At 30.5% G+C, this 57671-nt stretch carries 50 protein-coding genes, 2 rRNA genes, 1 pseudogene and 1 other annotated feature (2 of these 54 running past the window's edge); of the genes and pseudogenes, 46 read left to right on the forward strand and 7 right to left on the reverse strand.

Translation table 11 applies throughout. The features are described from left to right. Positions 1-121: ribosomal RNA gene (locus tag D2A34_RS20270) — 16S ribosomal RNA — on the forward strand (it extends 1426 nt beyond the left edge of the window). 263 nt (positions 122-384) lie between these two features. Further along, positions 385-501 (forward strand): 5S ribosomal RNA (rrf, locus tag D2A34_RS20275). A gap of 59 nt (positions 502-560) precedes the next feature. On the opposite strand, the gene D2A34_RS27340 is transcribed toward rrf, so the two are convergent. Further along, positions 561-1073, reverse strand: a complete 513-nt coding sequence (locus D2A34_RS27340; protein WP_243128379.1) for a helix-turn-helix transcriptional regulator — start codon at positions 1071-1073, stop codon at positions 561-563. Positions 1074-1148: 75 nt separating this feature from the next. Further along, positions 1149-1361, reverse strand: a pseudogene (locus D2A34_RS27345) (cupin domain-containing protein); the annotation flags it as partial. Between the two features lie 250 nt (positions 1362-1611). Between D2A34_RS27345 and D2A34_RS20285 the strand changes: the two are divergent. The 5 genes from D2A34_RS20285 (at position 1612) to helD (ending at position 9545) form a co-directional block, all read left to right on the forward strand. Continuing rightward, positions 1612-3006 (forward strand): MATE family efflux transporter, encoded by a 1395-nt coding sequence (locus tag D2A34_RS20285; RefSeq protein ID WP_119367809.1) that lies wholly within the window; start codon positions 1612-1614, stop codon positions 3004-3006. Positions 3007-3184: 178 nt separating this feature from the next. Beyond that, entirely contained in the window at positions 3185-4819 is a 1635-nt protein-coding gene (locus tag D2A34_RS20290) for a tetratricopeptide repeat protein (RefSeq protein WP_079442410.1), read from the forward strand. 299 nt (positions 4820-5118) lie between these two features. Beyond that, positions 5119-5889, forward strand: coding sequence for a J domain-containing protein (locus tag D2A34_RS20295; RefSeq protein ID WP_079440396.1), 771 nt, complete (start codon positions 5119-5121; stop codon positions 5887-5889). A gap of 24 nt (positions 5890-5913) precedes the next feature. Beyond that, a complete protein-coding gene (locus D2A34_RS20300) occupies positions 5914-6876 on the forward strand; it encodes a tRNA dihydrouridine synthase (RefSeq protein ID WP_119367810.1) in 963 nt (320 codons plus the stop codon). A gap of 431 nt (positions 6877-7307) precedes the next feature. Beyond that, positions 7308-9545, forward strand: a complete 2238-nt coding sequence (helD, locus tag D2A34_RS20305) for an RNA polymerase recycling motor HelD (RefSeq protein ID WP_119367811.1) — start codon at positions 7308-7310, stop codon at positions 9543-9545. Between the two features lie 97 nt (positions 9546-9642). Here helD and D2A34_RS26880 read toward each other — a convergent pair whose 3' ends face one another. Next, positions 9643-9807, reverse strand: a complete 165-nt coding sequence (locus D2A34_RS26880) for a hypothetical protein (protein ID WP_169896796.1) — start codon at positions 9805-9807, stop codon at positions 9643-9645. Positions 9808-10257: 450 nt separating this feature from the next. Here D2A34_RS26880 and D2A34_RS20310 point away from each other — a divergent pair, with 450 nt between their 5' ends. The 5 genes from D2A34_RS20310 (at position 10258) to D2A34_RS20325 (ending at position 15987) form a co-directional block, all read left to right on the forward strand. Beyond that, positions 10258-11502 carry an ammonium transporter gene (locus D2A34_RS20310; protein WP_079440399.1) on the forward strand — a complete coding sequence of 415 codons (1245 nt, stop codon included), beginning with the start codon at positions 10258-10260 and terminating at the stop codon, positions 11500-11502. Positions 11503-11820: 318 nt separating this feature from the next. Further along, positions 11821-12450, forward strand: coding sequence for an ankyrin repeat domain-containing protein (locus D2A34_RS20315; RefSeq protein ID WP_079440400.1), 630 nt, complete (start codon positions 11821-11823; stop codon positions 12448-12450). 160 nt (positions 12451-12610) lie between these two features. Next, a complete protein-coding gene (locus tag D2A34_RS26885) occupies positions 12611-12766 on the forward strand; it encodes a hypothetical protein (RefSeq protein WP_169896797.1) in 156 nt (51 codons plus the stop codon). 377 nt (positions 12767-13143) lie between these two features. After that, on the forward strand, positions 13144-13617 hold the full coding sequence (locus D2A34_RS20320) for a low molecular weight protein-tyrosine-phosphatase (RefSeq protein WP_119367812.1): 474 nt from the start codon (positions 13144-13146) through the stop codon (positions 13615-13617). Positions 13618-13920: 303 nt separating this feature from the next. Beyond that, entirely contained in the window at positions 13921-15987 is a 2067-nt protein-coding gene (locus tag D2A34_RS20325) for a beta-glucosidase (protein WP_079440402.1), read from the forward strand. A 161-nt stretch (positions 15988-16148) separates the two neighbouring features. Here the strand turns inward: D2A34_RS20325 and D2A34_RS20330 are convergent, their stop codons facing one another. After that, positions 16149-17150 carry a helix-turn-helix domain-containing protein gene (locus tag D2A34_RS20330; RefSeq protein WP_079440403.1) on the reverse strand — a complete coding sequence of 334 codons (1002 nt, stop codon included), beginning with the start codon at positions 17148-17150 and terminating at the stop codon, positions 16149-16151. Between the two features lie 393 nt (positions 17151-17543). On the opposite strand from D2A34_RS20330, the gene D2A34_RS20335 reads away from it, so the two are divergent. The 14 genes from D2A34_RS20335 (at position 17544) to D2A34_RS20400 (ending at position 32338) form a co-directional block, all read left to right on the forward strand. Then, positions 17544-19292 (forward strand): methyl-accepting chemotaxis protein, encoded by a 1749-nt coding sequence (locus D2A34_RS20335; RefSeq protein WP_079440404.1) that lies wholly within the window; start codon positions 17544-17546, stop codon positions 19290-19292. Positions 19293-19595: 303 nt separating this feature from the next. Beyond that, positions 19596-20546: an ABC transporter substrate-binding protein gene (locus tag D2A34_RS20340; RefSeq protein WP_119367813.1), complete on the forward strand. Its 951-nt coding sequence runs from the start codon at positions 19596-19598 to the stop codon at positions 20544-20546. Continuing rightward, positions 20533-21525, forward strand: a complete 993-nt coding sequence (locus D2A34_RS20345) for a FecCD family ABC transporter permease (RefSeq protein WP_079440406.1) — start codon at positions 20533-20535, stop codon at positions 21523-21525. The genes D2A34_RS20340 and D2A34_RS20345 overlap by 14 nt, the downstream gene beginning before the upstream one ends. Position 21526: 1 nt before the next feature. After that, positions 21527-22534, forward strand: coding sequence for a FecCD family ABC transporter permease (locus tag D2A34_RS20350; RefSeq protein ID WP_079440407.1), 1008 nt, complete (start codon positions 21527-21529; stop codon positions 22532-22534). Next, on the forward strand, positions 22535-23323 hold the full coding sequence (locus tag D2A34_RS20355; protein ID WP_079440408.1) for an ABC transporter ATP-binding protein: 789 nt from the start codon (positions 22535-22537) through the stop codon (positions 23321-23323). A gap of 1 nt (position 23324) precedes the next feature. Then, on the forward strand, positions 23325-24545 hold the full coding sequence (locus tag D2A34_RS20360; RefSeq protein WP_079440409.1) for an MFS transporter: 1221 nt from the start codon (positions 23325-23327) through the stop codon (positions 24543-24545). A 253-nt stretch (positions 24546-24798) separates the two neighbouring features. Continuing rightward, a complete protein-coding gene (locus D2A34_RS20365; protein WP_079440410.1) occupies positions 24799-25515 on the forward strand; it encodes a transaldolase in 717 nt (238 codons plus the stop codon). A 22-nt stretch (positions 25516-25537) separates the two neighbouring features. Further along, the gene (locus tag D2A34_RS20370) at positions 25538-25990 is read left to right on the forward strand and encodes a PTS sugar transporter subunit IIA (protein WP_079440411.1); all 453 of its coding nucleotides are present in this window, start codon (positions 25538-25540) and stop codon (positions 25988-25990) included. A gap of 46 nt (positions 25991-26036) precedes the next feature. Beyond that, positions 26037-26321, forward strand: a complete 285-nt coding sequence (locus D2A34_RS20375; protein WP_079440412.1) for a PTS sugar transporter subunit IIB — start codon at positions 26037-26039, stop codon at positions 26319-26321. 12 nt (positions 26322-26333) lie between these two features. Further along, a complete protein-coding gene (locus tag D2A34_RS20380) occupies positions 26334-27692 on the forward strand; it encodes a PTS ascorbate transporter subunit IIC (RefSeq protein ID WP_079440413.1) in 1359 nt (452 codons plus the stop codon). Positions 27693-27872: 180 nt separating this feature from the next. Next, on the forward strand, positions 27873-29999 hold the full coding sequence (locus D2A34_RS20385; protein ID WP_079440414.1) for a BglG family transcription antiterminator: 2127 nt from the start codon (positions 27873-27875) through the stop codon (positions 29997-29999). A 233-nt stretch (positions 30000-30232) separates the two neighbouring features. Continuing rightward, positions 30233-30859, forward strand: a complete 627-nt coding sequence (locus D2A34_RS20390; RefSeq protein WP_079440415.1) for a DUF1062 domain-containing protein — start codon at positions 30233-30235, stop codon at positions 30857-30859. 118 nt (positions 30860-30977) lie between these two features. Beyond that, positions 30978-31739, forward strand: coding sequence for a GNAT family N-acetyltransferase (locus D2A34_RS20395; protein WP_079440416.1), 762 nt, complete (start codon positions 30978-30980; stop codon positions 31737-31739). Positions 31740-32065: 326 nt separating this feature from the next. Next, positions 32066-32338 (forward strand): CD3324 family protein, encoded by a 273-nt coding sequence (locus tag D2A34_RS20400; RefSeq protein WP_079440417.1) that lies wholly within the window; start codon positions 32066-32068, stop codon positions 32336-32338. 76 nt (positions 32339-32414) lie between these two features. Here the strand turns inward: D2A34_RS20400 and D2A34_RS20405 are convergent, their stop codons facing one another. Continuing rightward, positions 32415-33038 carry a class I SAM-dependent methyltransferase gene (locus D2A34_RS20405; RefSeq protein ID WP_079440418.1) on the reverse strand — a complete coding sequence of 208 codons (624 nt, stop codon included), beginning with the start codon at positions 33036-33038 and terminating at the stop codon, positions 32415-32417. Positions 33039-33592: 554 nt separating this feature from the next. Between D2A34_RS20405 and D2A34_RS20410 the strand changes: the two genes are divergently transcribed. The 6 genes from D2A34_RS20410 to trxB all read left to right on the forward strand — a co-directional run bounded on the left by D2A34_RS20410 (position 33593) and on the right by trxB (position 40221). Continuing rightward, entirely contained in the window at positions 33593-34402 is an 810-nt protein-coding gene (locus tag D2A34_RS20410; RefSeq protein WP_079440419.1) for an ABC transporter permease, read from the forward strand. An 84-nt stretch (positions 34403-34486) separates the two neighbouring features. Next, positions 34487-35530, forward strand: coding sequence for a taurine ABC transporter substrate-binding protein (locus D2A34_RS20415; RefSeq protein ID WP_079440420.1), 1044 nt, complete (start codon positions 34487-34489; stop codon positions 35528-35530). 15 nt (positions 35531-35545) lie between these two features. Then, positions 35546-36364: an ABC transporter ATP-binding protein gene (locus tag D2A34_RS20420; protein WP_079440421.1), complete on the forward strand. Its 819-nt coding sequence runs from the start codon at positions 35546-35548 to the stop codon at positions 36362-36364. Between the two features lie 15 nt (positions 36365-36379). Then, complete coding sequence (locus tag D2A34_RS20425; RefSeq protein WP_079440422.1) at positions 36380-38428, forward strand: alkaline phosphatase family protein; 2049 nt, start codon at positions 36380-36382, stop codon at positions 38426-38428. Positions 38429-38648: 220 nt separating this feature from the next. Next, positions 38649-38975 carry a thioredoxin family protein gene (locus tag D2A34_RS20430; RefSeq protein WP_079440423.1) on the forward strand — a complete coding sequence of 109 codons (327 nt, stop codon included), beginning with the start codon at positions 38649-38651 and terminating at the stop codon, positions 38973-38975. Between the two features lie 22 nt (positions 38976-38997). Next, a complete protein-coding gene (gene trxB / locus D2A34_RS20435; RefSeq protein WP_119367814.1) occupies positions 38998-40221 on the forward strand; it encodes a thioredoxin-disulfide reductase in 1224 nt (407 codons plus the stop codon). Positions 40222-40407: 186 nt separating this feature from the next. On the opposite strand, the gene D2A34_RS20440 is transcribed toward trxB, so the two are convergent. Next, positions 40408-41787, reverse strand: coding sequence for a TrpB-like pyridoxal phosphate-dependent enzyme (locus D2A34_RS20440; protein ID WP_079440425.1), 1380 nt, complete (start codon positions 41785-41787; stop codon positions 40408-40410). A 445-nt stretch (positions 41788-42232) separates the two neighbouring features. Continuing rightward, positions 42233-42491 (reverse strand) — a binding site (T-box leader). Positions 42492-42818: 327 nt separating this feature from the next. On the opposite strand from D2A34_RS20440, the gene D2A34_RS20445 reads away from it, so the two are divergent. The 5 genes from D2A34_RS20445 to D2A34_RS20465 all read left to right on the forward strand — a co-directional run bounded on the left by D2A34_RS20445 (position 42819) and on the right by D2A34_RS20465 (position 46334). Next, the gene (locus D2A34_RS20445; RefSeq protein ID WP_079440426.1) at positions 42819-43268 is read left to right on the forward strand and encodes a gamma-glutamylcyclotransferase family protein; all 450 of its coding nucleotides are present in this window, start codon (positions 42819-42821) and stop codon (positions 43266-43268) included. 118 nt (positions 43269-43386) lie between these two features. Then, positions 43387-43836, forward strand: coding sequence for a PIN domain-containing protein (locus D2A34_RS20450; RefSeq protein ID WP_079440427.1), 450 nt, complete (start codon positions 43387-43389; stop codon positions 43834-43836). A 48-nt stretch (positions 43837-43884) separates the two neighbouring features. After that, positions 43885-44166: a GNAT family N-acetyltransferase gene (locus D2A34_RS20455; protein ID WP_079440428.1), complete on the forward strand. Its 282-nt coding sequence runs from the start codon at positions 43885-43887 to the stop codon at positions 44164-44166. Between the two features lie 224 nt (positions 44167-44390). Continuing rightward, positions 44391-44831: a MarR family winged helix-turn-helix transcriptional regulator gene (locus tag D2A34_RS20460; RefSeq protein ID WP_079440429.1), complete on the forward strand. Its 441-nt coding sequence runs from the start codon at positions 44391-44393 to the stop codon at positions 44829-44831. Positions 44832-44888: 57 nt separating this feature from the next. Beyond that, entirely contained in the window at positions 44889-46334 is a 1446-nt protein-coding gene (locus D2A34_RS20465) for an MFS transporter (protein ID WP_079440430.1), read from the forward strand. 94 nt (positions 46335-46428) lie between these two features. Here the strand turns inward: D2A34_RS20465 and D2A34_RS26890 are convergent, their stop codons facing one another. Next, complete coding sequence (locus D2A34_RS26890; protein WP_169896798.1) at positions 46429-46578, reverse strand: hypothetical protein; 150 nt, start codon at positions 46576-46578, stop codon at positions 46429-46431. Between the two features lie 343 nt (positions 46579-46921). Here D2A34_RS26890 and D2A34_RS20470 point away from each other — a divergent pair, with 343 nt between their 5' ends. From D2A34_RS20470 to D2A34_RS20510, 9 genes are all read left to right on the forward strand, one after another. Then, positions 46922-48322 (forward strand): GH25 family lysozyme, encoded by a 1401-nt coding sequence (locus D2A34_RS20470; protein WP_079440431.1) that lies wholly within the window; start codon positions 46922-46924, stop codon positions 48320-48322. A 366-nt stretch (positions 48323-48688) separates the two neighbouring features. After that, positions 48689-49678 carry a polysaccharide deacetylase family protein gene (locus D2A34_RS20475; protein WP_079440432.1) on the forward strand — a complete coding sequence of 330 codons (990 nt, stop codon included), beginning with the start codon at positions 48689-48691 and terminating at the stop codon, positions 49676-49678. 183 nt (positions 49679-49861) lie between these two features. Continuing rightward, complete coding sequence (locus D2A34_RS20480; protein WP_079440433.1) at positions 49862-50542, forward strand: hypothetical protein; 681 nt, start codon at positions 49862-49864, stop codon at positions 50540-50542. Positions 50543-50642: 100 nt separating this feature from the next. After that, positions 50643-51896 carry a hypothetical protein gene (locus D2A34_RS20485; protein WP_079440434.1) on the forward strand — a complete coding sequence of 418 codons (1254 nt, stop codon included), beginning with the start codon at positions 50643-50645 and terminating at the stop codon, positions 51894-51896. 11 nt (positions 51897-51907) lie between these two features. Then, positions 51908-52594 carry a response regulator transcription factor gene (locus D2A34_RS20490; protein ID WP_079440435.1) on the forward strand — a complete coding sequence of 229 codons (687 nt, stop codon included), beginning with the start codon at positions 51908-51910 and terminating at the stop codon, positions 52592-52594. A 4-nt stretch (positions 52595-52598) separates the two neighbouring features. Then, entirely contained in the window at positions 52599-53972 is a 1374-nt protein-coding gene (locus D2A34_RS20495) for a sensor histidine kinase (RefSeq protein WP_079440436.1), read from the forward strand. Between the two features lie 245 nt (positions 53973-54217). Then, entirely contained in the window at positions 54218-55015 is a 798-nt protein-coding gene (locus D2A34_RS20500) for a ribonuclease H family protein (protein ID WP_079440437.1), read from the forward strand. Between the two features lie 148 nt (positions 55016-55163). Next, positions 55164-56369 carry an aldo/keto reductase gene (locus D2A34_RS20505; protein WP_079440438.1) on the forward strand — a complete coding sequence of 402 codons (1206 nt, stop codon included), beginning with the start codon at positions 55164-55166 and terminating at the stop codon, positions 56367-56369. A gap of 415 nt (positions 56370-56784) precedes the next feature. Beyond that, positions 56785-57671: the 5' portion of an EAL domain-containing protein gene (locus tag D2A34_RS20510; protein ID WP_278337005.1), read on the forward strand. The gene runs 1528 nt beyond the window's last position; the window shows 887 of its 2415 coding nt (coding positions 1-887); it begins with the start codon at positions 56785-56787; its stop codon lies off the right edge, out of view.

The following is a 57671-nucleotide window of genomic DNA, read 5'->3' on the forward strand; positions in this document are numbered from 1 at the left end:
CAATACCCAAAGTTCGTGAGCTAACGCGAAAGCGAGGCAGCGACCTAAGGTAGGGTCAGCGATTGGGGTGAAGTCGTAACAAGGTAGCCGTAGGAGAACCTGCGGCTGGATCACCTCCTTTCTATGGAGAAATCTAGTTAACATTATGATTAACTAGTACAAATACATCATTGTATGTATTAAAATATAAAATACTTACTCAAAGGTTACTTAAGTATTTATTCTGTTTAATTTTGAAAGAACAATTTTCTTTCAAGTATGTGAATACTGAAAACCAAATTAATAGTTCGAATTAAAGTTTCTTTTTAAAGGAAACACTAACTCACATTCGTTCGTTGGTGTACAGTTCATTAGACAAAATCAGAGATTTGGAATGAACTAGCATCTCGTGATGATGGCATAGAGGTAACACTCCTTCCCATTCCGAACAGGAAAGTTAAGGTCTATAGCGCCGATGGTACTGCATGGGAGACTGTGTGGCAGAGTAGGACGTTGCGAGGTAATTAGGAAAGATAGTCGTAGGACTATCTTTTTTTGTTTGTTATAAATTATAAATAGAATTAAGGATTGGATAATGTGATTCTAAACTTAGTTGGAGTAAGGGACGTGAGCTCTTTAAAAATCCTATTAAAATTTCTCTGACTTTCAAATCCACACTCCAAAGCTATTACTGTGATTGGAAGATCTGTTTCACTAAGCAGCTTTTGAGCTTTATTTATTCGTAGTCTGTTTACATAATCATTAAACTGGAAGCCGATTTTGTTGGAAAAGATTCTTGAGAGATAGAATTTACTGAAGCCTAAATCTTTAGCTATACTTTCTAATGAAATTTTTTCTTGGTAATGAACCTCGATGTATTTAAGCAGGTTTTGAATTGTAATGTTATAAAAATGACTGCTATTCTTTAGGGTAAAATGAGGCTCAAGTTTTCCGAGTATTGTATACAAAAGGCCTTTAACAACATATTTGTTATTATATTTTATGAATTCATCATGTAGCATATATAAAAGGGAGCTTACTCCCTCATCAATGGTAGCCTTGTACATAAAGGGATTTTCCAATGTCTTATCCATTCGTGTACCAAAAAAACTGCCAGTAAGGTCAGGGGAGAAAATAAATAGCAAGATTTTTGAGAATTCTTCATTATTAAAACTATGTATATCATTAGGAAAGCACACGGAAGCCTCGCCTACGCTAAGGGAGCGTGAAAAATCGTTTATTGTGACTTCTATGGAGCCTTCAATAACATATACTATCTCTACATATGGATGTAGATGGGGTGGAAAAGTGAAATTGTCCAAAATTTTCGAACTAAAAAAATTTTGGTCTCCAGATTTATTTGCTTCGAAAAAAGGGTACATAAAGACCTCCGATTATTTTATATATCTATTAATACATGGAAAGCAATAAAATATTACATAGAGTCAAAGAAAATATTAGCCTTAAAAGTTTTGGTGGAAGACAGAATGTAATATGCTTTTTGAATTCAATAGAATATAAAAAATATAACATGTACTGCAATATATGTCCATATTGTGTTAATATTTTACTAGCCTAATTTGCTAAATACATGTAGTATTGAAGAAAACAAAAGAGGGAGAGTTTTTAATTATGTCAATAAAATACATACATGATATGACAAAAGGGAATGAAGTTTCCCATATTATAAAGTTTACTTGGCCGATGCTTATCGGTAATGTATTTCAACAATTTTATAACTTAATTGATTCTATTGTAGTAGGAAAGTATGTTGGTGCTAATGCTTTAGCAGCAGTAGGTGCTTGTGGTTCGTTAAGCTTTCTTTTTTTCTCAGTATGCCTTGGATTATCAGTTGGAATAGGTATTATTATCTCACAATATTTTGGTGCTAAGAAAGAAGAACAAGTAAAAAGAGCTATAGCTAATTCAGCTTATGTAATTGGAGCATCAGGGATAATTATGAGTATAATAGGAGTTGTTTTTGCACGTCAGGTTTTGCAGCTTTTAAATACGCCGCCTGAAATTTTAAATGATTCCGTAGCATTTTTAAGAATAGCATCAGGAGGAATGATAGCAGTAGGGTCTTATAATGCTATAGCCGCTATACTTAGAGCTTTAGGAGATTCAACAACACCTCTTATTTTTTTAATTGTTTCTTGTGCAGTTAATGTTGTTTTGGATTTGATTTTAGTTTTAAAATTTGGATTTGGTGTATCAGGTACGGCTTTTGCTACAGTCATTTCTCAGGCATGTGCTGCTTTGGGGTGCTTAACCTTTGCATTGCTTAAGAACCCATACTTCAAATTAAAAAAAGAACACTGGATAATAGACAAGTCAATTATTACTAAATGCATAAAGATAGGTGTTCCTGTAGCAGCGCAGAATTCATTGATTGCAGTGTCTCTAGTGGCATTGCAGAGCGTTGTAAATGGTTTTGGGGAGACAGCCATTGCGGCATTTACTGCCACCAGCAGGGTTGAGCAGCTAATACAACAGCCTTTCAATTCTTTAGGTGCTGCTATGTCCACATTTGCAGGTCAGAATATGGGGGCTAATAAACTTGATAGAGTTAAAAAGGGATACCATAAAAGCATTTTAATAGTAGCTGGGTTTAGTATGCTAGCACTTTTGGCAGCACAATTTGGTGGACATGCTATTATGGAAGTATTTGTTACAGATGAAGCTGTAATAAATCTTGGTGAAAAGGCAATAAAGATTACTAGCTGTGCGTATTTCTCTCTTGGAATGATTTATGTTACTAGAGGAGTTTTAAATGGTACAGGAGATGCATTTTATGCTATGATTAATGGTTTTGTGGAAGTAATCGGAAGAGTCGGATTTTCAAGTAGCCTTGCTATGATTCCTTTTTTAGGCGTTTGGAGCCTATGGTTAACTAGTGGACTTACTTGGACTATTACAGCTATAGCAAGTGTGATACGGTACAGGCAGGGTAAGTGGCAAGAAAAATCATTAGTTAAACCCGCTGAGAAGACTTTGGATTATGGAAAATGTGCAGAGGGCAAATAGAGAAATATAATAATAAGATTAAGAGAGTTTTGAAATTAAGATTATGAAGAGAACTACGTTTTTACGTAGTTCTTTTATTATGCTAAATGCCTATACATAATGTAATTACAATAGTATAATCAGTTTGTTAATGATATTTTAGTTGAAATTGATGTACTACACTTAGGGAGGAATTATTTTGTCAGAAAAAAATAAAAAATATAGTATTACCAGGATTTCTAATTCAAAAGTCAATGAGAGTCAAGGTGCTATAGTTGAGGCTGAAAAGCCATTATCACAGTCCATGTTGTGGAAATTACAAACGGAGTTTTTTGCAAATCAAGGGCCAGAGGCGTGGATTAAAGGGATTGTACCTCAATATATAACAACAAATCCCTATATTGCAAACCAATATGCTAAAACTGTCTTTGGATACTTACGAGATTATGTTGCAAGGGAAGATACAGATAAAGATACTGTTATATACATAATGGAGCTTGCAGCAGGGGTAGGAAGATTTACCTATACTTTTCTAAAAAGATTTTTACATATGATTGAAAATTCTTCTCTAAAAGGGATAAAGTTTAAATATATAGTAACAGATTTTGCTGAGAGAAATATTGAATATTGGCAAAGCCACAGTTTTTTAAAGCCTTATTTTGAATCAGGAGTACTTGACTGTGCAACATTTGACATAGCTAATGATGAAGAGATTAGGCTTAGACATAGCGGTGAAGTTCTATCAAGTGGTAAAATGAAAAATCCTTTAATTTTATTTGCTAATTATACTTTTGATAGTCTTCCTCAAGATACTTTTTACGTTAACGATGGGAAAATTTATGAAGGCTTAATTACAATAACTTCTCCAGAAGAAAAAGGTGATCCTAATGATAAATCAATCTTAGCAGGTTTGGATTATTATTACACAGATGAACAAATTGAGGGCAATGACTATTACGAAGATAATAATTTTAATAATGTTCTGATGCATTATAAATATTCATTGGAGGATACAGCCTTTTACATGCCTATAATTGGATTAAGATGTATCTCAAGATTAAGAAAGTTATTTAACGATGACGTAATATTAATATCTGCTGACAAAGGTTATAAAAATGAAGAAGCTATGCATAAAAACTATCACCCATACTTATCGAAACATGGATGTATTTCAATGACAGTAAACTTCCATGCTATAGAGTTATATTTTAAGGAGCTCGGCGGAAAAGCCATACATAGCATATATGAACATGAAAATATAAATGTATCGCTGTTTTTATTAAGTAAGAATGATAAGGATCTTATAGAGACTTCAATGGCTTATAACGAAGTTATTGAAACCATAGGACCAGATGATTTCTATATTATGAAAAAAGCAGTTATGCCTTTAAGTAAATCTTTAACTACCAAAGAACTTTTGACATTCTTAAGATTTACGGTATGGGATTCAAGAACCTTACTTGAATTATATAATATATTACTTGAAAGAATACCAAATGAAGAAGACTTCCCCAAAGATGAATTTATTGATGCTATCAACAAAGTTTGGGAGTATTATTTCCCAATTGGTGAAGAAGGAGATTTAGGATATCATTTTGGTTCAATATTAGGATATCTAGGTCATGATGAGGATGCTCTGAAATTCTTTGAATCATCCTTAGAATTTTATGGTGAATGTCCTGAAACGAATTATGAAATTGCACTTTGTTATTATAATCTTGAGCAAATTGATAAAGCACTCGAGTATGCAGAAAAATCTATTGCTTTAGATCCAGACTTTGAAGAAGGTAAGAATTTAAAAGGTATGATTGAGGATATATTAAACGCGCAGTAGAATTTTGATTTTATAATTATTTTTTAAGTAAATAGAAACAATAAAAACTTTATAAGAAAATAATAAGGATAATCGCTTTAAAGTATTATAAAAGCACTTTAAGGTGATTTTTCTATGTGTTAACATAAGAAATAGATCAAGTTTTATTGTAGAATATAATAGAGTAAAAATATAGGTGTGAAAATTAAGGACATTTTATAAATTATTTTTAATTTTCAGTGTAAGAATTTAAGAATTAATAGAATTTAACTAAGGAAATAAATAGTATATTACCTAATTAGTTTTAATGGAGAGAAGAAATGACAGATTATTATAAAATATTGGGTGTAGAACAAAATGCATCAAAAGAAGAAATAAAAGTAGCTTATGAAAAGCAAGTAGAAAAATTAAAAAAAGAAGTAGTTAATGAGAAACGACTTAATCAATTTTTAAATATTTTTGATGAGGCATATGAAGCCTTGAGTAGTTTAGAGCAAAATCAATTAACTGACGAAAACAAAACATTAATTATAAATCCACAAGAAGTTCAAAAAGTACTAGAGGGTGATGATAAAAGTAAAAATTATATTGATGGAGTTAATTCAAAAAGAAAAGGAAGAACTTCTAATAGAAAAAAGAATAATTTCACTGAAAAAGTAGTTCCACAAAATAAAGAAAAGAAAAATGTATATAAGAAAAATAAATTTAATGATAAAAAAGAAGAACAGGTAAGGAAGCAAAAATCAGTTGAAGAAAGATCTAAAAGTAATACTAAATCAACAATAAATTTAATTATGCTGCCATTTAAGATATTGCTTTTGCCATTAATAGCTGTCTTAACAGTAGTGATAGCATTATTACAGATTATAAATATAATTTCATGGATAGCAACTAAATTATTAATCGTTGGGTCAATATCTGCAGGAGCGATACACTTATATCAGGTTAAGTTAGGACAACCTATGAATTACAATATATTGATTTTAGCAGCTTCAGTATTAATAGCATCGTTCTTTTTACCTTATATCTTAAAATTTGTATTAAAAGCATTACAAACATTAAATAATGTCTTAAAAGATTTTGTTTTTTAAATTATTTATTAAAGGGGTTACTAAATGAAATATTACTTAGCACCAATGGAAGGAATAACTGGATACGTATATAGAAACTCATATAGGAGATTTTTTAATAATATTGATAAATATTTTACACCTTTTATTGTTCCAAATGAAAGCAAAAATCTTAATACTAAAGAGTTCAAAGATGTTTTGCCTGAAAATAATAAAGGAATTAATATAATACCTCAAATACTTACTAACGATTCAAAAGGTTTTATTACCACTTCTAGAAAATTACAAAAGTTAGGTTATAATGAGGTGAATTTAAATTTAGGCTGCCCTGCTGGAATAGTTGTTTCGAAAAATAGAGGGTCAGGATTTTTAGCCAAAAGAGAAGAACTGGATATGTTTTTGGATGAAATATTTAAAATAGATGATATGAAAATTTCTATAAAAACTAGAATAGGAAAAGATAGACCAGAAGAATTTTATAAGTTGATAAAAATTTACAATAAATATCCTATAGAAGAATTAATTATTCATCCAAGGACACAAAAAGATTTTTATGGAAATAAACCTAATTTAAAAGTATTTAAGGATGCATTGTCTTTAAGCACCAATCCAGTATGTTATAATGGTGATATTTTCACTGCTTACGATCATAATGATTTAATAAAAACTTTTCCAGAAGTAAAGACAATAATGAGTGGAAGAGGTATACTAGCAAATCCAGGATTAATAGATACGATAAAAAATAATACTAATATGGATAAAAAAGTATTAAAAGATTTTCATGATGAGATTTTAAATAATTATATAAATTTATTTAATGAAGATATATTTGCAATGAATAGAATGAAAGAACTATTTGGGTATATGAGTTACATTTTTTCAGACAATAAAAAATATATTAAAAGAATAAAAAGTGCACAAAATATAGGTGAATATAATGAAGCTGTCTTAAGCTTGTTTACAGAACAGGAAATCATAAACGGGGCTGGGCTATTTTCTAGTCCATAGTACATAGGCTTTTCTTTTATAAAAAGCACTATTAAGAGTAATAAGAGAATGTAATAAAATAATTTTATATTATTTGTGAGCTTTAAAAGTTTTGCTCAGATCTATTTAGAGGCCCATGAAAATCTAAATTTTAGATTTTTGTGGGTCTTAGTTTATGGTATAGAGAATGGTTATATCTATAATCTAAAAAATGATTTTGTTTTTTGATTTGGATATGATGAAGCTAATATATAACAAAAAAGACATTTGTATGATGACAAATGTCTTTACTATTGACACAATAAAATAAAAACGATACAATAAGTTAGATATCGCTTTTGTACATTGTATAATAAAATATCTCTAATTATATTATACACCTTCGAAAAAGCAATGTCAACAGAGTTTGAAAATAATTTTACTGAATTATTAATTATAAGGAGTGAAATATTATGAACAATAATGACTTTGAATGGAAATTTGAACATGAATGGCTGCAGGAGGTGCTTAAAGAAGCTCAAAAACAATTTGAAGAAAAGCGTAATTCTAGAGAAAAGTTTAGGCGTGACACAATTGAAATGCAAAGAGAGTTATGGGAAAATGTAGGCTCCGTTTCTATAGGTAATGGATTAGAACAGGTTGTAGACTTTATGCAGTCTATTAATGCTATGAAAATACAAAAGAGAAGCCATGAGTTCACAAGAAAGCTTGAGGAAAAATACGAAAGAGTACTTTTGTCACCTTATTTTGCAAGAATGGATTTTAATGAAAAAGGAGAGGATAGGGCTGAAAAGTGTTATATAGGAATATCAAATCTTATTAATGATAATTTTGATTTTTTGGTATATGACTGGAGAGCACCAATTTCCAGCATGTTTTATGATTACGAAATTGGAGAAGCGGAGTATAAATGTCCTGAAGGAACAGTAGAGGGGAAACTTACACTAAAAAGGCAGTATAAAATTAATAATGGTAAAATTGAGTATATGTTCGACAGCAATCTTAAGATAGACGATGAAGTATTACAGGATATGTTGAGTAAAAGTACCGATAATAAGATGAAGGCCATTGTAACAACTATACAGAGAGAGCAAAATAAAGTAATTCGTAATGAGGAGTATAAAAATCTGATTGTTCAGGGACCTGCTGGAAGCGGAAAAACCTCTGTAGCTCTTCATAGAATTGCCTATCTTTTATATAAATATCGAGAGAAAATAACGCCTCAAAATATAGTAATATTCTCTCCCAATGATATTTTCAATGAGTACATTTCGAGTGTATTACCTGAACTTGGAGAGGATAATATGTCACAGACTACCTTTAAGGAATATATGGACAAAGCCTTAGGCAGTCAATTTAATAAGGAAAACTATAGCGAAATGATGGAATATATTTTAGGGTCAAAGAAGGAAGCAGACTATGAAATAAGAAGGAACAATATAAAATTTAAAGCTTCAATGGAGTTTATAGAACTTTTAAAGGGATATGTAAACGTCCAGGAAAAAAGTAATAGGAACTTTAAAAATATTTTATTTAGAGGAAGTTTAGTAATTTCTTCACAGGCTTTAGAAAAACTGTTTTTCAAAGATTATGTGCAGCTTCCACTTAAAAGGAGATTTGAAAAGATAAGGGAGAGAATTTTATTTCTTTTAAAACCTCATGAAGAACAACGAATAAAAGAAGTGGCTGATGAGCTTAAGAATTCAGGTTCTTATTTAGATAAATCTGAAGTCATGGAACACAGTAAAGCTAGGGTAAGAGATGAACTTAAAGATACTTATTATGAAATAAATAAAATTACACAGTTCGATTTATTGTTTATTTATAAAAAGCTATTTGAGAAGCTGGAATTTTTCTTGAGAGATTTAAATATCTCATATAATGAGAGGGAAATTAGAGGGATAAGAAACTATACCTTAGAAAAATTAAATAATCGAATGCTCAATTATGAGGATCAGATCTCTCTTCTATATCTAAAAGGGGCACTTGGCGACCTTCCAAAAACATCTGAAATTAAATACGTTATTATTGATGAGGCTCAAGATTATTCACCACTGCAGTATGAAATTTTTTATCAGCTTTTTAACCATGCTAGTATGACCATGCTGGGGGATTTAAATCAATCTATAAACCCATTCATGAATGTAGGAGATTATAAAAATATCTCTCACATATTTACTGAAGATAATACCTGCATAATAAATTTAACTAAAAGCTATAGATCCACAATGGAAATTACTAAGTTTTCAAGAAGACTTCTTAATAAAGAGCTTTCAGTTGAATGTGTAGAAAGAAGTGGAGATGAGCCGTTGCTCATTGGATTTACAGATAGAGAAGCTATAAAAGAAAGACTCATTGAGGATGTAAAGAGATATAAGAAGAAAAAATATAAATCCATTGGTATCATAACAAGGACTGCAAAAGAAGCAACTGAGGTATACAATTTCTTAAAAGATAAGATTAAGGTTAGAGCAATAATGAAGGATGATGATGAATATGTAAGTGATACATTAGTGATCCCTGCTTATCTTGCTAAAGGATTAGAATTTGATGTAGTGCTTATATATAATGCAGGAGATGAAAATTACAGTTGTGAAGAGGAGAGACTTTTGCTTTATACTGCTTGCACCAGAGCACTTCATGTTTTATGTGTATACTACTGCGGAAAGAGGACATTATTGCTTAAATAAAATCATTGAATTTAGAGTTATAATATTAAGGCAAAATTAAAAAAATAATAGACCAAAGATGCAAGCAAACTGTGGTCTATTATTTTCTTTCGGTACCTTAATTACCAAATCTATTAAAATGTTGACTTTTAACTCCCTGTTGCTTTACAGACTTATGTTTTGCATTAGGATTATGGTTATGACCTTCTTCGGTTATTGGAGTTTGATAATTACATTTTTCCATTCTCGCTGTTTTATTATCTGGTTGACTATCCTTTGCCATTAAAATACCTCCTTAGCATAGCATTTTTACAGAATTAGTTTGTACAGTACTATATAAATTATCCACTTATATTTAAAATCTATGTAATAAATAAAAGAGAATGGTGTTAATCTAAAATTTCATATAATGGACATCCTTATGAGAATAAAATAATCATTTGTTTTTTTTCATGTAAAAGATGTTGACAAAATTCTATTTGGATAATATACTATGAAATATGAACGACGGTGTTCGACAAAGATACTTAAAAAAGTATATTTTTCGGATGCCGCTTTTTTTATGAAAAAAATTTATCATAGTTGTAAATGAGTTCAGTAAAAAGAATTTTCAAACTTATTTTTAGGTAATGCGCAGTTACTTTTAAATCAATATTAATTTAAAATAGATAAAACTATATGTGAAAAACTAGAATTTTGTTTAAAGATTTTATATATCTAAGGAGGCTTTTTAATGGAAATTAATTTTGGTGATAGCAGTTTCATGTTGATTTGTTCAGCACTAGTACTTTTAATGACACCAGGACTTGCATTCTTTTATGGTGGAATGGTTCGTAGGAAAAATGCTTTAAATACATTAATGTCCTCATTCTTTGTATGTGGACTAGCATCAATAATGTGGGTTTTAGTAGGTTATTCATTGTCTTTTGGTAATGATTTTCACGGGATAATAGGTGGTCTTAATTTCTTAGGATTTAATGGAGTAGGAGCGGAACCTTCAGCATATGCACCTACTATACCTCAAGAGCTTTTTGCGGCATTTCAAATGATGTTTGCAATAATTACTCCAGCACTTATAACGGGTGCTTTGGTAGAAAGAATAAAGTTTTCAGCATTATTCATATTTGTAGCTGTGTGGTCACTTTTAGTATATTATCCAATGGCTCATATGGTATGGGGTGCTGGTGGATTAATTGGTTCTTTAGGAGCAGTTGACTTTGCTGGGGGAAATGTAGTTCATATAAGTTCAGGTATTTCAGGACTTGTAGCTTGTATTATGTTAGGAAAGAGACGTGGACATGGGATGATGTCATATAGACCTCATAACATACCATTTGTAGTTCTTGGAGCAGCATTACTTTGGTTTGGATGGTTTGGATTTAATGCAGGTAGTGCATTAAATGCCGGTCCACTTGCGGTACACGCATTTATGACAACAAATACTGCAGCAGCAGCAGCTATGCTTTCATGGATGTTAATCGAAAAAGTAAAACATGGTAAGCCAACAGTACTTGGAGCAGCAACAGGTGCAGTAGTAGGGTTAGTCGCAATTACACCAGGAGCGGGTTTTGTTCCACTTTGGGCATCGATTATAATGGGTGCATTAGTATCTCCAATTTGTTTCTTCTCTGTGGAAAAAGTAAAAGTTAAGTTTGGATATGATGATGCACTTGACGCTTTTGGATGTCATGGAATCGGTGGAATTTGGGGTGGTATTGCAACTGGGATTTTTGGACAAACTGCAATTAATCCTGTAGCACAATGGAATGGTCTTTTCTACGGAGATGTTAAACTTTTTATTGCACAAATAATAAGTATTGTAATAACAATAATATTTGCAGGTGGTATGACTTTCTTAATTATAAAAGTTATGAAAATGTTTATGGATATTAGAGTTGACAAAGCAGAAGAAGCTGATGGACTTGATTTAGCTGAACATGGTGAACAAGCCTACCCAGCATTTAATGGATTAGACTAGAGAAAGTACATAATTAGAGTTATTAGCTATAAAGCCTACGAAAATTTAGAATTTGGATTTTCGTAGGTTTATTTAATTTAATATTTCATAGGAATTAATAAATACATAACTTTGAAAGATTCGTGGAATGGATGGTAAAATGTATAGAATAATTACAAAGAAGAAAGTATAATAATTAAAGACATGTAGGTAAATTTAAAATGATTAATTAAGACACAAGGCATAATTATGAAAAAGTATACCTAAGATGCCGTAGGCATATAAGGTCTATTATTTTCATCCATGTGCCGAATAGTGATTTATTTGGAGGTAACTATCATGAAACTTCATGAGATTTTGTTTGGTTCAAAACCAAAATCTATTTCAAGAATAATAAAAGAAGGGGATTTGGATGAACTTAAAAATTTTATAGTAAATGGCGGAAATGTTAATGAAAAATATGAGAATAAAAGCCTGCTTCATTTTGCAATAGATAACTGTGAAAAAAATTATTTTGAGGTAATAGAACTTTTAATCAATAATGGTGCTGATATTAATAGTAATCAAAGCTTTTTGAAAGAAATACCACTACATAGAGTGTGCGCAAGAGTGAAACCTAAAATGGATGCTGTTACATTACTATTAGAGAAAGGGTCTGATGTAAATGCTGAAAATATATCAGGTAAGACTCCTATTTTTTATTGTAATTTCAGCTATTCTTTAGATCTTTTTAATCTTCTAGTTAGATATGGCGCAGATATCAAGCATACTGATAAATATAACAATACTCTTTTGCATGATGATTATTTAAATTGCACTGATGAAGATGTTTTTGAAGAGTTTTTAAAAGTCGTTATATCTTTTGGCCTAGACATAAATTTAAAAAATAATGTAGGTCATACACCATTGTATTTATGCAAAAATAAGAAAGCTGAAAATGTATTAATAAAATATGGAGCAAAAGTGTAATTTGATTTTGTGCCGTTAGATACAGATAAATATAAAAAGTATCTAGCGGTATTTTTTTATGTTTTTGTTGCAACTTTTGATGAAATTTCTACGATTATAATTCAGTATAGTGGTTAATATATTAATGAAAAGAAATTATAATTAAGGGAGGTAAATTCAAATGACATTAAATAATAGTGGAGTACATAAGAATTCATTATCTAAAAAAAGAACAAGTTCAAATACTGTTAAATCAGATGTTGGAGCAGAAATTGGTTTCCCTAATAATAAAGATAAAGGCCATGGAAAAACAGAAGGAATAGTTGGAAAAGGATAAAAAAATATCATTTATTTTGTGAATCAATCATACACATTAAATAACTTCTCATGGAAGGAGTTTGATCATGTATATTATTAATCTAATGACTCTCATATAAGGTTAATTAGTATAGAATGCAGTTAATAATGAAAAAAGAAATATATGAAAATAAAAAAAGGTAAGACTTAAATGAATTGAGTTTTATCTTTTTTTATTTATACCGAGGAATTAGAAGCTAGGTACCCTTAATTAAAAATATGATATAATAAATTCAGTAAAAAATAAATTATCAAAAAAATTTACTAATACTTTTAGAATAATTTTAAAGATCAAAGAAATTAAAATAAAAAATACAGATTATTAATATAAAAATAATTTTAATAGAAGGAGTTTTTATGATAAAAGTAATGTTTGTATGTCACGGAAATATATGCAGATCCCCAATGGCAGAGTTTATATTTAAGAATATGGTTAAACAAAAAGGAATGTTAGATAATTTTCACATTGCTTCCTGTGCTACTTCTACTGAAGAAATCGGAAATTCTGTTTACCCGCCAGCAAGAAGAAAACTTATGGAGCATAACATATCCTGTGAAGGAAAGCGCTCCGTACAATTAAGAAAAGAAGACTATAATAAATTTGATTATTTAGTTGCAATGGATCAAAAGAATATGAGAAATATATTTAAGATTATAAAAGAAGATAGGGAAAATAAAGTGTACAAGCTTTTGGATTTCACGACTACTCCAAAGGATATTGCTGATCCTTGGTATAGCGGAGATTTTGATACAACATATAATGAGATATACGAAGGATGCAGAGGATTGTTAGATTTTATTAATAATCGAAATTTTGCTTTAGTGCCTTAAAACTTAAGAACATTCATGAATATAGCCTAACATAGACAATTGATAATATGTAATTCTAAAGAAGACTCTAACTGGAAATCAAATTTTAGAGTCTTTTAAATTTGTCATTATATAATTATGTCATTTTTTTATATGAAGAGTGAAATAAATTATATATAAATAATGGACTAAATTTGTTAAAATGTTCCTTGAACAAGAAACATTATTATAAGATTACTTATCATAATAGTGTTTTCTATTAGTATAAAGGGGTTGAGATCAAGATTTAGATAACTTTGTTAATAAATTTGGGAGGCGGTATTTATGAAGTGCACAAAAAATTATAGATTAGGCTATACGGATAAAGCAAAAGAAATCGTTTCAAGTCTAACATTAGAAGAAAAAATCTCTTTAATGAGTGGAACTACAAGTCTAGAGCAGGAATTAAAGTATATTCAGGAAGATCCTGATAACAAGCATTATAATTATATCCCATATCCTGCAGGTGGTATTAAGCGAGTTGGACTTCCGCCAATGCTATTTTGTGACGGTCCTAGAGGAGTAGTATGTGGTGCAGCCAAGACAACTTGCTTTCCAGTACCGATGTTAAGAGGAGCAAGTTTCGATAATGAGCTGGAAGAAAAAATAGGACATGCAATTGGAAAAGAGATAAGAGCTTTTGGCGGTAATTTATTTGGTGGCGTTTGTATTAACCTTCCATATAATCCAGGCTGGGGAAGAAGTCAAGAAACTTATGGAGAGGAATCTTTTCATCTTGGACAGATGGGCTCAGCATTAGTACGTGGTGTACAAAAGGAAGATGTTATTGCATGCGTTAAGCACTATGCGTTCAATCAAATGGAGAACTCTCGTTTTAAGGTGAGTGTTGAATGTGATAAAAGAACAGAAAGGGAAGTTTACCTAGCACACTTCAAAGATTGTATTGAAGCAGGAGCTGCAAGTGTTATGAGTTCCTACAATTTATACAAGGGCACTCATTGCGGACATAATGATTACTTGCTAAATGAAGTTCTAAAAAAAGAGTGGGATTTTGATGGCTTTGTTATGAGTGATTTTTATTGGGGAGTTAAAGATACAGTTGAGGCTGCAAATGGTGGTCAAAATATTGAGATGGCTCATACTCTTTATTTTGGAGATAAGCTTCTTCAAGCAGTAAAGAACGGTTTAGTATCAGAAGAAAAAATCGATGATTCAGCATTACGCATTGTTCGAACTTTACTAGCATTTACAAATGCACAGGAAAAAGATGTTGATACTTCAGTGCTAGCGTGTAAAGAACATATTTCACTTGCATTAGAAAGTGCGAGAAAAGGAATAACTTTATTGCAAAATCAAGAACAAGTTCTTCCTCTTAATAAGAAGATGAAAAAATTGCTTGTATTAGGGTCATTAGCTGAGTCAAAGTCTACTGGAGATCACGGCTCAAGCTGGGTACGTCCGCCATATGTAATATCACCAATTCAAGGAATAAAGATGGTTGCACCAGAGGTAGATATTATTTATGACAGTGGAGATGATACTGAAAGAGCGAAACAGCTTGCTAAAGAGGCGGATGCAGTTGTCTTTGTAGTAGGTTATGATTATAATGATGAAGGTGAATTTGTATCAGAGGATGAGGCAGAAGGTTATACTGGTTCCATGGGAGGAGACCGTAAATTTTCATTGGGTCTCCATCAAAATGAAATTGATTTAATTAAAGCTGTTGGACCTGTAAATAGTAATTCTATAGCGGTATTAATCGGTGGAAATATGATAATGATTACGGAGTGGAAGGATTATGTAAGTTCTATAATAATGGCATATTACCCAGGTATGGAAGGTGGTAAAGCATTAGCAGAAATACTATTTGGAGACGTTAATCCAAGCGGAAAATTACCATTTGTTATTCCTTATAAAGAAAGTGAACTTCCGCAAGTAGAATGGAATACAACATCTCAGTATTATGATTATTATCATGGCTACACAAAACTTGAAAAGGAAGGCGTGAAACCACTTTTACCATATGGCTTTGGCATGTCATATACAAGCTTCAACATATCAGAAGCTGTATTTAAAATCGAAAATAATGAGGTATTAGCATCTTGCAGAATAAAGAATACAGGTAAGGTAGAAGGAACAGAAATAGTTCAAATGTATGTTGGGTTTAAAAACTCAGCAATTGATCGCCCAATAAAAGTTCTAAGAGGATTTTCTAGAGTTTCATTAATGCCAGGAGAGGAAAAAGAAGTGACTATTGCTTGTCCTGTTGAGAAACTAAGTTACTTTAATGAAGAGAACAATCAAATGGAGCTTGAGCATATGGAACACGAGGTGTACATTGGAACAAGTTCAAGTAACGAAGATTTAATTATGGGAACGATAAATATTTGATTAGTAAAGCAGATTTATCATAGAATAAATAACAATAAATTAAGAATTATAATTTAATATAGAATCAATAAAAAATCATGCAGTAAAATTAGCATGATTTTTTGTTTATAGTCCTGTTTTAGATAAGAGAAAATAGAAAAATATAGCGGATGACTAATTTCTTATTTGGTCCTTCTAAACTTTAGAGGAGTTTTTCCGTAAGTTTTTTTAAACATCTTTGAAAAATTGGCAGAATAATTGTACCCAACCCTAGAAGCTATATCATCAATACTTAAGTCTGTGGTTGACAAAAGATTTGCTGCAATGGTCATTTTAATATGATTTGTATATTCACCAATTGACATATGATAATATTTTGAAAATCCTGCCTTTAGTTTTTGCTCATTTAAAAATACCATCTTGCTTAAAGCTTCTATGCTAGGAGGTTCACAGTAATTTTTTGATAAGATATCATGAGCTTTTTGAATAGCACTTATATCAGAAGAAGTTAGCTTTATTATTCTGTTATTCCCTATATTAATGTTTCCGTAATTAATTTGGTTAGTAAAAGCATTCTCAGGAGAATTAGTGACCTCATTGATTAAAATGGCAATACACTCTAATATTTTACTTTCTAAGTACAGACCGTTTAATGAATTTTTATTAGCTAAACTTTGAAGTTGACGAATAACCTCTGTAATTTCTAAAGGCAGATAGATATAGGTGTAATTTTTTATAAAAGCATCAAAATCCATTATATTTGGAAAGTTAGGTTTAATAATATCAGTAAAATATTTTTCATATATAGTTATTTCTATTCCATGGTAATGTTGACCCTTTTTCCAATTTTGCTGTCCTTTTAAATCTTTCTCAACAACAAAGAAAGATGATGGGGTAAAAGAGGACACAGGGCTATCTTCGAGTTGAAATTCTGTAACTCCTTTATAAACTAACCCAAAACGCATTATGTGTTCTGGATTAGCAAATGATAAAGAGAAATCCTTTGGAATAGTATAATCTGCGATACCTAACTCATAATAGCCAGCTCTTGAGTAAGTAGTTAAATAACCAAGTTCTGGTCTATCTTTATTTGTATACAAAGTATAGTTTTCAGTCACAAATTTATCAAAACTCATTTTTCTTAAAACAGCAGCCTTAAATTCTTCAGTAGATCGTACAAGCATTAAAATACTCCTTCTGTTGAGAAATTACTATATAAGAAATTAATTCTTAATTGAAATTTGAAAATACTAAAATAAGTACATTTACTAAGTTAAAATTGATAATAATTAATTTTATTGATGGTAAATTGCATATAAATACTAAACTAATTATGAATTGTTGTAAAGTGAATTTTTAATAAAAAAACTATTTATGTACATACAGGCACAAATTGAACATCAGTTATAAAAAAGATATATTTTGACTAAATATAACAAGAAACATGCGATAATAAACTAAAATTGTAAAAAAAGTTAAAGTGGATTTAAAATTATACGATAATAAAAGTAACAATTTTAAAAGCATATGAAACATTTATTAGTGAAAACAAATGAGAATTTAGGGGTGATCATTAGGTGAAAAAGTACAAATTAAATAATATTAAATTAAGTGTAAAAATGGCAGCGACTTTAATAATACCTGTTATATCCTTGATGTTAGTTTCCGTTATTTCTAGTATAGAGATAAGTAGAATTCAAAGTAGTCTAGTAAAGAACATATATGAGGAAACACATCAAAGTGAGTACTGGTTAATTAATGCGGATAGGGATTTCTATCAGGCATTAGTTGCTGAGAAGGAAATGGAAGATTCAAAGGATTCGGAAAGCTTAAAGTCAGCAAAAGATTCTTATTTAGAAAACTGTCAGCAAACAATTGAAAGGGTACATAAAGCAAGAGATATAATATACAGTGATAAAACTAAATTTGAGAATATAAAAAGTAAGAATTCAGGATTAACAATTGTTGAGTTGTTTGATGCTTTTGACAAGGATGTTGCTAATTGGTCAAGCCTTTTTGATTCAAATAAAAATGAATTGATTAATAAAAATGAATATATGAAAAGTTTCGACATGGCAAGAGATAGAATTAATGATATTGAAGAAATAATGGATGATTACAGTGTTAAAATGATTAATGAAAGTAATGATAATGTAATATTTATAAAAACTACTCTAAAAATTATTTCTATTGTTACTACTTGTCTTTCTACTTTATTAGGAATATATTTGATTATTAATGTTAGAAGAAGAACTATGGCTACAGTGAATTTAATAAGGAAAACTGCAGAATTTGATTTGAAATATGATGCTGATTATGAAAGATATCTAAATGAAAAAGATGAATTTGGAGAAATCATTAATAATGTAATAACTGTAAGAACAGAATTTAGGAACATTATAGGCAAAGTTATTGATGAAACAGCTTCATTAAGAAATGCTATTAGAATGACAGAGGAAAATATGCATTATTTAGGACAAGAAATTGAGGATATCTCTGCTACTACTGAAGAAGTATCAGCAGGCATGGAGGAAACAGCTGCATCAACAGAAGAATTGAATGCATCGTCAGCTGAAATTGAAAGAGCACTTAATGAAACTACAAGTAAAGTTTTATTGGGATCAAAGACAGTAGATGAAATTAATATAAGGGCTAATGAATTAAAAAACAGTTTTACTTTTTCATACAATAATGCATTAAAAGTCCTTAGCGGTATAAAAGTAAAGCTAGAACAATCATTATTAGGATCTAAAGCAGTGGAACAAATTAATGAGTTAGCTGACTCAATATTACAAATAACCTCTCAAACGAATCTGCTTGCACTTAATGCAGCTATAGAAGCAGCAAGAGCTGGTGAAGCAGGTAAAGGATTTGCTGTTGTTGCAGATGAGATAAGAAAGCTTGCAGAGAATTCAAAGACAACAGTTACTAAGATTCAGGAAATAACAAAGGTAGTTACTAGTTCCGTTGAAAATTTAAGTGACAATTCAAATGAATTGCTTAAATTTGTTGAAACTGATGTTACCAATGATTATAAGATAATGTTAAATGCCACAGATCAATATAGAGGAGATGCAGATACTGTCAATAAAATAGTAACTGACTTTAGTGCGACATCGGAGGAATTGCTAGCATCAATTAAAGAAATGGTGCTAACGATGGATAATATAACAATAGCAGCAAATGAAGGTGCGACAGGAGCAACTAATATAGCACAAAAATCAGCTGAAGTAGTAAACAGATCAAATTCAGTAATTGAAAATATCAATTCAACTGAAGAAGGGGCTAATGCTCTTAATGGAATGGTTTCGAAATTTAATTTATAATATGTATGTGACAAATTGATTACTTCACTAAGGCTCTTAAAATAATAACTCAACTTTTACGCATTAGTTTAATGATGGGAAAGTTGAGTTATTATTATATAGTAATAAAATTAACATTAAATATAATTAAATAATTTGGGAAGAGAAATTTAGCAATATCAATAATACTAGAAAAAATAGTTATATAAGATGTAAAAATAATTAAATCTGGTGTAACTATTGAACTGAGAATGAATATCATATACAATAAAAATCGTTAGATTAGAAATGAATAAAATAGAAATTCTGAAAGGAAGATATAAAATGAAAAAAGTTTCAGTATTAAAAAAACTTCTAGCAGTCTGCATAACATCAATGCTTTTTGTTGGTTGTACAAATACAAACACTACAAATGTAAAAGAGGAAAACAAAACTGTTAAAGTAACGGATGTTAGGGGAGAGATAGAAATTCCGGCAAAGCCTGAAAGAATAGTGGATTTGAGTGGTAATAGTGATATTTTATCAATTTTAGGATATAAGGTGGTAGGAACAGCTAATAGTGATGCATATGACTATAAAAAATTCCCTACATATTTGGAAGATACATTGAAGGATGCTAAAATCCTAGGTTACAGCATGCAAGATACCATGGATGTTGAAGCAATAATGAATTTAAATCCTGATTTGATTATAATTTCAACAGTACAAGAAAAAATGTATGATCAATTAAAAGAAATTGCTCCTACAGTAATGATTAAATTAGACGCATTAAATTGGAAGGAAGATATTAAGACTTTAGCAAAAACTTTCAATAGAGAAGAAGCCGCAAACACATGGTTAGAAAACTATGATAAAAAATCAAAAGAAGCTCAAAATAAGATTAAAGAAACTCAAGGCTCAAATACAACGTATCTTTCTTTCTTAGCTAGCGGTGGTCAATTTTATGTGTTTGATGGAGCTGGTTTTGGTAATGTTTTATATGAGGATTTAGGATTGAGTAAACCAGAAGGAATGCCAAAGCAAACAGATATAAGTTTACCTGTCGTAACTTATGAAGGATTAGCTCAAATTAAAGCAGATCATATATTTGTTATTGCAACAGATGAAGATTTAAAAACTCTTGAAGGTAATGCAATTTGGAACAGTCTGTTACCAGTAAAAAACGGAAAAGTTACTACGTTACATTCTTCACCTTACTTTAATCAAGGATATAGTCCAATAGGAAGAGAAAAACTTTTAGATGAAATCGTGGCGATGTTAAATGAAAAAAAATAATAGAAATACAATAAACTTTATAGTTTGTAGTATTTTTATTCTAATAATTGGGTTATTCCTAGGCATAAGCCTGGGAGCTACCCAGATTGGAATTTCAGAAATATGGCAAAGCATTTTTAGCTATAGTGAAAAGCTTGAACTTGTGTTAATTAGAGATGTTCGTATTCCAAGAGCATTTTGTGTACTTCTTACAGGAGGAATTCTAGGAGTAACAGGAGCAATGATTCAAGGAGTTACAAGAAATCCAATAGCGGAACCTTCACTTCTAGGAGTAAGCCAGGGGGCTACACTAGTTGTTGCAATATTTTATGCTATTGGAATTTCAATAAATACTACAAATGTTATGATAGCTTCATTAATTGGGGCAATTTTTAGTGGAATTATAGTAATAGGATTTATATTAAAGAAAGCCAATAATAGCTCAATCACTAAAATACTTTTAGCAGGTACTGCTATGAGTACCTTTTTTATTTCCCTTACAACTATTGCAGGGCTTTTATCAAATCAATCTCAGCTTATTGCATTTTGGGTAGCTGGAGGTTTTAGAAATGCGACATGGGCAGATACTAAGTTAGTGGCAGTAGTTGGAATCTGTGGTTTAATAATAGCCATTTTACTTTCAAATAAGATAAATGTACTCAGCCTTGGAGATGATGTAGCGATAAGTCTAGGTCAAAATCCAGAAAAAATAAGATTGATTACTTTATTAGTAATGATACCAATGTGTGCAGCGGCAGTTGCAGTTGGTAAAAATATTGGCTTTGTTGGACTCATAGTTCCACAGATTGTAAGAAAAACTTTAGGGGAAGATTATAGAAAAAATATACCGTGTTCATTTCTCCTCGGAGCAGTGATTTTAACTTACTCTGATATTGCTGCAAGAATGTTTTATAATCCTTATGAAACTCCAGTTGGAATATTTACAGCATTAATAGGAGTTCCATTCTTTATAGCTGCGGCAAGAAAGGAGAAGGGCTGATATGAAAAAAAGAAACTTTAAAATAGTATCATTAATATTGATAGGTCTGTTGTTATTATCTTTAATTTTATATTTAAGCTGGGGGAGTTTTAAGATATCACCCTTAGATATTATAAAGACAATACTCGGAGAAGGAACAAAACTTCAAAAATCAGCACTTCTAAATATTAGAGTTCCTAGATTACTAGTTGGAATTTCTGTAGGCATTGCATTATCTACAGCTGGAGCACTACTTCAGACAATAACAAAAAATGAATTGGCCGATTCCGGAATAATTGGTATTAATGCAGGAGCTGCAGTAGCGGCAGTAATCTTTATTTCCTTAAAAACTACTGATTATTATAGCGAACTTGGAAATCTTTCTATTTATGTATTGCCTTTTATGGCTATTATAGGTGCAGGTATATCGGCTGCTGTAATTTACTTCTTATCAGGTAGAAATAGAATCAGACCTAGGAGATTATTACTTATAGGACTTGGAATAAATGCTGGATTGAATGCTTTTATTACTTTCTTTACTTTTAGAGGTGGGGTAAGTGATTATAACAGAGTTCTTGTTTGGATATCAGGAAGTCTATGGGGATCAGGCTGGAGCTATGCAAAAATAATAACTCCAATAGTTGTTTTGATGTTCATCTTAGTACTTATTAATTATAAAAAGTTAGATGTTCTTAATTTATCAGATGAACATGCGGTTTGTCTTGGACTGAATTTAGATAAGGAGAGAAAAAAGTTTTTAACCTATGCGGTAATTTTGGCGGGCACAGCAACAGCTTTTGCAGGTAATGTAAGTTTTATAGGATTAATATCACCTCATATAGCAAAAAAGTTAGTTGGACCTTATCATAGAAACTTTTTAATAATATCTGCAGTTATAAGTACAATAATTATTTTAATTGCAGATGCAATTTCAAGAAATTTATTTTCTCCAATTGAAATACCTGTTGGGATTACAATTTCAATACTTGGAGTACCATATTTTATTTACTTAATGATGAAGGAGAAATAGATGGAAGCTATTAGTGTAAAAAATTTATCAGTAGCCTATGAGGATAACTTGATAATAGAAAATATGAATCTTTCAATCCCAAAAGGAGAAATAAGCATAATTATAGGAGCAAATGGATGTGGAAAATCAACTTTGCTAAAAACTATAGGAAGAATAATAAAACCAAAACATGGCGAAGTATTTATAAATGGTAAAAATATTAATAATTTAAAAGAAAAGCATATAGCGACTCAAGTTGCCTTCCTGCCCCAAGGACCAATCTGCCCAAACGGAATTACTGTTAAAGAATTAGTTTCTTATGGAAGATTTCCACATCAAAAAATGATAGGGGGCCTTAATAGCCATGATAAAGAAATAATAGATTGGGCAATAGAGGAAACAGGCCTTAAGGATTTTGCTGATAGAGAAATAGAAAATTTATCCGGAGGGCAAAGACAAAGAGCATGGATTGCAATGACTTTAGCGCAGGAAACTGACATAATCATGTTGGATGAACCAACAACTTACTTAGATATGTCTTATCAACTTGAAGTGCTCGAAGTATTAGAGAAATTAAATAAAAAAAAGAATATTACTGTTGTTATAGTACTTCATGAATTAAACAATGCCTGCAGATTTGCAAGTAATATTATTGGATTAAAAAAAGGAAAAATTATTTGTAAGGGTGTTCCGAGGGATGTTATAACTGAAGAAAATTTAAGAGAAATCTATGGAATAGATGTAAAATTGCAATTAAGTAAAAATGGTGAGTATCCAATCTGCGTAGAATACGAACTTATAAGAGGATAAAATGAAAAATAAAAACTTTATTATAATAGTCACTGGTCAGATAATATCTTTATTTGGAAATGCAATTCAAAGATTTTGCATGTCTTTATATATTTTAAATTTAACAGGAAGCGCGGCAGTTTTTGGAAGTATATTAGCAATATCAACTATTCCATATGTATTATTCGCACCTATTGCAGGACTTCTCGCAGATACAGTAAACAGGAAAAGAATAATGATTTATCTAGATTTTGTAAGCAGCATGCTAATGGCTATCTATTCAATAATACTAGTAACTGGAAGAGATAACACTATAATAGTGGCTAGTGTTATGTTTATTTTATCAGCTATTTATACTTTATATAGTCCAGCTGTTACAGCCTCCATTCCACAAATTGTTGAAAGGGAAAAACTTGCTTCTGCTAATGGAATAGTTCAGCAAGTTGGATATATAGTTAACTTAGCGGGACCTATAATAGCGGGAATACTATATAGTTTTGTTGGAATGAAAATCGTAGTAGTATTAAATGCAGTTAGCTTTTTAATATGCGCTATTTTAGAGTTATTTTTAGAGATCCCGGATCTAGAAGTAAAAGAAAAGTTAGACAATTCTCTACTAAAGTCAGTTAAAGAAATGAAAAAAAGCTTTTTATATTTGAAAGAAAAAAAGAAAATTGTCTTAGGAATTATACTTTCTTACGCACTAAATAATATATTTATAGTACCAATTTTAAGTGTTGTGACGCCTTATTTCATTAATATAAAAATGAACATGCCTTCAAGTATATATGGTTTTATAGAAGCAATATTTGTTTTAGGTATGATAATAGGAGGATTTTTAGTAACCTTTAAACCTAAATTGTTTAGCATGAAAAAAATGCATAAAACTATGTATCCTATGGTAATAGCAATACTTATTATGGGTATAGCTACATATTTAAATATGGAGAATAAATTTATTGCTTTAGGACTTTATGCTCTTGGAGGTCTTGGAATAATGTTCTCTTTAGCCTTATCTAATATTATATCTTTAACTTATATTCAAGAAGAGGTAAGAGAAGATATGTTAGGGAAGGTTAGCGCTTTTTCAACAGCAATTGCTACTATAAGTATAACGCCTGGGCAGTTAATTTATGGGCAACTTATAGATTATAATTTTAGTCTTTTTAATATATTGATATTAACTACTATTTTTAGCTTAGGCGTAGTTACCTTTGTAAAATGGAATGTTAGGAGAATTTAAAAATAACTAGAGTAATGAACGTAAATATTCAAAATAAAATGGCGGGCAGATTGATTTCTGTTAGCCATTTTATTTATATTTAGAATATAACTTGTCTATAAGGGGAGCATAACTAAATTTATAGAGATTTACTTAATAATGATAATCACAAAATTGCCACAATTAAATTGAAACAGATTGGGCTTTATAGTTAAATGTTGGAATTATATAATTAGTATGAAGAAAAGATTAAGAGGTTTGATGGAGGGATGAGATGAATCATGAAGATCTGAAAATTAAAATATTTGCTGATGGAGCAAATATAAATGAAATGCTAGCAGCTTATAAAGGGGGAATAGTTAAAGGATTTACAACAAATCCATCACTAATGAAAAAAGCAGGAATTAGTGATTATAAAGAATTTGCAAAGAATGTGCTCAAAGAAATTAAAGATTTGCCAGTATCTTTTGAAGTTTTTTCGGATGAATTTGAAAATATGGAAAAAGAAGCTGATATCTTATCTGCACTTGCTGAAAACGTTTATGTAAAAATACCAATTATGAATACTAAAGGGGAATCATCGATTCCGTTGATTAAAAAGCTATCAGAAAAGGGATATCATCTTAATGTTACCGCAATATTTACTATTAATCAGGTTAAGTCGGTAGTGGATGCATTAAATCCTGAAGTCAAGAATATAGTATCAGTATTTGCAGGAAGAATAGCTGATACTGGAACTAATCCAAAGAAAATAATGATGGTAAGTAGTAAGATATGTAAGACAAATAAAGGTGTAGAGCTGCTATGGGCAAGTTGCAGGGAGTTATATAGCATTGTTGAAGCAGATGAATGTGGCTGTGAAATAATTACAGTAACTAATGATGTTTTAAAGAAACTTTTTAATATGGGAAAAGATTTAAATGAATACTCATTGGAAACAGTAAGAGATTTTTATAAAGATGCATCAAGTTTAGGTTTTTCTATTTTGTAACATTAAGGAAGGTGGCAAGGCTATGATTGAAGAGTTGTTTAATGAAGAAACAGTTGAGGTAAATGTTGAAGTAAGGGATTGGGAAGAAGCAATAAGATTTTGTGGAAGTTTATTTGTTAAAAATGGAAATACAGATGCAAGATATACAGATGCAATGATTAATACAGTAAAAAATATGGGACAGTACATTGTTATTGAAAAGGGAATAGCTATGCCACATGCTAGGCCTGAAGATGGTGTTAAGAAAATAGGTATGGGACTTGTAAAACTTAATAAGCCTATAAAATTCGGAAATGATGAGTATGATCCTGTAGATATATTAATTTTTATATGTGCAGTTGATAAAACTTCACATTTAAAAGCATTGGCTGAATTAATGACACTTATTGAGGATGATGAATTTTTAAGTGTTGTTAGGGAATTGTCTGTTAAGGTAAAAGACATTCTTAACTATATTAAATCAAAGGAATTTTGATTTAATGTGAAAAAATTATAAATTACTTTAAAAGGAGGGCGTGTTTATGGAGATAATAACAGTTTGTGGTAACGGAATTGGAAGCAGCTTAATGCTAGCAATGAAGATTGAAGAAATATGTAGAGAAAATAATATCAAAGCTAATGTTGAATCAACTGATTTTAATTCAGCACAAGGGAAAAAGGCAGATCTCATAATTACTGTTAAGGAACTTGCTCAGCAGTTTGAAAATAGAGAAGTTGCTGTAGTAAGAAGTTATATAAATAAAAAGAAAATAACAGAAGATGTTTTAGAAATTATTAAGAAGAAGTATATGGAATTAAATAAATAAGGAGGTAAATTTATGTCAATTCTTGAGTTCTTTAGAGATGTATTAAAACAACCGGCTTTACTAATGGGGATTATGTCTTTTGTTGGCCTTATTGCACTAAAGAAGCCTGGTCATAAAATAATGACAGGAACCCTTAAACCTATACTTGGATATTTAATGCTAGGAGCTGGAGCGGATTTTATCGTATCCAATTTAGATCCACTTGGCAAAATGATACAAGAAGGTTTTCATATAACTGGTGTTGTTCCAAATAATGAAGCAATTGTTTCAGTAGCTCAAAAGGTACTTGGTGTTGAAACCATGTCAATATTAGTAGCAGGACTTATAATTAATTTAATAATAGCAAGATTTACTAAATACAAATATGTATTTTTAACTGGGCATCATAGTTTCTTTATGGCATGTCTTTTATCAGCAGTTCTCGGTACTACTGGAATGAAAGGAACAGAGTTAATATTATTCGGTGGATTCTTACTTGGAGCATGGAGTGCAATATCTCCAGCTATTGGACAAAGATTTACTAGAAAAGTAACTGATGGTGATGATATTGCTATGGGGCACTTTGGCAGCTTAGCATACTATATTTCAGCATGGGTTGGATCTAAAGTAGGAAAGCCAGAGGAGAGCACAGAAAAGATTCAGGTAACAGAACAATGGGGATTTTTAAGAGATACAACTATTTCTACAGCATTAACAATGATGTTATTTTATCTTATTGCAGCAATAGCTGCAGGTCCAACTTTTGTGGCAACATTGTCAGATGGCACTTCACCTATACTATTTGCACTAATGGCTGGACTTAAATTCGCAGTTGGAGTAACAATTGTTTATAGCGGTGTTAGAATGATCCTTGGAGATCTTATTCCAGCATTCCAAGGTATTGCAACAAAAATTATACCAGACGCGGTACCAGCAGTTGACTGTGCAGTATTTTTCACATATGCACCTACAGCTGTAGTTATAGGTTTTGTTGCATCATTTGTTGGTGGTGTTATAGGAATGATTCTTTTAGGATTAGCCGGTGGAGTATTAATTATTCCAGGTCTTGTACCTCACTTTTTCTGTGGAGCAACAGCAGGAATATTTGGTAATGCAACTGGTGGTCGTAAAGGTGCAGTAATAGGATCCTTTGTAAACGGACTCTTAATAACTTTTGCACCAGCATTACTCTTACCAGTGCTTGGTTCTTTAGGATTCCAAAATACAACCTTTGGTGATTTTGATTTTGGAGTTTTAGGTATAGTAATAGGTAAAGCGTCAGAACTAATTGGCAAATTTGGTATAATCGGAATTGTTATTGTATTGTTAATCGTACTTATAGTACCTAACTTTATGAAAACTAAATCAAAAGCTATTAATAATTTAGATTAAAAGTTTTAAGCTTTTATGGGAATATATTATTGATAACATAATATTTTTTAACACTAATATAATAGTAAAATAGTAAATGAGGTGAAAGCAAATTAAACTTTCAACTCATTTACTGGTTAAGGAATATCAAAGTTGGCCTGAAAAATATTTGGTTGATCTTATTTGAAGCAGGTGTATTATATGCTAAATAGTAGATGTTCAGATATACTAAAACTCATAGTAAATAGTAGTGCTCCCATAACTATAAAAGATATTGCAATAAAATATAATATAAGTTCTAGAACTATAAGATACGATTTGGATAGAATAGATGAATATTTAAAGGAAATTAATTTAAAACAGTTAAATAGGAAACCCAATGAGGGTATATCAGTAGAACTTGAGGAAGAAGAGATTAATAAGTTATTAAGTTTAATGGGAGAAATGAATAGCTATGATTATATCATGTCCCAAAATGAAAGGATAATTTATATAATCTATAAACTGCTTGAGAAAAATAGTTATGTAACAGCTAACAGTCTTGCAGAAGATATGTTTGTTAGCAGAGGAACTATTAATAGTGATCTTAAAGAAGTAAAAAAAATATTAAAAAATAATGAAATAGAACTTGAAAGCGCAAAGAGCAAAGGTATAAAAGCCATCGGAGAGGAAAGAAGAATTAGAAAAGTAGCTTCAAGTCTTATGTTTGATAATACAGATGTAGCAGAACTAATAGGTATCAACTTCAAAAAGCTGTTTAGTGATATGGATTTAGAGTATATAAGTAATGTAATAAAAATTGCTGAGGAGCAATTGGAAAATAGACTATCTGATTATTCTTTTAATAACTTATTAATTCATATTGCAATTGCTATAAAAAGAATTGAGCTTGATAAAGATATTGTGATGGACGAGTGTGAACTTGATAGTTTGGTTAAAATGCCGGAGTTTGCTATAGCATCCGCAATGGCAAAAATGTTGGAGGATAGATATTATATTAAGATCCCTAAGAGTGAAATAGGTTATATAACGATACATCTTCTTGGAAGTAACGTAATGTTAAAAGAAGAAAAAAATGATGATTTAATATATATACAATTAATTGCAGCGACATTATTAAGTGAAGTTGAGAAAAGGACAAAATGTGATTTTAATTTAGACAAACAACTTGTAGATGGATTGGTTCAACATATAAGACCAATGATTTATAGGTTAAAACATGGAATAAGCATAAATAACCCGTTGCTCGATGAGATTATAAGTAAATATAATGAGATCTTTACTTATGTAGAAGAAAGTTTTATATTTTTGAAAAAGGACTTGAATGTAGAAATAAGTAGAGAAGAAATTGGATATATAACATTGCACTTTATGGCATCATTAGAAAGAATAAAAAATTATAATAAAGCAAAACCAAGAGTGCTAGTAGTTTGTGCTACAGGAGTTGGGACATCAAAGTTTGTATCTATGAAGCTTAAATCAATATTCGACATAAATATAATAGATACAATCTCAAGTCATGAAGTTGCAAGGATAATTGAAAGGCAGGATATAGATTTAATAATAACGACAATTCCAATAAAAGTAAAAGGAATAAAGTGTATTTTAGTAAGTCCGTTTTTAACAGAAAAAAACATAAGTGAATTAAGTCTGTTTTTTTCAAGGTATTCAAAGCTAACAAGTGATTATAATGATAAAAAAGAATGTGCTTTAAGTTTTGGGGAAACTGATGAACTTTATAATATAAACCTTGAAGCAAAAAGAAATGTAATTGAAAGTATATTAAAAATAGTTGATAAAAATTGTACTATAAATGATTATTATAAGCTAGAGAAGGAAATAGCTTCATATTTAACTACATGTAATAAAAATGTCAGGTCGACATTAAGTGATATATTAAATCACAACTTTATCAGATTGGATGAAGAAGTAAAGGACTGGAAAGAAGCAATAAGAAAAGGTGGGCAAATTCTTAAGAATAATGGATGTATAAATGATGAATATATTAATGCCATGATAAATAATGTTGAAAAATTAGGGTCATATATAGTTATTTTACCAGGTATAGCAATGCCTCATGCCATGCCGGAGGATGGATCATATAAAATTGGTTTCAGCATTATGACCTTAAAGAATCCAATTAACTTTGGAAATATTGAAAATGACCCAGTCAAGTTAATAATAACTATGTCTGTAACAGATAAGAAAAGCCATATGAATATATTAAAGGAACTGATGAAAATAATAGAACAAGATGATTTCGTGGACAAGGTAGATGCGGCAAAAAGTTCAGAAGAAATTTTAAAAATATTTGATTGTCATTTATGATAATTATTTTTCATAAAACCTCATTTTTATTTATGAAATAAGAATGAGGTTTTATGTAATATGCAATGTTGATAAAATAAAAATAGATAAACAGCTTTTTATCTATTTCTAAGATTGGAGGTAATATTTATGACAAGAGATTTTTTAAATGCATAGCAGAGGCTATTGCATTATTATAAAATATAATGAAATAGCCTTTGCAAATCCTAAAAATAAGACTTGGGAGGAGCAAAATGAGCTATTTAAAAAAATACCAATGGGAAATAATGCCTGAAAACTTACCTATAGTTAGAAGGAATTGTCCCAAATGTAATCAAAAAACAAACTATATAAACACTGAGAAGTTTAGAGTAAATGCAAATAAAAGTTGCATCGATATTTGGCTTATTCATCAGTGTGGAAAATGCAAATCAACTTGGAATATGACAATATATGAAAGAATAAGACCTTGTGATATTGATAAAGATGAATATGAAAAATTTCTTTGTAATGATAAGGAATTAGCAAGGCAATATGCTTTTGATTCAAATATGTATAATAAAAATAAAGCAGAGGTTATTTTTGAAGGTGTTGATTATACGATAATTCAAAAGGAATTAGAAGCTTATTATATTAATAAAAATGAAATTGTTATTGAAATTATTTGTAATTATCAATTGGAATTGAGAGTAGATACACTATTAAGTAATAAACTCGGAATTTCACGAAATAAAATAAAAAAATTATATGAACAAGGAATTATTTTTATTAAGGATGATAAAAATTCATTAAACAAAAAAGTAAAAGCTGGAATGGAAATACATGTATTAAGTATCTTGGAGAATATAGATGTTATAGAATCTATTGTACAAGTTATTTAATTAATATTGCAGGTATAGTATTTTCTATGCCTGTTTTCTTTTTATAAGACACATATTATTGATAGTTGTTTACTATATAAATCACACAGCTTAATAACATTAAGGGGAGAATTTGAATATGGTTGTATTTGAAAGATATAAATTTGATGAAATAAAAGAACGTATATGTAGATATTATCATGATAACGATATTTTAATAGATTCGTTTTTTGAAGATCATGTTATTGAATCTAATTTTTATAAAATAATATGCAGAAAAGAAATAATCGGATATTGTGCTATCTACAACAAAAGTTTGATAACTTTATTTAATATAGAAAGAAAGTACAGTTATCTAGCACAAGAAATATTTATGAAAGTAAAACAACTTGAAGAGGTATCAGAGGCTTTTGTCCCTACTGGGGATGAGTTTATGCTAAGTCTTTGTTTAGATAATTTTAGCAGAGTAGAAAAGCAAGCATACTTTACTAGAGATTTAGATATGAACGAAGATAATCAGACTAATATAAACTTAAGAATGGCAGTACATTCTGATAAAGAAATTATAGAAAAATATAGTGAGAACTTTTTTGAGAATATAGATAAATCTATTAGCAAAGAGTGTATTTATATAGCAGAAAAAGATAATGAATTAGTAGGTTTTGGAGTTATTGAAAAAGGCATAATAAGAGAAGATTTGCAGAGCATTGGTATGTTTGTCAGGGAAGAATTTAGAAGAATTGGAATTGGAACTAATATACTGAGAGAACTAAAAATAATTGTTAAATCTAAAAGGAAAAAAGCTATATCTGGATGTTGGTATTATAATCATAATTCCTTAAAGACACAATTTAAATCGGGAAATTATTGTGAGACCAGATTACTGCGAGTAAAATTTTAGTTGTAAATGAATAATTAAGCTTTTGCTTAGCAATAAAAGTTGAAGTTTATTAAAAATAAATGTAAGTTTAATTGAATAAGATTAATAATCATCGAAGAAAATTTATTACATTAAAGGAAAATATGGTAAGTTTTAATAGTATAATATATAATATAGATATATAAAATAATGATTATAAAAATAGAATATAGAATTAAGGAGGCTTGATTTTTTGAGTAGACCTGTTAGTTATGCATAGCAGAGGCTATTGCATAGGAGTAAATAATTAATTATGGAATAGCCTTTGCTCAAACCTAAAATAGTAATTATATTTAGGAGGAGCATATATGAGCTATGCAAGTGCTAGGGATATTTTCCCTGAAGATATCTTAGAAATAATTCAGCAATACATTGAGGGTGAATATATTTATATACCTAAGAAAGAAGAAAATAAAAAGCCTTGGGGAGAACTAACCAAAAGTAAATTGGAACTCCAAGCTAGAAATAAAAGAATATATGAAGGTTATTTATCCGGATTATCTACAACAAGTCTAGCGGAAAGATATTATTTATCGCCCAAAAGTATACAAAGAATTATTTATCAAAAAAAGAATGAATGAATGTTAATAAAAAGTGTGCTGGCTAATTTAAATTTAGTAGCACACTTTATTATTTTTTTCTAGATTCGCATAAAATTTAAGAATTCACTAAGTTGTTATCAAGCCTATATATTAAAAAAACTTGACGAGGATCTTTGTTGGATGAAATTGGTAATTTTATTTCATTCCAACGAACAAAAGTAGTATTATTTTCTAAAAAATATATATAGTCATTTGATGGATAATATAAAATAATATCTACAGTTCTTTCACATTTTTCAACTGATATTAGAATGTTTTTTATTACTTTTATAAATATTTGTATAGAAAAAGGATTGAAGAAGTAGAATTTATTATCAAATGGATTGATTTTATACTCTTCTGCAAAGCAATTTAAGAAATTAATATTATTTTTATTCTTTTTATGCATCTTTAAATAACTTTTTTGATTCTCTAAAGCTTCTTTATAAAAAAAAGAATTCATTTCTATACCTGTAACAGTAGCATCGAAAAAGTGGTTTATGTAAAAGTTTAGTCTTCCTTTCCCACATCCAAAATCTATAATGCCATCCTCAGATGTAAATTCGTACTTCTTAGATAATATTTCTAAAGCATAGTAATCAGTTGGTTCATATCTGTTGTAGTGCATCGATTCATTAAAGATTTTTTGTTCACCGGAGGTTTTTATATTCAATAACTTTTCAAAATGTTGTTCATTCATTTAAGCATCCCCCTAATATAAATTTTTAGATAAGTAAAATAATTGCTTTATAATTATAGCAAAATAGGAGCAATAATAAAATTAGTTTTATTAACGTATATATTGTAAAAAGACAGATAAAGAAACATTTAATCTCTAACTCCAATATTTAGTGTTTAATTTGCATTTAAACATCCAGGGTATACATGGTTATATAAATAAATATTTAAATGTGAAATTTTTCTATGAACTTATTGTAATGAACAATGAACGATGATAATATAAGAACGTTCAATATATGAACTGTGAAAAGCGTGTAATTAACGAACTTAAGAATCTGTTATTAAATATTAAAAAAAGAAAATTTACGTTCAAAAAGTTCTTAAATAACAAAATTCTTAGTTCTTCGATATGTTTTATTGTATTTTTATTATTGACAATGATTAGAGTATTTAGTAATATATATTTAAATTAAAACATAGTATATCGATAGGAATACTAAAAGGATAACAGGGGGGTATATATGATAATTATAAATAAATGTCTGAACAATTGTGGAGGTGAAATGAACTGATATGGATATTCAGAAATCAACTGTGAAAGTGGTAAGAAGAAAAAAAGGTGAAAGCTTTTATATTGGTGTTTCGTTTATTTCGGTCCTTGTGTTTTTTTCCTTGTGGCAAATTACTACGAATAAAGGATTGATAAATCAAGTATTTCTTCCTTCGCCTCAAAAAGTGTGGCAAGCTTTTACTGAATTAATTAATCATGGTTATAAAGGGGAAAGCCTATTAACCCATATTGCTGTAAGCATGGAGCGACTGTTTATTGCAATTTCAGTGGCAGTAATAATTGGAGTTCCATTAGGACTTATTGCCGGTAGTTCAAGATTTGTAAGAGCGATTCTAGATCCATTTATTGAATTTTATCGTCCACTTCCACCTTTGGCTTATTATACTTTGATTGTACTTTGGTTTGGAATTGGGGATGAATCTAAAATTATTCTACTATTTTTAAATGCTTTTGCACCTTTACTTATTGGGGTTATATTTAGTGTTCAAAAAATACCAATAGATAGAATTAATGGAGCTAAATCATTGGGAGCTAAAGGAGTAAATCTTTTTATTAGTGTTATTTTTAGATCATGCTTACCTGATATACTAACAAGTCTTAGAACAGCGATTGGTGTTGCTTATGCGACTTTAGTTGCAGCAGAAATGGTTGCAGCGGTGTCAGGAATAGGTTGGATGGTATTAGATGCGAGTAAGTATCTTAGAAATGATATCGTATATGTAGGGGTTATAATTATGGGCGTTATCGCAATAATATTGGACTCATTTGTGAGATTTTTAATTAGAAAGGTTTCACCATGGATGGAAAAATAAATTTAAATAAGAGATATTATAACAATTGATAGTAAAATCATTACAAAAATAAGAATTCATATTTAATTAGAAGGAGTGTTATTTATGAAAATTAAAAAATACACGGCATTATTAACGGCTATTTTATCGGTGGGGATTTTAATTACAGGTTGTTCAGGAGCAAAAACTTCAAGTACTGCTACGTCTACGCAGCAAGCTACTGATTCAGCACAGCCAAAAGAGATACGTTTGGGATATTTTCAGTCTCCTAATGGAGAACTCCTTGCAAAAGGTGAAAAGTTACTCGAGAAAAAATTTCCGGGAGTTACAATTAAGTACGTTCAATTTGATGTAGGACGCGATGTAAATACAGCAATGGCCAGTGGGTCTATAGATATAGCAACAATCGGTACACCTCCAGGAACAAATGGAATTGTTAACGATCTACCTTATAAAATTTATTATTTACATGACATCATTGGTGCAAGTGAAGCACTTGTTGTGAAGAATACATCTGGAATTAATTCAATAGCAGATGTAAAAGGAAAGAAAATTGCTACTCCATTTGGTTCAACTTCACACTTTAGCTTGCTTTCTTCATTAAAGCAAAACAATATTTCAGAAAAAGATGTAACCATTTTAGATATGAATGCACAGGACATTATAGCAGCATGGAGCAGGGGCGAAATTGATGGAACTTACATATGGCAGCCAGCACAATCAAAACTGCTTTCGGACGGTGGAAAAGTGATACTTACATCTGAAGATGTTGCAAAAAAAGGAGCAGTTACAGGCGAATTTGGTATTGTAAGTAATGATTTTGCATCTAAATATCCGGAGGTAGTTAAAGCATATATTGACATTTTAGATGAAGCAACTAAATCATATAAAACACAATCAGATGATGTAGTTAAAACATTATCAGCAGAACTTGGACTTAGTGTAGATGAAACAAAACAAGCAATGAATCAAATATCAGTTCTTGATAAATCACAGCAGACACAATATATAGGAACAGCAGACAAGCAAGGTACATTACCACAAATTTTGAAAGATACAAGTGATTTCTTGTTAACTCAAAAAGCAGTTACTGCTTCACCAGACGTTGAGACCTTTAAGAAGGCAGTAAGAAACGATTTATATAAATAATAGAGGAGATATACTATGGAATCGTTAGTTGAAATAAATAGAGCAGAAGAGAGAAGTGCAGATTGTTCTGTTGAATTAAAAGATGTCAATTTAATATACAAAAATGGAAAACAATATTTGCATGTATTAAATGAGATTGAGCTTAAATTATTTAATGATGATTTTGTGTGTGTTCTTGGGCCATCTGGTTGTGGAAAAACTTCATTATTAAATGCTATTGCCGGATATAACACAGATATTTCAGGACAAGTACTTATAAATGGTGTACCACATACTAAGCCAAATCCAGATGTAGGGGTTGTTTTTCAACAACCCAATATCTTTCCATGGTTAAGTGTTGAAAAGAATATTGAATTTGGACTTAAGATGAAAGGGATTCCCAAAAAAGAACGAGTAGAAATCGTGAATCATTATGTTAATTTAGTAGGCCTCGAGAAAGCTAGAAAACTGCTTCCTCATCAATTGTCAGGTGGTATGAAACAACGTGCAGCAATTGCAAGAACATTAGCTGCAGATTCTAAAGTAGTTCTACTGGATGAACCTTTCAGTGCATTAGATGCATTAACAAGAGAATCTATGCAAAAGCATCTGAAGAAGATATGGAAAGAATCCAACAAATGTTTTTTCTTTATCACTCATGATGTTGAAGAAGCGATTCTTTTATCAACCAGGATTATTGTAATGAATGCTAATCCGGGAAGAATCGTTAGTGATTTTAGAAATCCACTTCAAAAATACGATGATAACAGTTTTAAAAAAATCAGAACTTCAGAAGAATTTGGTCAGCTTAGAGATTCATTAATTGAATTAATTCAAGGAACTGACTTAGAATAGGGGGAGAGGAATATTATGAAGAGAACAGCACTTACTCAAAAATTATTGGTCTTAGGTGTAGATGGAATGGATCCGAGAGTGAGTCAAAAATTCTTAAAAGAAGGAAAAATGCCAAATTTAAAAAAACTCATTGAACGTGGTTCTGCAAGAGAAGATTTAAGGCAAATCGGTGCAATTCCAACAATTACACCACCTTGTTGGACAACACTTGCTACAGGTGCTTACCCAGGAACACATGGAATTACTTGTTATTGGAGACAATCTCCTGAAAGCCTTGATGCAGTTGTTTATAATATGGATTCTCGTAACTGCAGCGCTGAACAGGTTTGGAATATTACTTCAGCAGCTGATTTAAAAACACTAGTATGGCATTGGCCGGGAAGTTCATGGCCTCCAACCTCTCACAGTGAAAACTTAAGTGTTGTAGATGGTACTCAGCCAGGTTCTGTTAATATGGGTATTGCACAGCTTGATTGGGAAAAAGTTATCGTTGCCTCTCCTGAAATTGAAGAGGTTCGTTATGCACCAAGAGTAGATAAACCAGCAGGTGTTGGGTGCATAATTACAGACCTAGAAGGTACTTTAGATGATGAAGTTGATGATGAAATGATGGAACTTTGGTGGGGGGATACAGCTCGTCAAGGCGGAGAAATTAGAACTTATGTTATGGATGATGATGATACAGAAGTTGTTATTGGAAGTAAGGTAGCTTATGATATAGTAAACTCTCCACTTAAAGAGGCAAAAGGGTGGAAAAATGCTCCGGAAGGAGCTAAAGATTTCACTATAATAACTTCTGGCGGGGTAATGAGACGTCCAGCCTTAATCCTTAAAAATGAAGCTGGAGAATATGACAGAGTAGCTATATATAAAAATAAGAAAGCAGATGAACCAATCGTTATTTTAGAGAAAGATAAGATGGTGACAGGTATTATTGATGATGTTACAAAAAAAGATGTAACTAAACCTGCATGCCGTTCTATGAAAATTTTAGAACTTGATCCACAAGGTACTAAAGTTAGACTTTGGATTAGTAATGCTCTTGATATATCAAATGATCAATTGTGGCATCAAAAATCCTTATATAAAGATATTGTTGAAAATGTTGGTCATGTTCCACCTGTCAGCTTAATTGGTGGAGAGGATGATGAATTGGTAAGGGAAATCTTTGAGCCATCTTGGGCAATTTACAATAAGTGGCAGGCGGATTCACTTAACTACTGTATAAATGAAAAGAAATATGATGTGATATTTTCACATCTTCATAATGTGGATTGTGCAGGGCATCAGTTATGGCATCTTGCTAAGACACTACAGCCATGGGATTACACAGATGAAAAGATTTATCAAGAATTTATTGAAAAGTTCTACATACAAACAGATGATTATATTGGTGAATTCCTGCATCTATTAGACGAAGGCTGGACTGTGTTACTTGTAAGTGATCATGGTCTCATAGTTGGAGAAAATGTACCTCCAATTTTAGGTGAGTATGGCGGTTTAAATACAAAAGTTATGGAAGAGCTTGGTTATACAGTCTTGAAGAAAGATAAAGATGGAAATTCTACAAGAGAAGTGGATTGGGAGAAAACAAGAGCAGTTCAGATTCGTAGTAATTATATTTATATTAATCTAAAAGGCCGTGACAAATATGGTATTGTAGATCCAAAAGATAAATATGATTTGGAAGAACAAATAATCTCTGATTTATATAATTATAGGGATGATAGAACTGGTAAACGGGTTGTTGGAATATGTCTTAGAAATAAAGATGCGGTCTTAATTGGTACTCATGGACCAGAATGTGGTGATCTCTTCTTTTCTATTGAAGAAAAATATAATAGACTCCATGGTGACAGCCTTTCAACTTCAGAAGGATATTTTGATACATCAGTTTCACCAATCTTTGTAGCAGCAGGGTCCGGTATTAAGTCAGGATTCACAACTGAACGTATTATAAGGCAAGTGGATGTGGCGCCCTCAGTTTCTGTATTACTAGGTTTACGCTTCCCAGAGCAGTGTGAAGGAGCTCCAATTTATCAGATCTTCTCAGAAGATATTTAATAAAGAATTATATGGGCAGCTATCGGAAAGTAGCACTTTGATAGCTGCTTTTAAAAAATAAAACAAAGTGTTACAGAGAGCTTAATAATTGTGTTTATAAGATTAACGATACTTATGATAAATTTTTATAAGAAGTATTCATTAAATATTCTTATGAGATTGCGTATTTTATCATGTTCTTAAGTTAAAGCAAAAAGATAATTATAAAGGAGTGAATAGTATGTCTTTACAGCATTTAAATTCTAATGAGTTTGATGAAATTATATATGATAATGCTGAGCCAAGCTTAGTGATTTTCTCTAGAGAAAGCTGTAGCGTATGTCAAGGTGTTGTTCCAATTTTAGAAGATTTACAGTCAAAATACGATGGTAAGTATAATTTTTATTATGTTGATGTTGAAGAACAAAAGAATCTATTTCAAAGATTCTCTTTAAAGGGTGTTCCACAAATTCTATTCTTTAATGGAGGGGAATATCAAGGGAAATTAGCTGGAAATGTTGGAGATGAAGAAATCGAAGAAAAGATTACAGAGGTATTTGAGGCATAATTAGAAAGGAGTGTGTAGGAACATGGGTGAAATAACCAATTTCTATGACTTAATCATCATAGGGGGTGGACCTGCAGGGCTTTCAGCAGCAATTTATGGAGGAAGGGCTAAACTTAAAACTTTGGTAATTAATAAAGGAATGGTTGGAGGTTTAGTAAATACAACAAGGGAAATAGTGAACTATCCGGGCTATGATCAAATCAGCGGCCCAGAACTTATGAAAAATTTTAAGAAACACGCAGAGAGCTTTGGTGTTGAGTTTTTAAGAGATGAAGTTGTAGATACTGATTTGTCTTTAAGAGAAAAACTTATTACTACCAAAAAAGGAAAACAATTCTCAGCTAAGGCTGTGATTGTAGCTTGTGGCAGTGAGCCTAGATTACTAAATATTCCTGGAGAAAAAAGACTCCAAGGCATGGGGGTGGCATACTGTGCAACTTGTGATGCTGAGTTTTTTGAAGGAGAACATGTTGTTGTTGTTGGAAGTGGTGACCAGGCTATTGAAGAAGGGATGTACATCACAAAATTTGCAAGTAAAGTGACTGTCATAGTTCTTCATGATGAAGGGATTCTTGATTGCAATAAAGTAAGCAGCGAAAAAGCTATTAACAATGAAAAGATGGAGTTCATTTGGAACTCGACCATAGAGGAAGTTCTTGGTACAGAGAATGTTGAAGGTGTAAAAATTAAGAACTTAAAAACAGGAAATACAGAAGAGATTTGCTGCCAAGGTGTATTTTTCTTTGTAGGTATGATACCTTCTACTAGTTTTCTTAAAAATAGTAACCTTGAAATGGACTCAAGAGGGCATATTATTGCAAATGAGCTTATGGAGACAAGCTTAGAAGGAATTTATGCCGTTGGAGATAATAGAGTTAAATATTTAAGGCAAGTTGTTTCTGCAGCTGGTGACGGTGCAACTGCAGCAGTGGCGGCAGAGCGTTACATTGAAGAATTAAATAATTTTAATGAAAATCTTCTAAAAAGTGATAAAAGAGTATTGTTACTATTTGTAGATGCCTTAGTTAATGAGAGCTTAGAATTTAGAGCATTATTAGAAGAGGTAAACAGAGAACTAAATTGCAATTACAATATACTAGAAGTTGACATAGCTACAAAGAAAAATCTTGTAGAGATGTATGAGATAAAGGATGTGCCAGCTGTTGTTGTCCTAGAGAAAAGCAAAGAAATTAAACAATTTAGATATACATTAAATAAGGAACAATTAAAGGGTCTATTATGTTAGTCTAGATACTTATCTAATAGCAATGAATTCTACTTATTAAATTCGTAAACGGAAATTATTTATATAAAGCTTTTTTTATTCACTCCTTTTTGAAGTTGAAGAAAGGCTCTTATAATAAAAAGATGGAACCTATAAAGAAACTAAAAACCACTCGATGAAGGCGAGTGGTTTTTAGTTTCTTTATCATTACTCTTGTATTCCAGGAATTTTAGGAAGACCTGAAAATCCTATCTCTAGGTCTTTATCTGTTGGTATATAATCTTTCATTGAGCTATTTAAGTAAGATTCATAAGCAGTCATATCAAAGTATCCTGTACCTGTTAATCCAAAAAGAATTGTTTTAGCTTCGCCTGTTTCTTTACATTTTAAAGCTTCATCAATTGCTCCTCTAATAGCATGTGATGATTCGGGTGCAGGAAGAATAGTCTCATGCTTTGCAAAGAAGACAGCAGCTTCAAATACTTTAGTTTGTTCAGCGGATATAGCTTCCATATAGTCATCATGATAAAGTTTTGAAAGAATAGGAGACATACCGTGATATCTAAGACCTCCTGCATGATTAGCTGATGGAATAAAGCCACTTCCAAGAGTGTACATCCTTGCGAGAGGAGTAATTTTACCAGTATCACAGAAGTCGTATGCATAGCGTCCTCGTGTTAATGAAGGACAAGAAGCAGGCTCCACAGCGATAATTCTAGGATTAGCTTTTCCTGTTAACTTATCTTGCATAAATGGGGCAATTAGTCCACCAAGGTTAGAACCACCTCCAGCGCAACCAATTACAATATCAGGATATTCATCAATCATCTCCATAGCAATTTTGGATTCTAAACCTATTATAGATTGGTGAAGAAGCACTTGATTTAATACAGAGCCAAGTACATATTTGCAGCCATCAGTAGTAACTGCTTTTTCTACAGCTTCTGAAATTGCGCAGCCAAGACTTCCAGTATTATTTGGATCCATTTCTAGGATTGCTTTTCCAGCGTTAGTTGTATTACTTGGACTAGGAATAATATTTCCGTCAAAAGTCCTAATAATCGATTTACGGAAAGGTTTTTGTTCATAAGAACATTTAACCATATAAACAGTCAGTGGAATACCATAATAAGAGCAAGCTTCAGCTAAAGCAGTACCCCATTGACCAGCTCCAGTTTCTGTAGTAAGGCTTGTCAAACCTTGTTTTTTAGCATAATAAGCTTGGGCAATTGCTGAATTTAGCTTGTGGCTGCCTGAAGTATTGTTTCCTTCAAATTTATAATAAATTTTAGCAGGTGTTCCAAGAGCTTTTTCTAAATTGTAGGCTCTAATTAATGGAGATGGGCGGAACATCTTATAAAATTCTTGTAATTCTTCAGGAATATCAATATAGCGTGTTGAATCATCTAATTCTTGTTTTGCGAGTTCTGTGCAGAATACAGGATATAAATCTTCAACTGTTACAGGTTTGAAGTTTTGCGGATTTAGCATTGGATCAGGAAGTTCTTTCATATCTGCACGTAGATTGTACCATTGTGTTGGCATTTGATCCTCAGTAAGATAAATTTTGTGTGGTATTTTCTTCATAATAATAACCCCTTTCATTTTTAAAGTGAAACTTTTTAGGTGGAGTAGTTATGCTCCAGCTGAATTTAGTTGAACTTATCCAGGAGCGTGCAGCCGTTGCCTGTCCTATGAAAAGGAAGAGCTACGGATGCTAGCTATCGGATAAAGTGAAACTTTTCAGGTAGAGTTATACTCCAGCTGAATTTAGCTGAACTTATCCAGGAGCGTGCAGCCGTTACCTGTCTTATGAAAAGGAAGAGTTACGGATGCTAGCTATCGGATAAAGTGAAACTTTTCAGGTAGAGTTATACTCCAGCTGAATTTAGTTGAACTTATCCAGGAGCGTGCAGCCGTTACTTGCCTTATGAAAAGGAAGAGTTACGGATGCTAGCTATCGGATAAAGTGAAACTTTTCAGGAGGAGTTATACTTTAGTTGAATATAAAAAGACCTTTGTCCAGTATTTCTACTAGGACAAAAGTCTATAACTTCTGCGGTACCACCTAAATTGGCAAATATTAGCCCACTCACTTCATGTACAATTAATACATTTTCCTATAGTAACGAGTGGAAACCCCGTCAGGCATTACTAAGCTAATAGAATATAAGCTGTTCCTCCCGCCCTTATAAGTCCATTCGACATAGCCTGCATTGTTGTAATCTCACCCTCTACAACTCTCTTTAAATCCTATAACTAAGTCTACTACTCTTAATCAATGGTTTGTAATAATATTCAATTATTTCCATGATATAATTATAAAGATTTCCGAAAATTTTGTCAATTATTTTTCTAGATTATTGAATATGTTCCAAAGATTCAATGAGTAAGTTTATCAATATTTTAATAAAATATAAAATATCATTATAAGCACCGTCTATGCTTAGCTAAGACAATATCAAAATAATATTAAGTTGACTAAAATAAAAGGTATGCTTACAATAATCTCATATTAACAAGACAATCAAAATAAATAGGATACAGATAAAAATATATGAAACTATTGTTTTTGACTGGTAGTAGTAATACAACTAAAAAAATATAGGGGGCAAAGCATGTATAAATTTTATCTTTTTTCTTATGGTACACTAATGGATGTAAAAATACAAAAAATATTATTTGAACAAGAAATTGCAATGGTTGATGCACTATTGGAGGATTATAAATTATATGCAGATACAGATGGTTATTTTTATGTAAAAAAATATGTTGGTAATGTAATACACGGTAAGATTTTAGAATTAACGAAGGAGCAAATGTGGATTGCAGACCAGTGGGAGGACATTCCAATGTATCTCAGAAAAAAAGTTAGTATTAAGTTAAAAAATGGGGAAAACAGAAAAGCATTTATATATGAAAAAAATAATGTTCAATCAGAAATAGCCGTTAACTATGATAGTTTATCTAATTTGCCCATTGAAGAAGTCATCAAAGAAGCACAAAAAATAAAGGAAATAATAAGATTAAGAATTAAAGATAAATCATTTGTTTATGGAGATATATAAAGTTGGCTAAAAGTAACAGGTATAAAGGACACTTATTGTAGGGAAAGCAAGAATATATATAGTTCTGTGGAAGTATAATAAGTATAAAGTTACATTAATAGTTATAGGAGCAAAAATTATGAATGAATATTTGTTAGATACTAATGTAGTAATAGGACTTTGGAAGCGGTATTCTTGTGTAGTTGATAAGTTAATCCAAGATAAAAGGATTAAAATATTAAGGGAAGTTGCTGAAGAACTTGCTGTGAAAGAAAGAAAAAAATATAAAGGACAGGAAGTTTTATCAGAAAAATTTTGTAAATTACTTCTTTTTACTATAGAAATAGATAAAACAAATATAAAAGAGTTTTACGCTATGATAGATATAAAATATTCGAAAAAAGGAAATGCTTATTTTCATGATACAAACAAGTTATCAGAAAATGATTTATTGCTTTTATATACTTGTTATTTAAATGATAATCTTATATTGGTGACAGAAGATAAATATTTATTCAATGCTGCCGAAAATATATTAGGTAAAGATAGAATAATATCATTAAATACATTAATTATAAAGGAAAATTAAAGATATTTTTATGAAATCATCAAAATTATAAAAAAAGGAAGGTTTATTATGGAGATTAAAAAAGGCGTAAATAAATTTTATATTGGAGACACAGAAGAAAATCCTTTCGCCCTAGTAATACTATCTGATATTGAGCAGGATGTAATAAAAATTGAACATACTTATGTGTATGAACAATTAAAGGGTCAAGGCGCTGGTAAAGAGCTAATAAAGACAGTAGTAGATTTTGCAGTAGAAAAAAATAAAAAGCTTATACCAGTATGTAGCTTTGCTCAAAAAGAATTTGATAAAAACAAAGAGTATGAGCGTGTACTATATAGAGGTATCTAAAATTTTTCATACTAACATAAAGGGAGAGTACTCTAATGTAACATTGCACAAAAGAGTACCCTCCATTTCTAGTTATGGAGAATATAGTCACTTTAATTTTGGCAGATTAATAATAATGGTGCACTTAATATTAATTGTACTAATAAAAAATAAGGTTGACTGGTCAACAAGTTATTTATATAATACTGTTGACTAGTCAATTAAATTTCTCGGAGGAAAAAGTTATGGAAAAAGAGATAATGCATTTTTTAATGCTCAATAGTAAGATTTTTAGAAACTCACAAGGTTATTTAGATAAGGTTTTAAAAAAATATGAAATAAGTAGCGGTTCGATTTCGTACATATTTACTCTAGAAAAAAATGAAGGGATTAGCCAAAATAAGTTAAGTAAAGAAATAGGTAATGATAAGGCGATGTCCGCGAGAACAATTGTAAAACTTATAGATCTAGGCTTGGTATTTAAGAAACAAGATGAAAAAGATAGTAGAGCGTATAACTTATACCTAACAGCAAAAGCTAAAGAACTTATACCTAGAATTCGTGAAGAAATCCAAGCTGTAGTGAGTTTAATAACAGAAGATTTAACGGACGAGGAGAAGTGTATCACTACAAAGTCCTTAAAGAAGGTTTTAGATAGAACACAAAGATTGAAAAATGAAGAGTGATTTTAACTAAGAATAAGAAGAGAGTTAAAAGATAAAATATGATAAGGAGGAGTTTTAATGCAAAAACAAGTAGATATAGAGCAAGAAAAAGGTAGAAGCAGGTGGTCTATATTAATCATTGTTTTAATGTTTACATTTATGTCAGCCTTAGATGGCAGCATTGTAAATGTAGCGTTACCTAAAATGGCAACAGCTTTAAATGTAACAACATCCAAAATTCAATTGATTGCAACAAGCTATTTAATAGTTATTGCCGGAACTGTTTTAATTTTTGGAAGACTAGGAGATATGCTTGGAAAAAGTAAGATGTTTACGATTGGACTAGGGTTATTTACCTTTGGATCTTTATTATGTGGAGTAACAAGCTCGTTTCCGATATTAATTCTAGCAAGAATAGTACAAGCTATAGGTGCTGCTGGAACTATGGCTAATAATCAGGGGATTATTACAGAGACATTTCCTCCAAATGAAAGAGGAAAAGCCCTTGGTTTTTTAGGAACATCTGTTGCGCTTGGCTCTTTAGTGGGACCAGGTCTTGGAGGAATTATAGTAGGAGCAGCAAGCTGGGAATTTATCTTTTTAATTAATGTCCCTATTGGTATAATTGCCTTATATTATGCTTTGAAGCTATTGCCAAAAGGTCACGAAGCAGCAAAAGGGAAGTTGGATAGCGTAGGTGCTATATTATTTATATTTACTATAGTTCCTCTTTTTGGAGCTTTAGATGAAGGATTAAATCGTGGTTTTACAGACCCATTAATTTTATTAAGCTTCGTAGTAGCAATTATTTCATTTATTGTATTTGTATTAGTTGAAAAGAAAAAAGAAAACCCACTATTGCAACTACAGATATTCGGGAATAGATTATTTTCTTTAAGCATTTTTTGTGCATTTATAACATTTGTAGCGATATTCTGTAATAATATTATTCTTCCTTTCTATCTTCAGGATGTAATGAATTATACGCCACAACATGCGGGTCTGATACTTATGGTTTATCCTTTGATTTTAGCAGTGGCGGCTCCTGTTAGTGGAAATCTATCTGATAAGATTGGCTCAGAGGTATTAACTTTTATAGGATTAGTTATTATAAGTATAGGGTTAATCTTAATGTCTACACTAAATGTGAATTCAACAATACTAAACATGATGTTATTTATTGCAATCATGTCCGTAGGTATGGGGTTATTTCAATCACCTAATAATTCTTTGATAATGTCAACAGTACCAAAAGATAAACTTGGAATCGCTGGAAGTGTAAATGCACTAGTAAGAAACATAGGAATGGTATGTGGAATAGCTTTAGCAACAACTCTATTGTATAGCATGATGAGTTTCAAAATAGGATATCGTGTTACTGATTATGTTGTAGGAAGAAATGATGCTTTTATTTATGGTATGAGAATTGTATACATAACAGCAGCAGTTATAAGTTTAATTGGAGCATTTTTAACATTTATTAGATTAAGAGGGAAAAAGCAGGAGAGTAAAAAACATAAATAGAACAAAATAGCAAGCAGGTTATCCTGCTTGCTATTTTTTATAGTGCACACATAAAATTTTACAATTCAAACTGGTATCTATATGGATTTATATTTTACCATCTTAATGTATCTTCGTATATATCTTTATTAGTTGGTTTAGGAGTTACACGAACATATGCATATTCAGGAGCTTTATATCCTGGACCATATATTAAAAATTCTATAACTTTCTTAGCCAAAGTTCTGACGAATAATTTATTCATTTAACATCACTCCTTACTTGTGTGTTTATAGTAATTATACTAAAATTTTTAGAAAATTGCAACAATTATCAGTGGATAGCAATTATTACGTAGTATAAGTACTAAAGTTTACTAGTAACGTCTATTAGAAATACACAGATCAATGTAAGGGGGTGGGGATTATACATAGATTGAAAGAGATTTTTATGTCACTGTGTACCATTATTATCCTTAATATCCATAGTAAAATAATTGTTTACTATGTTAGACGAATATATAATTTAAATATATTGGAGTTACTGAGAGATTCTTTTTAAATAGCAACTCAGTAAGCATTACTAATGAAAAAAAGGAGAATGATTCCGTGAGCATTAAGAAGAAAATTACATTATTTCTTTTAACGATTGTAATTATATTGAGTTTTGGTCAAACGTTAAGTGTCCAAGCTGCGACAAGTGATTTGATGGCAACATCAAATATAGTTCCAAATCCAGGGATATCTGAAAGTAAACCAAATTCATTGAATGTTATTTCGGAGTATGATACTAAAAGTATTGATAATCCCGGAAATATAAATATAACATCAGAAATTGGTTGGAAAAAGGTAAATGGATATTGGTATTACTACAAATCAGATAATACAAAGGCAAGAGGTTGGATTAAGCCAGATGAAAATTGGTATTACTTAAGTTATGATGGCAAAATGCTAACTGGTTGGATAAATTCTAATAGTATGTGGTATTATTTGGATAAGTCGGGAAGCATGGCGACAGGCTGGAAACAAATAAATAATATTTGGTACTTTTTTAATGGTTCAGGTACTATGATTACTGGTCTTAATAAAATCGATAATAAGACTTATATGTTTTACAGCAGTGGGGCAATGGCAACTGGGTGGATGAAATTAAATAATTACTGGTATTATTTCTATAATAGTGGCAGTATGGCAAATGGATGGATTACTTCAGGTGGAGTTAATTATTATTTACATGATACTGGAGCTATGGCTAAGGGGTGGATTAATCTAAATGGAACTTGGTATTACTTAAAATCAAGTGGAGCAATGGCAACAGGTTGGGTAAATTCAGGAAGCGATTATTATTACTTAGATCCATCTACAGGAAGATTACTTACTGACACTATCGCAGGTGGATATCAAATTGGTCCTGATGGTAGGAGATTAGGTGCAGCTAGTAGATATAAGGGAATAGATATCAGTCACTATAATGGAGATATAAATTTTGCAAAAGTGAAAGCAGCTGGAATTCAAGTTGTATACATGAAAGCTACAGAAGGGACAACTATTGTAGATAATTATTTAGGAATTAATTATAATGGTGCAAAAAGTGCTGGATTAAAGACTGGTTTTTATCATTTCTTAGTTGGGACAAGCTCTCCTGAAACTCAGGCACAAAATTTTTATAATAACATAAAAAATAAGCAAAGCGATCTAAAGCCAGTACTAGATGTAGAAAAAGCTGGATTTGATGTTATGGATTATTCTATAAGATTTGCAAATGAATTTAAAAGATTAAGTGGCATGGATGTATGTATATATACATATTCTGAGTTTATAAAAAATTTAGATAGCAGATTATCTAAATATACACTATGGGAGGCAAATTACTCTAGAAGTTTTGAAAATTTACCTTCTAATAGTATATGGAATTCTAGAGCTGGATTCCAGTATACAGATCAAGGTAATATTGATGGAATAAATGGTAATGTAGATTTAGATGAATTTACACAGGATATTTTTAGATAATTTAAGTAAGAATTAAAAAAGTGAATACAGTGTATTTATAAATAAAGCTATCCTCAAAGGATGGCTTTTTTTGATTAGGAAAGATTAGTATGTTTTAATCTAAGTTATATGAGAAGAAAAAATTTCTATTTGGTAGAATTAAATAGAGATTCTTACTATCAAAAACTGTAACTTCTTTGTAACCCATTTTGCCTAGATAACTTTTATACTTTAGATAAGTTATCAAATCATTAGAATAAACTTAATTGAATAAAGTCATGCATCCATTAGGTATAAAACTAGTGTTAATTTAAGTTTGTTTATATATAAAATAAGCTTAGTAAGATAATTAAATAATGTTTAATATAAACTATGGGGGAGAAATTAATGAAAAAACAGGGTAGATATAAAAATATGAGAAATAAAAAGGTGAAACGAGCTAAGGTAACAATTTTATTTGCATTTATAGTTTTATTTGTAGTATGCATAACCTCATTAATTGCTATAAAGATATTAGATGATGGGCAAGAAGTACAAGCACTCGATGTAAATAATACTAATTATCCAAATTCAGAGAATAATATAAATGAAATGTTTAATTCTAAAAATAACGATTTAGATACCGATGATAGAAAAGAAATCAATTATGGTTCTGATGCGCCAGGAAATAAATCAGAAGTTGAAGATGTTGCGTTTCTAGAAAACTATCTAAATAAAGAAATGAAAGGTGAAAAACATGATAAATCGGATGGTAAAAAGGTTGCTTACTTAACCTTTGATGACGGACCATCAGTAACGGTTACGCCTAAAATATTGGATATACTTAAACAAGAAAATATACATGCAACTTTTTTTCTTGTAGGAAAAGCTATAGATGATAATAGTACTGCTAAAAATCTTGTAAAAAGGGAGGCTGCTGAAGGACACTCCATAGCAAATCATACATATTCACATAATTATAATTATTTATACCCAAATAAAAAAGTGAGCTTAAATAATTTTATGTCAGAGGTTGAAAAAACAAATCAATCTTTAAAAAGAGTGTTAGGGAATGATTTCTCAACTAGGGTAATTAGATTACCAGGAGGTCGTATGACTTGGAACGTCAATGATTCTGATGGAATGAGTAAGTTGGACAAGACTTTGCATGATAAAGATTATCATGAAATTGACTGGAATTCACTTTCTAAAGATGCTGAAGGGCAACGTAAAAATGCAGAGCAATTAAAACAAGAAGTTATAAAATCAGTGGCTGGGAAAGAAAAAGTTGTAATATTAATGCATGATACCTATGGAAAAGAAGAAACTGCAAAAGCGTTACCTGACATAATAAAATATCTAAAAGAGCAGGGATATGAGTTTAAAATCATCAGATAAACTAAAATTTAAAGTAAAGAGGCAAATAAAACTGTAACTTTTTTGTAACGCTTTTTGTGTAGAAAACTTTTATACTTTAGGTAAGTTATAAAAGTATTTCATATTAGCAATGTTTCAGTAAATTACTCAAATGGATTTTATGATATATACAAGGAATAATAAAAATTAGTTAGGAGAATATTTATGATAAGTAAATTTGGAAAGAGATCTAAAATATGGTTTGTAGCAGGTATCATAGGTACTATTACTATAAGTTCTGCAAGCATAATGGGATGTGGTCCTAATAAGTCACCTAAAATACATGCTGATAATAAAGGAATATCAGTTGAGAAAGTCTCAGAAAATAGCGATGAAATGGAAGTACTTGGCATTGAGAAGTCATCCAATAATAAGGATAATAAAGAAATAGAAAGTCCACCAGTAAAAAAGCAAAATGATTCAGTAAAAATAGTGGAAGATAAAAAAACTATACAGGTGTCAAAGTCAGATGATGGAAAGAACAACTTCACAGGATATATGAATTTACTAGGATTGAATAAAGAAAAACTTATAAGCACATTAAATGAAAATCCTAATTCTATCGGAGAAGGTGGATTGGAATTTAAAAAAGCTGGTATTAGAGTTTGGTTTGATCAGAAAAATAATGATAGGGTAGAGCAAATATTTACCATGAGAAATGATTTGGATTTAAATGGTGTTAAGATTGGTGATAAGATAAGTAGATTTAAAGAAGTTTTTGGAAATCCAGTTAGTGATAAAAATGGAGATGCACATTTTAAGTATAACAATATATTTTTATCTATAAATTATGACACAAAGACAGAACAAGCATATGCGGTGTACATTTTAAAAAATGATTTTTAGTATAGTGGAAACAGGTTTATTATTATAAACTTAAGGAATTATAGTTATAGATAAGGTAACAATAAAAAATAAATAAAATGAAAAATGGGGTGTGCAAGTCATGATGAAATATGGAAGAGTTATTATACTAATTATTTCCCTAGGAATTGTTTTTACAGGCTGCGGAAAAGTTGTAGATACAACTAGTTTAATTCAAGCTCCTATGCTTTCAAATGGAAAAGAAAATGAAATTAATATAACATTAAAAGAAATTTTGCCGCCTGGAAGCGAATATGTGACTCCTAAGAATACGCAGCAAAAGCAAAGTATTTTTACTGAAGATATAGATAAAGATGGTAAAACTGAAGCTTTTGTATTATATAGGGATATGAAAGAAAATAGACAAGTTCATTTATTGATGCTTCAAGAAGAGAATGGAAAATGGAATAAGACACTTGATATAGATACTAATTTTAATATTCTTGATTATTTTAGGCTTGAAGACCTTGATGGAGATGGGAAAAAAGAAGTGATTTTGGGGACTTCAATATCGGATTCTGAGCCAAGTAAACAGCTACTTATATATGAATTGGATGGAAAAGAATTAGTTAATAAAGTTAATCGATCTTACGAATGGATAGATATATCTGACTACAATGGAGATAACAAGCCTGAGGTTCTCATACTAGATGGAGAAATAACTAAATCAAAAACAGCAGAAATGTTTAATTATGAAAATGAGCAGTTAAAATCTCTTACTTTTGTGAACCTAAATCCTGATGGTCTAATTGAGAATTTTGTAAGTGGAAAATTAGCAGATGGGAAGAAAGCATTATTTATTGATAGTTCACTGGGTGCTCATTCCATGTTAACCGAAATTGTTGCATACGATAATGGAAAGCTTATTAAAGTAGGAGATGAAAATGATGGCAATTTATTTAAGGCGTATCCATTATATAGCAGGGATATCAACAATGATGGTATTATAGATGCTGGAGGGATGTATATCCCTAAAGGATTTGAAGATGCAGCAATGGCAGAAATTCCTTTTATCTATACTTACTCTGATTATCGCGAAGATGGAACACATGAAATTATTGAAGAAAGATATACAGATAGTGTACAGCATTTTTATATTATAATTCCTTCCAAGTGGTATGGGAAAATAACGATTCAAAAGCTTGATCAAGGTGTTAGAATAGTAGATAATGAAGGCCAAGAAAATTTATTTGAGGTAAAATGGATAAATAAAGGATTATATAATGATTCCATTACCAAGCTTGGAGAAACAAAGGATACTGTATTTTATACTGATATAAAAGAAGAACTACCTATTTCAAAAGATAATTTTCATTTACTTAAAGATGAATTTTAATGGAGGGAAACATGGAAACAATTCTTGTTGTTGAAGATGAACTGTCAATTCGAAGTTTTATCTGTCTTAATTTGAAAAAGAAAAAGTATGAGGTTCTGGAAGCTGAGAATGGAGAAGAGGCTTTGGATATTTTTAATAATAAAAAAGTCGATATTGTCTTGCTAGATTTAATGCTTCCAGGCATTGATGGATTTGAGGTATGTCAGGAGATTAGAAATATAAGTCAAACTGTTGGGATAATTATGCTTACAGCTAGATCTCAAGAGGAAGATAGAGTTAAAGGGCTTGTACAAGGTGCGGACGATTATTTGCTAAAGCCTTTTAGTATGGCTGAGCTAGAGGCAAGGATTATATCTTTAACGCGAAGATTAAATTATGTGCATTTAAAAAAAGATAGTTCAATTCTTAAATCAGGCGCTTTTGAGCTTGATGTAATAAATAAAAAAGTATCTTACCTCGGAAAGGATATTAAAGTAACTCCAACAGAATATTGCTTGCTTCAATTTTTAATAAACAATAAGAATAAAGTATTTACGCGGGATGAGATTTTAGATGAAGTTTGGGGGATAAATTATGTTGGTGATGTAAAAGTCGTTGATGTGAATATAAGACGTATTCGAAGGAAAATTGAGCATGATCCATCAACGCCAGAGTATTTATGTACAGATTGGGGATATGGGTACTTATGGAAGGAGTAAAACTATGAAGAGAAAGATCATTTTTTATTTTATGATCATAAGTTTATTCACGTTAAGTCTTGTGATGGTTGGATTTGGAATTGGGATTAGACAATACTATTATCAGGGGATTGTTAATACATTTCAAAGCCAAGCTGAGGCAGTACCTTCTGTATTTACAAATCAAAATGATTTTACTAATAGTAATTTGATGGAATTTAGTGATGAAATTATTAAAAATTATCAGTTTGAAGGAGCAGAGTTGCAACTACTGAAGAGAAGTGGAAAAGTGATCCAATCAACTACAGGTTTTTATGAAGATAAAACTTATTTAGTGGATCCTTCTGTACTAGATTTGAAAACCACTTATAAAATAGAGAAAAGTTCATATTCAGGTCAGAAGATTATGGCAGTATATACTCCTTTTGTTTTTGACGGTCAGGTATTAGGTATTTTACGATATACAACATCGTTAACACAAGTTGATGCCTTAATTATAAATCTATTAAGCTATGGAATGATTATATGTACTTTTATTGCTGTCATTGTATTTCTTATAAGCCTTAGGTTAGGGAATATGATAGTAGAACCATTAAATAATATTATTGATTTTACAAAGAAAATAGCAGAGGGGAAGTACAAGGAAAAGATTAAAAATACTTATCCAAATGAGTTTGGAGAAATAGCAAGAACCCTTAACTACATGGGAGATGAAATATTAAAAACTGATCGTTTAAAAAATGACTTTATCTCTTCAATTTCTCATGAACTAAGAACTCCTTTGACAGGAATTAAAGGATGGGTTGAGACTATGCAGGATCCAGATGGATTAACAGATGAGGAATTTCAATTTGGACTAGGAATTATAGATACTGAATCAGAAAGACTTATTAATTTAGTAGAGAATCTATTAGATTTTTCAAGATATCAGTCAGATAGAATGAAGCTTATTACATCTGAAGTTAAGGTAGATAAACTTATTCGTGAAGTGACATTCCAGCTTCAAAAGAAAGCAGAAATAAAAGAAATTGAATTAATAGTTGAAACAACCCCTGTAATTATTACAGCAGACGGTGATAAATTAAAGCAAGTCATACTAAATGTATTAGATAATGCAATTAAGTTTTCATATAAAAATAGTGAAGTCCATGTCATTCAATTGGTTGATGATGATTCTGTTTCAATTAAAATTAGTGATACAGGTATTGGAATTAAAAAAGAGAATTTAAAGCATGTTATGGAGTCATTCTATAAGATTGATCCTAAATCTATTGGTGCAGGGCTTGGGTTAGTAATTTCTAGAAATATTGTAGATATGCATAATGGCGTTTTTAAAATTGACAGTGAGTACGGAAAAGGCACAACGGTGATAATTTCACTGCCTCTTGAAAGATACTAAATACTACATAAAATCTTGGAATAAATTGATATTTTTTAGCTGAAATTTTCGAAAATATAGAAAGTTTCAGCTTTAATTTTGTTATAATGATATATGTATTAGTAAACTCTATAAGATAAGAGATAAATCTAAATAATTCGTTATTTAAATTGAGTAATAAATTTATTATATGGATGTGATGCAAATTAGGGAAGATAATAGTGAAAATATACATTGAGATATATTTATTTTAAGGAGTACTTTTTATGAAAATGATGCTTTTTTCAATGGAAATAATAGATGAAGAAAATAATAATTATAAAATTAAAATCAGTAATGGCATAGACAACTCCTTTGTGGAATTTAATCCTTTGAAAAAAGAACTGCATTTTATAGATAATAACAATTTGAGTGATTTTTTTAAAGGTCAGGAATATCAGTTTAGAAAAATGTTGCATAATAAGCGTATAGATACATACTATGTAGGATTTAAGGTGAAGGTGGTCATAAGAGAAGATAAAGATGTAGCAGCTTTTAATGATAGAAGTAAAATATTAGTTTTGGATAAACGAAACAATAATTATGATAGTTATGCAATAGATGAAAATAAGGCTGAAGCAAGAATTCATAAGATCTATACAGATGCCAGTTATTTTGAGAAGAAAAATCATGGTGGATTTGCTTTTATAATAGAAGATTTAACAGGAAATTATAATTTATATACAGATAAAGTGAAAGACATAGGAAGCAGCCAAGCTGAACTTGAAGCGGCAATAAAAGCTCTTGAGTTATTAAAGGACATTAAAAAAATAAGAATAATAACTGATAGTCAATATGTTAGAAAAGGGCTTACGGAATGGTTACCTATCTGGAAATTAAATGACTTTAAGACCATCAATGGAGAGTCGGCTAAAAATATAGATAAATGGCTTAACTTTGATAAAGTCTGCGGTGAAAAGTATATTGAATTTCAATGGGTAAAGGCACATTCTAACCATTTTGAAAACTCACTTTGTGATATGTATGCAAGAGATACAGCTAAAAGTTTTAAGGGAAAAATGTAAAATAAAAAAATTATTATATTTTCATTTAAATATTGTTTTAAAGAAAACTTTTTAAATATGTTAAGTATCTATACGAATTTATTGTTTATACTTTCATTTTTGTTATAATGAATTTAATACTTGAATTATTGATGAGGTGATTGTAATAATGGAGTCCATAGAAAAAACTTCAAAAATGAAGTATAGGAAAGACAAAAATGGAAATCCACTGTCTATATTAGGCTATGGCTGTATGCGTTTTACTAAAAAGGGTAATAGTATTGATATTGATAAGGCGGAAAAAGAGGTTATGGAAGCAATAAATAGTGGAGTCAATTATTTTGACACTGCTTATGTTTACCCAGGTAGTGAGGTAACATTTGGTGAAATTCTAAAAAGGAATAATTGTAGGGATAAAATATCTATTGCCACAAAGCTTCCGCATTACATGGTTAAGTCAAAAAAAGACTTGGAAAAGTATTTTAATGAACAATTAAGAAGACTTCAGACAGATCATATTGATTATTATCTTATGCATATGCTTACTGATGTGATGACATGGGAACGCTTAAAAGCATTTGGCGTTGATGAATGGTTAAAGCAAAAAGTTCATAATGGGCAAATTCGTAATGTTGGATTTTCTTATCATGGAAATACAGAAATGTTTATTCAGCTTTTAGATGCATACGATTGGGATTTCTGTCAGATTCAATATAATTATTTAGATGAGCATAGTCAGGCAGGAAGAAGAGGACTTGAAGCTGCGAGTAAAAAAGGATTACCTGTAATTATAATGGAGCCATTAAGAGGTGGAAGACTAGTTAATTTATTACCGGAGAAGGCTAAGAATATTATAAAAGAGAATTCAAAGAAGCGTACTGCTGCAGAATGGGCATTCCGTTGGCTTTGGAATCAACCTGAAGTTACATGTGTACTTTCTGGAATGAATTCTCTTGAAATGGTTCAGGAAAATATAAAAGTTGCAGAGAATGTAACAGCAGGTGAATTTACAAAAGAAGATTTCGAGTTAATAGAGCAAGTTAAGAATGAAATCAATAGGAACATCAAAGTGGGATGTACGGGATGTGCCTATTGTATGCCATGTCCTAAAGGGGTAGATATTCCAGGAACTTTTCATTCCTACAATATGATGTATGCTGAAAATAAGAAAAATGGCAGAAGAGAATATCTTATGTGTACTGCATTACGAAAGAATACAAGCAGTGCTTCACAATGTGTTGAATGTGGTAAATGTGAAAAGCATTGTCCACAGCATATTGAAATCCGAAAAGAACTAAGAAATGCCCGCAGAGAATTAGAGACACCTATATATAAAATTGCAAAGACTGTGGTGAAGATATTTAAAGTATATTAATGCTTATAAAAATACAGTAATAGTGATGCATTTTCGTGGAATACTAAGTTAAAAGGAGAGATTTTCTTATCTTTAGAAAATCTCTCCTTTAATTAATTCATATTCAATGTTAGTTATTATAATAAGTTAATTTTGCGATCATCTCAAAGTTTTGAAGAATAAATGTGATGAAAAGAAAGTACAATTAGAAAAAATATATATTTATTTTATGGTTATATTTTTCAAATGATGTTTGAGATAGTTAAAAAATATTGAATAGTTTTTGAATTAATAATAGAATAATATTATGGCAAAAAATGTTGAATTATGAAATAAATTATTAGAAGTATTGAAATTTGTAATATAGAATATTAGTTTATATGAATTTTAGTTTGCTGAAATATTTTGCACAGGAGATGATATTATCAAGATTACGTTGTTTTTATTACTATTTTTATGTTGTATTTCTTATTTGTTATTAGGATTATATGGCTATAGAATGGATAGGAAATCAAAAGCTAATGAAGTTTTTTTAGGGTTAGCTATTTGTTGTAGCCTTTGGTCAGGGGGATATGCAATGATGTTAACCTCTGATAATATAAACATTGCATTTTTTTGGAGGGGAGTTTCGGTTTTAGGTTATTGCTATTTCAACGGGTTCTGGTTATATTTTGCATATTTACTTAACAATACAGAGGAACTAGATTACATTTCAATAATAAAGTTTTTAGCATACGTTCCTACAACATTATTGTTTATTGCTAATATTTTGGTTGAACCAACTACAGCAATGATTAAGGAAGGTTATGGTTGGATTGATGTAGCGCCAGAGTTAGCTGCTCAAATTGTATATACTGTATGGGCCATCATTCTTGATATAGCAGGTGTTATAATATTGTTTTTAAGAGGAAAGCATTCAAAAAAGAATAGAGTAAAGAAGCAGAATAGACTTATTTTAATAACTTGTATAATAAGTATCTTCATTGGAATTATAACAGATCTTATTTTACCTTTGGGAGGTATAGTTATTTTTCCTTCAGCAGTTCTAACAGGAATTATCGCTTTAGGCGGTATTTATTATGCAATAAGTAAGCATAGAATGATGTTTACTAGTACAAGATATATATCTGAATATATTTTTAATACTGTTATAGAGCCGATTTTCATTTTAGATGAAGATTTTAATATTCAATATTGTAATGAAATGTCTTTAGTTATAACTGGCTATAACTTTAAAGAAATAGAAGGAGAGCCTTTTAGGAATCTGATAGTTTGTGAGAATATTGATTTCAACATTATAAGGAAAAATGAATATGTAAAAAA

The organism is Clostridium chromiireducens, from assembly GCF_003575225.1.
GTDB lineage: Bacteria > Bacillota > Clostridia > Clostridiales > Clostridiaceae > Clostridium > Clostridium chromiireducens.

Coding starts and splice junctions, on each gene's coding strand:
- D2A34_RS27340 (WP_243128379.1), bottom strand. CDS start 1,073: ATGGATAAGACATTGGAAAATCCCTTTATGTACAAGGCTACCATTGAT.
- D2A34_RS20285 (WP_119367809.1), top strand. CDS start 1,612: ATGTCAATAAAATACATACATGATATGACAAAAGGGAATGAAGTTTCC.
- D2A34_RS20295 (WP_079440396.1), top strand. CDS start 5,119: ATGACAGATTATTATAAAATATTGGGTGTAGAACAAAATGCATCAAAA.
- D2A34_RS20300 (WP_119367810.1), top strand. CDS start 5,914: ATGAAATATTACTTAGCACCAATGGAAGGAATAACTGGATACGTATAT.
- helD (WP_119367811.1), top strand. CDS start 7,308: ATGAACAATAATGACTTTGAATGGAAATTTGAACATGAATGGCTGCAG.
- D2A34_RS26880 (WP_169896796.1), bottom strand. CDS start 9,807: ATGGCAAAGGATAGTCAACCAGATAATAAAACAGCGAGAATGGAAAAA.
- D2A34_RS20310 (WP_079440399.1), top strand. CDS start 10,258: ATGGAAATTAATTTTGGTGATAGCAGTTTCATGTTGATTTGTTCAGCA.
- D2A34_RS20315 (WP_079440400.1), top strand. CDS start 11,821: ATGAAACTTCATGAGATTTTGTTTGGTTCAAAACCAAAATCTATTTCA.
- D2A34_RS26885 (WP_169896797.1), top strand. CDS start 12,611: ATGACATTAAATAATAGTGGAGTACATAAGAATTCATTATCTAAAAAA.
- D2A34_RS20320 (WP_119367812.1), top strand. CDS start 13,144: ATGATAAAAGTAATGTTTGTATGTCACGGAAATATATGCAGATCCCCA.
- D2A34_RS20325 (WP_079440402.1), top strand. CDS start 13,921: ATGAAGTGCACAAAAAATTATAGATTAGGCTATACGGATAAAGCAAAA.
- D2A34_RS20330 (WP_079440403.1), bottom strand. CDS start 17,150: ATGCTTGTACGATCTACTGAAGAATTTAAGGCTGCTGTTTTAAGAAAA.
- D2A34_RS20340 (WP_119367813.1), top strand. CDS start 19,596: ATGAAAAAAGTTTCAGTATTAAAAAAACTTCTAGCAGTCTGCATAACA.
- D2A34_RS20345 (WP_079440406.1), top strand. CDS start 20,533: ATGAAAAAAAATAATAGAAATACAATAAACTTTATAGTTTGTAGTATT.
- D2A34_RS20350 (WP_079440407.1), top strand. CDS start 21,527: ATGAAAAAAAGAAACTTTAAAATAGTATCATTAATATTGATAGGTCTG.
- D2A34_RS20355 (WP_079440408.1), top strand. CDS start 22,535: ATGGAAGCTATTAGTGTAAAAAATTTATCAGTAGCCTATGAGGATAAC.
- D2A34_RS20360 (WP_079440409.1), top strand. CDS start 23,325: ATGAAAAATAAAAACTTTATTATAATAGTCACTGGTCAGATAATATCT.
- D2A34_RS20365 (WP_079440410.1), top strand. CDS start 24,799: ATGAATCATGAAGATCTGAAAATTAAAATATTTGCTGATGGAGCAAAT.
- D2A34_RS20370 (WP_079440411.1), top strand. CDS start 25,538: ATGATTGAAGAGTTGTTTAATGAAGAAACAGTTGAGGTAAATGTTGAA.
- D2A34_RS20375 (WP_079440412.1), top strand. CDS start 26,037: ATGGAGATAATAACAGTTTGTGGTAACGGAATTGGAAGCAGCTTAATG.
- D2A34_RS20380 (WP_079440413.1), top strand. CDS start 26,334: ATGTCAATTCTTGAGTTCTTTAGAGATGTATTAAAACAACCGGCTTTA.
- D2A34_RS20385 (WP_079440414.1), top strand. CDS start 27,873: ATGCTAAATAGTAGATGTTCAGATATACTAAAACTCATAGTAAATAGT.
- D2A34_RS20390 (WP_079440415.1), top strand. CDS start 30,233: ATGAGCTATTTAAAAAAATACCAATGGGAAATAATGCCTGAAAACTTA.
- D2A34_RS20395 (WP_079440416.1), top strand. CDS start 30,978: ATGGTTGTATTTGAAAGATATAAATTTGATGAAATAAAAGAACGTATA.
- D2A34_RS20400 (WP_079440417.1), top strand. CDS start 32,066: ATGAGCTATGCAAGTGCTAGGGATATTTTCCCTGAAGATATCTTAGAA.
- D2A34_RS20405 (WP_079440418.1), bottom strand. CDS start 33,038: ATGAATGAACAACATTTTGAAAAGTTATTGAATATAAAAACCTCCGGT.
- D2A34_RS20410 (WP_079440419.1), top strand. CDS start 33,593: ATGGATATTCAGAAATCAACTGTGAAAGTGGTAAGAAGAAAAAAAGGT.
- D2A34_RS20415 (WP_079440420.1), top strand. CDS start 34,487: ATGAAAATTAAAAAATACACGGCATTATTAACGGCTATTTTATCGGTG.
- D2A34_RS20420 (WP_079440421.1), top strand. CDS start 35,546: ATGGAATCGTTAGTTGAAATAAATAGAGCAGAAGAGAGAAGTGCAGAT.
- D2A34_RS20425 (WP_079440422.1), top strand. CDS start 36,380: ATGAAGAGAACAGCACTTACTCAAAAATTATTGGTCTTAGGTGTAGAT.
- D2A34_RS20430 (WP_079440423.1), top strand. CDS start 38,649: ATGTCTTTACAGCATTTAAATTCTAATGAGTTTGATGAAATTATATAT.
- trxB (WP_119367814.1), top strand. CDS start 38,998: ATGGGTGAAATAACCAATTTCTATGACTTAATCATCATAGGGGGTGGA.
- D2A34_RS20440 (WP_079440425.1), bottom strand. CDS start 41,787: ATGAAGAAAATACCACACAAAATTTATCTTACTGAGGATCAAATGCCA.
- D2A34_RS20445 (WP_079440426.1), top strand. CDS start 42,819: ATGTATAAATTTTATCTTTTTTCTTATGGTACACTAATGGATGTAAAA.
- D2A34_RS20450 (WP_079440427.1), top strand. CDS start 43,387: ATGAATGAATATTTGTTAGATACTAATGTAGTAATAGGACTTTGGAAG.
- D2A34_RS20455 (WP_079440428.1), top strand. CDS start 43,885: ATGGAGATTAAAAAAGGCGTAAATAAATTTTATATTGGAGACACAGAA.
- D2A34_RS20460 (WP_079440429.1), top strand. CDS start 44,391: ATGGAAAAAGAGATAATGCATTTTTTAATGCTCAATAGTAAGATTTTT.
- D2A34_RS20465 (WP_079440430.1), top strand. CDS start 44,889: ATGCAAAAACAAGTAGATATAGAGCAAGAAAAAGGTAGAAGCAGGTGG.
- D2A34_RS26890 (WP_169896798.1), bottom strand. CDS start 46,578: ATGAATAAATTATTCGTCAGAACTTTGGCTAAGAAAGTTATAGAATTT.
- D2A34_RS20475 (WP_079440432.1), top strand. CDS start 48,689: ATGAAAAAACAGGGTAGATATAAAAATATGAGAAATAAAAAGGTGAAA.
- D2A34_RS20480 (WP_079440433.1), top strand. CDS start 49,862: ATGATAAGTAAATTTGGAAAGAGATCTAAAATATGGTTTGTAGCAGGT.
- D2A34_RS20485 (WP_079440434.1), top strand. CDS start 50,643: ATGATGAAATATGGAAGAGTTATTATACTAATTATTTCCCTAGGAATT.
- D2A34_RS20490 (WP_079440435.1), top strand. CDS start 51,908: ATGGAAACAATTCTTGTTGTTGAAGATGAACTGTCAATTCGAAGTTTT.
- D2A34_RS20495 (WP_079440436.1), top strand. CDS start 52,599: ATGAAGAGAAAGATCATTTTTTATTTTATGATCATAAGTTTATTCACG.
- D2A34_RS20500 (WP_079440437.1), top strand. CDS start 54,218: ATGAAAATGATGCTTTTTTCAATGGAAATAATAGATGAAGAAAATAAT.
- D2A34_RS20505 (WP_079440438.1), top strand. CDS start 55,164: ATGGAGTCCATAGAAAAAACTTCAAAAATGAAGTATAGGAAAGACAAA.